The organism is Acetobacterium sp. K1/6, assembly GCF_034438075.1.
Lineage (GTDB): Bacteria > Bacillota > Clostridia > Eubacteriales > Eubacteriaceae > Acetobacterium > Acetobacterium carbinolicum.
Genome location: NZ_JAXQGA010000024.1, coordinates 1 through 51680, shown reverse-complemented (window position 1 = coordinate 51680; position 51680 = coordinate 1). Strand labels below are relative to the sequence as shown.

Annotated in this window: 57 protein-coding genes and 1 other annotated feature; of the genes, 4 read left to right on the top strand and 53 right to left on the bottom strand. The window is 42.1% G+C overall.

What is annotated here, in order from left to right; all coding sequences use genetic code 11:
• Positions 1 to 263 precede the first annotated feature (263 nt).
• From U2P91_RS15965 to mraZ, 48 genes are all read right to left on the bottom strand, one after another.
• Complete coding sequence (locus U2P91_RS15965) at positions 264 to 632, bottom strand: hypothetical protein (protein WP_322520003.1); 369 nt, start codon at positions 630 to 632, stop codon at positions 264 to 266.
• Between the two features lie 244 nt (positions 633 to 876).
• Positions 877 to 1074, bottom strand: coding sequence for a hypothetical protein (locus tag U2P91_RS15960; protein ID WP_322520002.1), 198 nt, complete (start codon positions 1072 to 1074; stop codon positions 877 to 879).
• Between the two features lie 24 nt (positions 1075 to 1098).
• Positions 1099 to 1305 (bottom strand): hypothetical protein, encoded by a 207-nt coding sequence (locus U2P91_RS15955; RefSeq protein ID WP_322520001.1) that lies wholly within the window; start codon positions 1303 to 1305, stop codon positions 1099 to 1101.
• Positions 1306 to 1389: 84 nt separating this feature from the next.
• Positions 1390 to 1632, bottom strand: coding sequence for an accessory gene regulator B family protein (locus U2P91_RS15950; RefSeq protein WP_111889198.1), 243 nt, complete (start codon positions 1630 to 1632; stop codon positions 1390 to 1392).
• The gene (locus U2P91_RS15945) at positions 1632 to 1775 is read right to left on the bottom strand and encodes a cyclic lactone autoinducer peptide (protein WP_111889197.1); all 144 of its coding nucleotides are present in this window, start codon (positions 1773 to 1775) and stop codon (positions 1632 to 1634) included. The genes U2P91_RS15950 and U2P91_RS15945 overlap by 1 nt, the downstream gene beginning before the upstream one ends.
• A gap of 163 nt (positions 1776 to 1938) precedes the next feature.
• On the bottom strand, positions 1939 to 3216 hold the full coding sequence (locus tag U2P91_RS15940; RefSeq protein WP_111889196.1) for a sensor histidine kinase: 1278 nt from the start codon (positions 3214 to 3216) through the stop codon (positions 1939 to 1941).
• Positions 3216 to 3938, bottom strand: a complete 723-nt coding sequence (locus tag U2P91_RS15935; RefSeq protein WP_111889195.1) for a LytR/AlgR family response regulator transcription factor — start codon at positions 3936 to 3938, stop codon at positions 3216 to 3218. The genes U2P91_RS15940 and U2P91_RS15935 overlap by 1 nt, the downstream gene beginning before the upstream one ends.
• 174 nt (positions 3939 to 4112) lie before the next feature.
• Positions 4113 to 4514 (bottom strand): hypothetical protein, encoded by a 402-nt coding sequence (locus U2P91_RS15930; RefSeq protein WP_111889194.1) that lies wholly within the window; start codon positions 4512 to 4514, stop codon positions 4113 to 4115.
• A 65-nt stretch (positions 4515 to 4579) separates the two neighbouring features.
• Entirely contained in the window at positions 4580 to 5803 is a 1224-nt protein-coding gene (locus U2P91_RS15925) for a peptidase U32 family protein (protein WP_111889193.1), read from the bottom strand.
• Between the two features lie 43 nt (positions 5804 to 5846).
• A complete protein-coding gene (locus U2P91_RS15920) occupies positions 5847 to 6497 on the bottom strand; it encodes an O-methyltransferase (protein WP_111889192.1) in 651 nt (216 codons plus the stop codon).
• A gap of 65 nt (positions 6498 to 6562) precedes the next feature.
• Positions 6563 to 7639: an endolytic transglycosylase MltG gene (gene mltG, locus U2P91_RS15915; protein WP_322520000.1), complete on the bottom strand. Its 1077-nt coding sequence runs from the start codon at positions 7637 to 7639 to the stop codon at positions 6563 to 6565.
• Positions 7640 to 7736: 97 nt separating this feature from the next.
• Positions 7737 to 8105 carry a YlbF family regulator gene (locus tag U2P91_RS15910; RefSeq protein ID WP_111889190.1) on the bottom strand — a complete coding sequence of 123 codons (369 nt, stop codon included), beginning with the start codon at positions 8103 to 8105 and terminating at the stop codon, positions 7737 to 7739.
• A 72-nt stretch (positions 8106 to 8177) separates the two neighbouring features.
• Positions 8178 to 9875 carry a ribonuclease J gene (locus U2P91_RS15905; RefSeq protein WP_111889799.1) on the bottom strand — a complete coding sequence of 566 codons (1698 nt, stop codon included), beginning with the start codon at positions 9873 to 9875 and terminating at the stop codon, positions 8178 to 8180.
• Positions 9876 to 9909: 34 nt separating this feature from the next.
• Positions 9910 to 10368 (bottom strand): Fur family transcriptional regulator, encoded by a 459-nt coding sequence (locus U2P91_RS15900; RefSeq protein WP_111889189.1) that lies wholly within the window; start codon positions 10366 to 10368, stop codon positions 9910 to 9912.
• 388 nt (positions 10369 to 10756) lie between these two features.
• The gene (locus U2P91_RS15895; protein ID WP_111889188.1) at positions 10757 to 11038 is read right to left on the bottom strand and encodes a DUF1292 domain-containing protein; all 282 of its coding nucleotides are present in this window, start codon (positions 11036 to 11038) and stop codon (positions 10757 to 10759) included.
• Between the two features lie 82 nt (positions 11039 to 11120).
• Complete coding sequence (ruvX, locus tag U2P91_RS15890; RefSeq protein ID WP_111889187.1) at positions 11121 to 11537, bottom strand: Holliday junction resolvase RuvX; 417 nt, start codon at positions 11535 to 11537, stop codon at positions 11121 to 11123.
• A gap of 30 nt (positions 11538 to 11567) precedes the next feature.
• Positions 11568 to 12512: an aldo/keto reductase gene (locus tag U2P91_RS15885; protein ID WP_322519999.1), complete on the bottom strand. Its 945-nt coding sequence runs from the start codon at positions 12510 to 12512 to the stop codon at positions 11568 to 11570.
• 163 nt (positions 12513 to 12675) lie between these two features.
• Positions 12676 to 12927 carry an IreB family regulatory phosphoprotein gene (locus U2P91_RS15880; RefSeq protein ID WP_026396169.1) on the bottom strand — a complete coding sequence of 84 codons (252 nt, stop codon included), beginning with the start codon at positions 12925 to 12927 and terminating at the stop codon, positions 12676 to 12678.
• Between the two features lie 112 nt (positions 12928 to 13039).
• Positions 13040 to 15679: an alanine--tRNA ligase gene (alaS, locus tag U2P91_RS15875; RefSeq protein ID WP_322519998.1), complete on the bottom strand. Its 2640-nt coding sequence runs from the start codon at positions 15677 to 15679 to the stop codon at positions 13040 to 13042.
• An 89-nt stretch (positions 15680 to 15768) separates the two neighbouring features.
• Positions 15769 to 15996 (bottom strand) — a binding site (T-box leader).
• Positions 15997 to 16034: 38 nt separating this feature from the next.
• On the bottom strand, positions 16035 to 17114 hold the full coding sequence (locus U2P91_RS15870; protein WP_322519997.1) for an AI-2E family transporter: 1080 nt from the start codon (positions 17112 to 17114) through the stop codon (positions 16035 to 16037).
• On the bottom strand, positions 17115 to 17642 hold the full coding sequence (locus tag U2P91_RS15865; RefSeq protein ID WP_322519996.1) for a hypothetical protein: 528 nt from the start codon (positions 17640 to 17642) through the stop codon (positions 17115 to 17117). It abuts the gene before it with no gap.
• Positions 17643 to 17790: 148 nt separating this feature from the next.
• Positions 17791 to 18168, bottom strand: a complete 378-nt coding sequence (locus tag U2P91_RS15860) for an iron-sulfur cluster assembly scaffold protein (protein WP_111889182.1) — start codon at positions 18166 to 18168, stop codon at positions 17791 to 17793.
• Between the two features lie 32 nt (positions 18169 to 18200).
• Positions 18201 to 19409, bottom strand: coding sequence for a cysteine desulfurase NifS (gene nifS, locus U2P91_RS15855; RefSeq protein WP_322519995.1), 1209 nt, complete (start codon positions 19407 to 19409; stop codon positions 18201 to 18203).
• A 19-nt stretch (positions 19410 to 19428) separates the two neighbouring features.
• The gene (locus tag U2P91_RS15850) at positions 19429 to 19836 is read right to left on the bottom strand and encodes an RrF2 family transcriptional regulator (protein ID WP_162624550.1); all 408 of its coding nucleotides are present in this window, start codon (positions 19834 to 19836) and stop codon (positions 19429 to 19431) included.
• 163 nt (positions 19837 to 19999) lie between these two features.
• Complete coding sequence (locus U2P91_RS15845; RefSeq protein ID WP_322519994.1) at positions 20000 to 22258, bottom strand: bifunctional 4-hydroxy-3-methylbut-2-enyl diphosphate reductase/30S ribosomal protein S1; 2259 nt, start codon at positions 22256 to 22258, stop codon at positions 20000 to 20002.
• A gap of 7 nt (positions 22259 to 22265) precedes the next feature.
• On the bottom strand, positions 22266 to 22847 hold the full coding sequence (locus U2P91_RS15840) for a lysophospholipid acyltransferase family protein (RefSeq protein ID WP_111889178.1): 582 nt from the start codon (positions 22845 to 22847) through the stop codon (positions 22266 to 22268).
• Positions 22844 to 23497, bottom strand: coding sequence for a (d)CMP kinase (gene cmk / locus U2P91_RS15835; protein ID WP_322519993.1), 654 nt, complete (start codon positions 23495 to 23497; stop codon positions 22844 to 22846). The genes U2P91_RS15840 and cmk overlap by 4 nt, the downstream gene beginning before the upstream one ends.
• Positions 23498 to 23528: 31 nt before the next feature.
• The gene (locus tag U2P91_RS15830; protein ID WP_322519992.1) at positions 23529 to 24764 is read right to left on the bottom strand and encodes an NAD(P)/FAD-dependent oxidoreductase; all 1236 of its coding nucleotides are present in this window, start codon (positions 24762 to 24764) and stop codon (positions 23529 to 23531) included.
• Between the two features lie 26 nt (positions 24765 to 24790).
• On the bottom strand, positions 24791 to 25693 hold the full coding sequence (locus U2P91_RS15825) for a MurR/RpiR family transcriptional regulator (RefSeq protein WP_322519991.1): 903 nt from the start codon (positions 25691 to 25693) through the stop codon (positions 24791 to 24793).
• Positions 25694 to 25695: 2 nt separating this feature from the next.
• Entirely contained in the window at positions 25696 to 26277 is a 582-nt protein-coding gene (locus U2P91_RS15820) for a class I SAM-dependent methyltransferase (RefSeq protein ID WP_322519990.1), read from the bottom strand.
• Complete coding sequence (locus U2P91_RS15815; protein WP_322519989.1) at positions 26267 to 26665, bottom strand: hypothetical protein; 399 nt, start codon at positions 26663 to 26665, stop codon at positions 26267 to 26269. The genes U2P91_RS15820 and U2P91_RS15815 overlap by 11 nt, the downstream gene beginning before the upstream one ends.
• Positions 26659 to 27351 carry a pseudouridine synthase gene (locus U2P91_RS15810; RefSeq protein ID WP_371414213.1) on the bottom strand — a complete coding sequence of 231 codons (693 nt, stop codon included), beginning with the start codon at positions 27349 to 27351 and terminating at the stop codon, positions 26659 to 26661. The genes U2P91_RS15815 and U2P91_RS15810 overlap by 7 nt, the downstream gene beginning before the upstream one ends.
• A 14-nt stretch (positions 27352 to 27365) precedes the next feature.
• Positions 27366 to 28016 carry an SMC-Scp complex subunit ScpB gene (gene scpB / locus U2P91_RS15805; RefSeq protein WP_322519988.1) on the bottom strand — a complete coding sequence of 217 codons (651 nt, stop codon included), beginning with the start codon at positions 28014 to 28016 and terminating at the stop codon, positions 27366 to 27368.
• Complete coding sequence (locus U2P91_RS15800; RefSeq protein ID WP_322519987.1) at positions 28006 to 28743, bottom strand: segregation and condensation protein A; 738 nt, start codon at positions 28741 to 28743, stop codon at positions 28006 to 28008. The genes scpB and U2P91_RS15800 overlap by 11 nt, the downstream gene beginning before the upstream one ends.
• Positions 28744 to 28746: 3 nt before the next feature.
• Positions 28747 to 29388 carry a site-2 protease family protein gene (locus tag U2P91_RS15795; protein WP_322519986.1) on the bottom strand — a complete coding sequence of 214 codons (642 nt, stop codon included), beginning with the start codon at positions 29386 to 29388 and terminating at the stop codon, positions 28747 to 28749.
• A gap of 198 nt (positions 29389 to 29586) precedes the next feature.
• The gene (locus U2P91_RS15790; protein WP_322519985.1) at positions 29587 to 30135 is read right to left on the bottom strand and encodes an NUDIX hydrolase; all 549 of its coding nucleotides are present in this window, start codon (positions 30133 to 30135) and stop codon (positions 29587 to 29589) included.
• Positions 30122 to 30604 carry a transcriptional regulator NrdR gene (nrdR, locus tag U2P91_RS15785; RefSeq protein ID WP_111889167.1) on the bottom strand — a complete coding sequence of 161 codons (483 nt, stop codon included), beginning with the start codon at positions 30602 to 30604 and terminating at the stop codon, positions 30122 to 30124. The genes U2P91_RS15790 and nrdR overlap by 14 nt, the downstream gene beginning before the upstream one ends.
• 5 nt (positions 30605 to 30609) lie before the next feature.
• Positions 30610 to 31662: a cell division protein FtsZ gene (gene ftsZ / locus U2P91_RS15780; protein ID WP_111889166.1), complete on the bottom strand. Its 1053-nt coding sequence runs from the start codon at positions 31660 to 31662 to the stop codon at positions 30610 to 30612.
• Between the two features lie 266 nt (positions 31663 to 31928).
• Positions 31929 to 32774, bottom strand: a complete 846-nt coding sequence (locus U2P91_RS15775) for a cell division protein FtsQ/DivIB (protein ID WP_322519984.1) — start codon at positions 32772 to 32774, stop codon at positions 31929 to 31931.
• Positions 32771 to 33877, bottom strand: coding sequence for an undecaprenyldiphospho-muramoylpentapeptide beta-N-acetylglucosaminyltransferase (murG, locus tag U2P91_RS15770; protein WP_322519983.1), 1107 nt, complete (start codon positions 33875 to 33877; stop codon positions 32771 to 32773). Before murG ends, U2P91_RS15775 begins: the two co-directional genes overlap by 4 nt.
• A gap of 3 nt (positions 33878 to 33880) precedes the next feature.
• Positions 33881 to 35020: a putative lipid II flippase FtsW gene (gene ftsW / locus U2P91_RS15765; protein WP_322519982.1), complete on the bottom strand. Its 1140-nt coding sequence runs from the start codon at positions 35018 to 35020 to the stop codon at positions 33881 to 33883.
• A gap of 18 nt (positions 35021 to 35038) precedes the next feature.
• Positions 35039 to 36400, bottom strand: a complete 1362-nt coding sequence (gene murD, locus U2P91_RS15760) for a UDP-N-acetylmuramoyl-L-alanine--D-glutamate ligase (RefSeq protein ID WP_111889162.1) — start codon at positions 36398 to 36400, stop codon at positions 35039 to 35041.
• 12 nt (positions 36401 to 36412) lie between these two features.
• Positions 36413 to 37387, bottom strand: a complete 975-nt coding sequence (gene mraY, locus U2P91_RS15755; RefSeq protein WP_111889161.1) for a phospho-N-acetylmuramoyl-pentapeptide-transferase — start codon at positions 37385 to 37387, stop codon at positions 36413 to 36415.
• The gene (locus U2P91_RS15750) at positions 37387 to 38760 is read right to left on the bottom strand and encodes a UDP-N-acetylmuramoyl-tripeptide--D-alanyl-D-alanine ligase (RefSeq protein ID WP_111889160.1); all 1374 of its coding nucleotides are present in this window, start codon (positions 38758 to 38760) and stop codon (positions 37387 to 37389) included. Before U2P91_RS15750 ends, mraY begins: the two co-directional genes overlap by 1 nt.
• 159 nt (positions 38761 to 38919) lie before the next feature.
• Entirely contained in the window at positions 38920 to 41328 is a 2409-nt protein-coding gene (locus U2P91_RS15745) for a penicillin-binding transpeptidase domain-containing protein (RefSeq protein ID WP_111889159.1), read from the bottom strand.
• A 61-nt stretch (positions 41329 to 41389) separates the two neighbouring features.
• Positions 41390 to 41773: a hypothetical protein gene (locus tag U2P91_RS15740; protein WP_111889158.1), complete on the bottom strand. Its 384-nt coding sequence runs from the start codon at positions 41771 to 41773 to the stop codon at positions 41390 to 41392.
• A 15-nt stretch (positions 41774 to 41788) separates the two neighbouring features.
• Positions 41789 to 42745, bottom strand: coding sequence for a 16S rRNA (cytosine(1402)-N(4))-methyltransferase RsmH (gene rsmH / locus U2P91_RS15735; RefSeq protein ID WP_111889157.1), 957 nt, complete (start codon positions 42743 to 42745; stop codon positions 41789 to 41791).
• The gene (mraZ, locus tag U2P91_RS15730) at positions 42746 to 43177 is read right to left on the bottom strand and encodes a division/cell wall cluster transcriptional repressor MraZ (RefSeq protein WP_111889156.1); all 432 of its coding nucleotides are present in this window, start codon (positions 43175 to 43177) and stop codon (positions 42746 to 42748) included.
• Positions 43178 to 43447: 270 nt separating this feature from the next.
• Here mraZ and U2P91_RS15725 point away from each other — a divergent pair, with 270 nt between their 5' ends.
• From U2P91_RS15725 to U2P91_RS15710, 4 genes are all read left to right on the top strand, one after another.
• Positions 43448 to 43717, top strand: coding sequence for an ACT domain-containing protein (locus U2P91_RS15725; protein ID WP_111889155.1), 270 nt, complete (start codon positions 43448 to 43450; stop codon positions 43715 to 43717).
• 12 nt (positions 43718 to 43729) lie between these two features.
• Positions 43730 to 45088 carry a PFL family protein gene (locus U2P91_RS15720; protein WP_322519981.1) on the top strand — a complete coding sequence of 453 codons (1359 nt, stop codon included), beginning with the start codon at positions 43730 to 43732 and terminating at the stop codon, positions 45086 to 45088.
• Positions 45089 to 45157: 69 nt separating this feature from the next.
• Positions 45158 to 45565, top strand: coding sequence for a formylmethanofuran dehydrogenase subunit E family protein (locus U2P91_RS15715; RefSeq protein ID WP_322519980.1), 408 nt, complete (start codon positions 45158 to 45160; stop codon positions 45563 to 45565).
• A gap of 155 nt (positions 45566 to 45720) precedes the next feature.
• Positions 45721 to 46806 carry a hypothetical protein gene (locus tag U2P91_RS15710; protein WP_111889152.1) on the top strand — a complete coding sequence of 362 codons (1086 nt, stop codon included), beginning with the start codon at positions 45721 to 45723 and terminating at the stop codon, positions 46804 to 46806.
• A gap of 62 nt (positions 46807 to 46868) precedes the next feature.
• Here the strand turns inward: U2P91_RS15710 and U2P91_RS15705 are convergent, their stop codons facing one another.
• The 5 genes from U2P91_RS15705 to U2P91_RS15685 all read right to left on the bottom strand — a co-directional run bounded on the left by U2P91_RS15705 (position 46869) and on the right by U2P91_RS15685 (position 51286).
• Positions 46869 to 47810 carry a hypothetical protein gene (locus U2P91_RS15705; RefSeq protein ID WP_322519979.1) on the bottom strand — a complete coding sequence of 314 codons (942 nt, stop codon included), beginning with the start codon at positions 47808 to 47810 and terminating at the stop codon, positions 46869 to 46871.
• A 448-nt stretch (positions 47811 to 48258) separates the two neighbouring features.
• Positions 48259 to 49497 (bottom strand): PucR family transcriptional regulator, encoded by a 1239-nt coding sequence (locus tag U2P91_RS15700; RefSeq protein WP_322519978.1) that lies wholly within the window; start codon positions 49495 to 49497, stop codon positions 48259 to 48261.
• Positions 49498 to 49506: 9 nt separating this feature from the next.
• Positions 49507 to 50235 (bottom strand): NAD-dependent protein deacylase, encoded by a 729-nt coding sequence (locus tag U2P91_RS15695; RefSeq protein ID WP_322519977.1) that lies wholly within the window; start codon positions 50233 to 50235, stop codon positions 49507 to 49509.
• Between the two features lie 14 nt (positions 50236 to 50249).
• Entirely contained in the window at positions 50250 to 50867 is a 618-nt protein-coding gene (locus tag U2P91_RS15690) for a dienelactone hydrolase family protein (RefSeq protein ID WP_322519976.1), read from the bottom strand.
• Positions 50868 to 50935: 68 nt separating this feature from the next.
• Entirely contained in the window at positions 50936 to 51286 is a 351-nt protein-coding gene (locus U2P91_RS15685) for a hypothetical protein (protein WP_322519975.1), read from the bottom strand.
• Between the last annotated feature and the right edge of the window lie 394 nt (positions 51287 to 51680).

The following is a 51680-nucleotide window of genomic DNA, read 5'->3' as shown; positions in this document are numbered from 1 at the left end:
TCGTCGTTTTCTACTCATGTGTATAGTTTATCTTATTTTCTGGATTTTGTGTCCAACTATTTGTGGACATTATAAAAAGCCCAAAAGTGACTAACATTTATATTGCTTCATTTTTGAGAGATCAGGTCAATACAACGTCAACTTATTCATTTTTTTGTTGCATAAAAAAGACGACCTACAAGGTATCTTTTTAACTTACTAGATATTTTTCATATCATTGTCTTTGCGTCTCACAATTTCATTTTCAATGCATTTCTTTATGATTAAATATTTTTTTTAGCCTTTGAATATTCTGTCATTTGATTAATTGACTTAGTTCTTAAAATATTTACCATAAAAAATAAAGTGATATAAGTAAACACAGCCAGCACTAAAACACAAAAAAATGCGTCTTGACTACATAATAGTAAAACTGTAGATGCAATAATAAAAACCATCACTATGTACAAGACAGTTTCTAATGGATCAAATATTTTGGGTTTTAACTCTTCATTATGTACAACTTTTATTTCAATTAAAAATATAAATTTTTCTAAATCATAAACTTCATATTTCGGATTTCTAAAAAGTTTTGAATACTTTTGGAAATTTTTATCGTAATTAAATATTTCATTGTTCTTATCTTGAGACATTACATACCTCTAACATTTTTTTAATAATTATACACCTGTGTTCTGCTACAATAAAATTGTAACACCCGGAGCGAGTTTGATGATATAATTCAAACTTGAAAAGGAGTTACAAACATGTCAAATAGTAAATACGATCGTGTCCTTCAGGAAAAAATCATCCGCCTTCATCTCGAGGAAGGCCGGACTATCGATTGGCATTTCGACTTTTCAGACCCCCCTCGGATACTTATTCCGAGGGGGGCGTTTATTTATTTTTATTTTCCATATATTTTATTATTTTCAATAAAATTAAATAAAATATACATAAAATTATTGGAATTAAAACTAAATAAATAAAAACCTCTTTACTCATAACTACATTATAAAATATTGGAATCACTAATAAAGCCATGAAAATAATTGCTACTACAATTCTTAATACTAAATATTTATTTATTTTCATAACTTTTCTCCTGATTTTAACATTTTAAACCGGAATAATAGAAATATGTCCACCATAAGTTTCGCCATTGCTTGTATAGAGAGACCAATTAATTTTTATATTGTTATAATATAAAGAAGAAAATCTATAAAGACTATAATTTACAGTTGATCCAATCGAAGGACCCGCAATTGCAGCTAATGATCCAAAACTCATTGAAGCAATTACTCCAGCTGGTCCTATATATGGCATAACTGCTGCAATAACGCCAGCAAGTATAGAAACAGAAACACCTTCTGTAAATGTTATATAACGCTACTCATATCAAGAGGATAACTAACGTTTATATTTATCTATAGCGCTATCCGCTATTCCCCGAAGTGGAACATATGTTAAGAGGAAAATAATACTTTCCCAAACCATATTTAACACAATCCCGATTCCCAGAATCGTAGCAATGTTGAGGATCATCAACAGTCCTTGCTGTAATCCATAGGTATACAAATTTCTGTTCTCCTCTATAATAATTTCATGGCTTACAAGGATATCTGTAATTCTCTCAGTTATTGCGATTCTCATTAGAACTTCCTGAGTTTATCTGCACCCTCAGGTAATTTGGGCTGGTGCATAATAAAAAAACAAGCCGTATTAACGTTTAACGTTGTTACCATCAACGCCATAGCCGCAATAACCCGATAGCACTTTAATGATAGATTTTTCAAAACAACCTCCTCTTTTTATCTTTTATGTCCTAAATCTACCATATATTTTTATTTGTGCGATATTATGTTGAAATTACTATATTTTTTTGTAGTGAACTAAGATTTTTTATTTTATTCAAATAAAAACGAGCAATCTTAATAAAAGAATGCTCGCAACAAGGCTCTATACAAACAACAGCAGGGAAACCGAAAAGATATTACTCCGCTGGGTAATATCCATCGTCCCATCGTATTTTTGTAAAACACTTTTTACATTTTCCAGGCCTAAACCATGTTGGCTTGGCTCTTTATTGGTTGTAAGATATCGATTGCCGACTTTTACACGTTCACCCAGATATGGATTCTCCACCAGAATAATTAAACGCCCTTTGTCATAGTTTATGTTTGTTTTTATCTGTCTTTCTTTTTCCATCTCAGCAACGGCCTCAATGGCGTTATCCAGCAGGTTTCCTAAAATTATCGCCAAATCAAATGATGCAATACTCATTTTTTCGGGAATACTCAGATCAAGCGCTATTTTTATATTTTGTTGCGCTGCTTCCTGAATTTTAAAATTCAAAATACTGTCAATATCAATGTTTTCGGTACACGCGTATTGTTTCTTATCGTCATAAACATCAGTCATCTTTGTTAGATGTTTTAAAGCAGCGTCTCTTTCCCCTTTTTCAACCAATGCATAGATAACCGCTAAGTGATTTCGCAGATCATGCCGCATTGCTTTCGTTGTTTTTAATGATGACTCCATTAGTTCGAATTGTTTTTGGTAGTATTTATTTTGCTGATCAACCATGATTTTATCCATTTTATCGACCATGAAAGCTGAAATGACATCATACAAATAAAAGATTGTGAAATTGACAAGTAGTATCAATACTACTCCGATTAGAACTTGCTTCCAGGACAAACCTATTGCTTGAAATAAGGTTAAAATGATATATAAGGATGAAATCGGGATCAAAATAATTGCGATCCAATTGGCCAGCGGGATTGTTTCTCCTAGTCTGATATTTTTGTAATTATTGAAAACTCGAACGACAAAATACAATATGATTTGAACTATAATCAGCCCATATTCTGAGGAATAATTGTTAGTGGACATCAAAGGAAAATTAAAATATCCTGAAAGCAATCCAACAATCAGTTCGACACACATTACAATCAAATAAATCAAAAATACTGATAGAAGCCGTTTTTTAATTCCTACTTTATAGTTTAATGACAGACCTAAAAAAGCAAGAATATTACTGATTATCATAATTGCCGGTATATTAATCGTCAAATATACCAGCGCAATAAATATGTAATATCCCACATAGGATAAGAGTTCTATCTTATGATTGGCTTCTTTGGTCTCAAAGAATACATGCATAAATTTATAAACGATATATGTTCCAAAAATATTAGCTATCAGATATACCACTTCATAGGTACTTAGCTCCATTATTCCAACCTTTCGAGTTCATATCGCATTTGCAAACCCCTGATTTCTTTCCGCTTTAGCTGACTAATTGGCAGACAGTCCGAATTGGACATCCTGACCTCGTCATACTTGAATTTTACTACATGCTCATAGTTAACTAGATAGGATTTATGAATTTTCATGAATTGATCACCTTCTAGCTGGGGGGTGACATCTCGTAGCTTCCCATAAAACAAATCTTCCCCTGTTGTCGTGGTAATCTTAATCTCCCGATTCACGCTTTGAAAGTAGAGAATGTCTTTGATGGGAATCTTATATGTTACGGCTCCCTTTCGATAACAGAAAACGCCACCTAGGCAGCCGCTTAATTTCATTGCCAGGTTAATGTCTTTTATCAGTATTGCTGGTTCAATGGGCTTTGAAAGAAAATGCATGGGTCGCACCTCAAAAAGATCCTTATAATAATTTTCTTTCCCAGACACATAGACAATCTGCATCGTTTGATTATCCATCTCTTCACGAATTTTCCGGCCTAAATCAAGGCCGTTTAGCCCTTCCATTTCGATGTCCAGAAAAATCAAATCGAAATCATGTTCATGTTTTATAAACTCTGCCAGTCTTTCACCGGAATAAAACACATCGATTTCGACTTCCTCCGCAAACATATTTCGATGGTCCAAAATAATCCCTTCCATTTGAGAACAGATGGCTCTTTGATCATCGCAAATTCCTATTCTAAACATTTTCTCACCTCTTTTATAGACACTAAATTCATTTTACCTGAAAATAAAACAACTGTCCACCTTGCCAATAAAATAATTTAAATTTGTGTTTATCAATCAAAAAAAACAGTATTAATAAACAGCAAGCTGTTTATTGATACTGTTAAAATCTTTTTCTACTAAACTATCGATTTATTAACTGATGGCATCCACGGCGGCCATCAACTCCGAAATAGAACTGTACCAGTTTTTAATCATATGGCGCATCAGCCCGACCTGTTCGGCCTTGGCCAGTAGACCAAAAACCGGAATTTTGGAGCCATAAGCCGCGCCGATCTCAGCCCAGGCATCACAACCGGAGGGACCAATATAAATAATCAGATCGGCACTGGTAACCGAACTGATACAAAAATCAAAAACGCGTTCTCCTTCAGCAGACTCAATAAAATGGGTGAGCTCTTTTTGTGAAAGAAAGGCTTCTTCCGGTCGTCCCTCGCGGATCCATGACAAAATGGTATGGCCCCGAGTTTCCAACAAATCCGTCAGCATTTCAACGGCATGCTGATGCTTCCATGAAGCGGCAATATATATTCTCATGATTCCTCCAATTGGGGTGTTATTTTGTTTGCGGCTCGGTGTTTAAAAGAGTCTTTTTACCAAAGCTAATCCCGTTTTCTGATGATATCCATCGGTTTAACCGGTGTACACATTTGTAAATAGTAATGCATTTTGGGATGCGGTGCCGACTCGATTGCCTGACCGGATACGTCCGTCATTACCTTAATCGCTTGCGTAACGAACCCGTCTCCCGGAATCATGATCTCGATCTCATCACCTAATACAACCTTGTTACGCTGCTCAATTAAAGCCATCCCGGTATTCTCGTCGTATTCCAGAACCAGACCGACAAAGTCATAATGCCGGGTATAACTGCTGGTGCCGTAATTTTGATCCTCTGATGTTGTTTTGCCGCTATAAAACCCTTTGGTGTAATTGCGGTGACTGACCTTTGTCAGTTCATCATAATAGCCCTTATCAAGCTTTTTTACCGCGGGATTATCATAGGCATAATCAATGGCACTGCGATAAGCGGATACCACGGTGGCCACATAATAGAGGCTTTTCATCCGACCTTCAATTTTAAAGCTGTCTACTCCTGATGCCATCAAGGCGGGAATTTCATCGATCAGGCAAAGATCCTTGGAGTTAAAAATAAAGGAACCGGTGGCATCCTCTTCAATGGTAAAGGCTTCATCGGGCCGGGTTTCTTCAATCAGGTGATACTTCCACCGGCAAGGATGGGCGCAATCTCCCTGATTTGAATTTCGACCGGTCATATAATGGCTTAACAGACATCGTCCCGAATAGGAAATGCACATGGCACCGTGAACAAAGATCTCAATCTCCATTTCCGGAGCCACTTTTTCCCGGATCTCCTGAATTTCAATAAGTCCCAGTTCCCGGGCCAGTACAATCCGCCTGGCACCCTGGGCATGCCAGAATGCCACACTGCGCCAATTGGTATTATTGGCCTGAGTACTGACGGATATTTTTAAGTCAGGAGCTACTTCCTGGACGACAGAAAAAACCCCGGGATCGGCTACAATCACACCGTCAATTCCCAGGTCTTTTAGTTCGCTTACATATTCAGGCAGACCGTCTAAATCTGCATTGTGGGGAATCATATTGAGTGTGACGTAAATCTTTTTATCGCGTTCATGGACATACTTAACCGCCTCGGCCAGAGCGGTCTGATCAAAATTATCGGCCTTTGCTCTGAGCCCAAATTTCTTACCGGCACAATAGACCGCATCAGCCCCATAATGAAGGGCATACCTTAGTTTTTCAAAATTTCCTGCCGGTGCCAAAAGTTCCGGTTTTTTCATGCTGTTTCTCCGTTCTTTTCTTTCCTTGCGCTGCTCTTCGTACTTAATCGTCTTTTTTTAAGCTGATCGCCAAACCGTCACCCAGTGGCAGAATACTGGTAACCAATTGGGGATGGTTGGCGATAGTTTCCAGATACATCCGCATCCGCTTGACAATGGTTATTTTGCGACGAATAACCAGTTCATTACTGGCGATCATGCCTTTGAACAATACATTATCAGAAATCAATAGTCCTCCGGGCTTTAAACACCGCAGACAATCGCCCAGCAAATGGATATAGTGGCCTTTGGCCCCATCCAAAAAAATTAAATCATAGCTTTTATCCAGTACTGCCAGTTTTTCCTGGGCATCCCCAACCATCAGATTAATCTGATGGCTAAGTCCCAGGCTGGCAATATTTTCTTCTGCCTGAACCACCATTTTAAAATTGCGTTCAATGGTATCCACCTGCCCCTGAGGGCCCATCGCTTCGGCAAAGATAGACGCCGAAAAGCCTACAGCTGTGCCAACTTCCAGAACAGTCCTGGTTTTTTTTGCGGCGATTAATAATTCAATGTGTTTTTGAACTTCTTGATGGATAATCGGAATATTATCATCCATAGCTCTTTTTCTGAATGCTTCTATTTGGGGACGATTAGCCGGAATTAATCCTCTAATATAATCCTCGATGTAATCTTTAACAATCTCACTCACTGTCTGGCCTTCATTCTTTTTTATTGGCAACTTCTTTATAGCGCTGGCATATTTCGTTGTCTTAATTAGTTTCCCATATATTTTTCTACGTCTTCTAAATGCTCATCATAGGTTTCATTGAAATAGATCTTTCCCGAATCCATATCGGCAACAAAATATAAATAGTTTGTTTGCGCCGGATTTAAAGCCGCTTCTAAGGAAGTTTCACCAAAGGAGCAAATCGGCCCAAAGGGTAATCCGGTATTGATGTAGGTATTATAGGGTGATGGAAACTGGGTTTGTTCGGTTGTTAATACGGCCGTTTTTTCACCCCGGGCATAATCCACGGTGATGTCCGATTGAAGCGGCATGTTCTCGGCAATCCGATTGTAAAACACACTGGCAGCATTGGCCTTATCCTCAACTAATTTTGTTTCTAATTCCACAATAGAAGCCATAATCACAATTTCATCCACGGTTTTATCCATTTTTTTGGTTTGTTTTTGCAGATCCTGATCGTAGACCTCCACAAACCGATCCAGCATGGCGGTGACCACTTCTGATGGGTCCGTATTTGGAGAAAAACTGTAGGTATCGGGAAAGAGGTAGCCCTCCAGAGTTCGACTCATCCCGTCTTTTTCAGTCAGGGGAATGCTGCTAAGAAGGGAATATTCTTCCTGATATTCTGCTACTTTTTTTGTTTCTTCGATAAATGCATCCGCATCACAAATATTTTTCTCTTCAAATATTTTAGCGAACTCTGAAATATTACGTCCTTCAGGAATCGTCACGGTGGCATCAGCTACGTCCCCTGCTACCAGACGATCAAGTATCTGCTGGGCCGATTCTGCCGGGCTAAAAGCATAGTAGCCGGACTGGATCTGGTGAGCGGTATTCTCTTTTTTGGCCAACATTTCAAAGGCAAAAACATCCCGAATTAAATTATTTTCAGCCAGTAACTCTGCCACATCACTGATAACGGCACCTTGTTCTATTTGAACATAAACAAGCTCTCCGGCTCCCACTGGTTCTAACATTTGTCCGATAAAGTAATTAAAGCTGAACACACCAGTCGCACCAAAGACGACTAATAATAAAAGAATAATGGCAATCAGTTTTCCCGTTTTTTTTCGGGGCGGCTGTCGATTTGTTCCGTTACTCATCCGTTCACCTTCCTTTCCTAAACTGTAAAAAAGAATATAGGACCGCTAGAGGTTGGCACCTATATTCTTTTTAAATCGTTTCTATTTCAATCGTTGTTTAAGCGCCACAGCCTTCATCTTCTGAATCAAACAGTCCCATATCCAAATCAACTGCTTTTGCCATGATATCGGTAATGTCCTGAAAGACTACTGAAAAATACATCTGGGCCTGAAAAAATTCAGCGATTTCAGGGATGCCCATTATGGTATTCGCAATGGCATTATAAGAAGTAATCTGATCTTCTGTCAGTTCATTTCCCAACATTTGGAAGGATTGAATTTCCATTTGCTTACGCATATAATCCTTGGCCATTTCATACTTTTCGGGATCTTGTTCCAGCTTTTCTTTCGCGGCTAAAAAATTCTTATATTCTGTGGATTCCTTGAGTGCTCGTGCCAAATTATTGGCTTCATCATAGACGTTCATCTGTTACTCCTACTTTTAAAATTTTATCGACAACTGCTAACGATATGTATTTCACCAATTGCCATATTAAATTTATACTTCCATCAATATGGGTAGTATCATTGGTTTTCTCTGAGTTTTTGCATAGAGGTATTTAAACAGGCTCTCCCGAATGACATTTTTAATGGAATTCCAGTCAATAATACCCTTTTCTTCACAAGATAGCAAGGCTTTCTTGACTTCTTCGCGGGCGTTATTAATGAGTTCTTCAGATTCTCTTACATAAACGAAGCCACGAGAGATAATATCTGGTCCCGATACCGCTTTGCCCTTGTGCATGGTACAAACCACAATAAAGAGCCCGTCTTCTGAAAGACGTTTTCGGTCATTGAGAACAATGTTACCAATATCACCGACTCCCAGCCCATCAACCAGAACCGGTTCAGCTTGAGTTTTACCAACAATCTGAACACTGCGTTTATCAATTTCCAGGATATTTCCATTTTCAGCAATCAGAGTTCTTTCCTTTTTAATCCCAACACTTTGTGCTAACTCCACATGCTTCATTAGCATCCGGCTTTCCCCATGTACAGGAAGAAAATGTTTGGGACGGACTAGCGTAATCATCAGTTTTAGCTCTTCTTGTCTGGCGTGACCAGAGACATGAATTTCAGCAAATCCGCCATAAACAACATCCGAACCTAATTCCACGAGTTTATTAATAACCTCTGAGACCATTTTTTCATTTCCCGGCACTGCGGATGCCGAAATGACGACGAGATCTTCTTTTTTTATGGTCAGGTGACGGTGCTCACCCAGTGCCATTCGTCCCAAGGCGGCCATCGGTTCGCCCTGGCTGCCGGTGGTTATGATTACTAATTCTTTGTCTTTGTATTTATTAATGTCTCGCAACTGAACCTGTACATTGGGGGGCATTTTCATGTAACCCAAATCCATGGCCACTTCGCTGACATTTTCCATGCTTCGCCCACAGATAATAACCTTACGGTTATACTCTACCGCAGCATCAATCACTTGTTGGAGACGATGCACATTAGAGGCAAAAGTCGTAACGATGATTCGTCCTTTAGCGTTTCTGAACAAGTTGAAAAGTGTTGGTCCAACCGTGCTCTCAGATTGGGTAAATCCAGTCCCTTCAACATTGGTACTATCAGACATCAGCAGGTCTACACCTTGTGATCCAATTTTGGCGAATCGCTGCAAGTCGATTACTTCACCACCAATTGGATGATAGTCAATTTTAAAATCCCCGGTGTGGACAACCGTTGCCGCCGCACACTTGATACACAATCCCACGGCATCCGCGATGCTATGATTAACGCGAATAAATTCTACGTTGAACTCACCTATGTCAATCCGATCTTTCGGCTTAACAATAATTCGGGTGGTTTTGGTTAGTAAGCCATGCTCTTTGAGCTTTTTATCAATCAGGCCCATGGTAAATTTCGTGGCATAAATAGGAATGTTAATCTTTCTGAGCAGATAAACAAGTCCGCCAATGTGATCCTCATGCCCATGGGTTATGACAACGCCCTTGACCTTATCCTGATTCTCCAGAATATAATTATAATCCGGCAGCACAATGTCAATTCCGAACATATCGTCATCTGGAAATTTCAGCCCGCAATCCACAAGAATGATATCATCTTTGTATTCAAATACGTTCAGGTTTTTCCCGATTTCACCTAAGCCCCCCAATGGTACTAATCTCAGTTTATCTTTGTTTTTCTGAGGTTGAGGCTTTCGTCTCGATCGTGAACGGCCCTCCACGCGTTGGGTTTCCGTCGTTATTAAGTTTTTATTTTCAGTCAAATTTAACTCCTTTCGTTATTGCATAACAATCCGAACAGTATCCGTACACCTTAAGTTCGTGATTGATAATCATAAAATCCTTCTTTTCTTCTATTTCTTTTTCCAGAGCTTCCAGGAAATCGTCTTGCATTTCGATTACCTTTCCACATTTTAAGCAGATTAAGTGATGATGCCAGTGTTTTTCATCCAACTCACAGAGTTCGTACCGAGCAAAGCCATCATCAAAATTACGTTTGGTAATGAGTCCCATTTCTTCTAATATTTGCACCGTTCGATAAATGGTCGACATTCCCACATCAGGATTGCGCTGTTTGACACCCAGAAATAACTCTTCAACACTAAAATGCTGCTGCCTAAAGGTCAACAGAACCTCAATGGTAACCAGACGTTGAGGGGTTACTTTGTTCCCTCTTTTTCTGAGTGCATCCACAATTTGTTTTTTGTTATTCATAGTGGTCACACCTCTTTTTAAGTCTTTTCTTAAATAAAACAGTGACAGGCAATGCTCCGATAATTTCTATATTTACTCCATCAATATCACAGGAAAGCGCACGGATCTCTATTCCCAGACTATGACATTGATCCAATAAACGTGAAAATATCGGATCTTTTACTTTGTTTGGTAAAACGCTTTGGCATCATTGCGTTGCATAACAAAAATAACCCCTGTATGGTGCCCTTCCTGATAAGCCCTGATTAAATTCAGCGAGGTGTTTGAAACAAGAAGCTCACTCATGTGACCGCTTGGGCACATGAGCAGCTATCTTTTTTTCCAGGCGTTAATCATTTACTTTGATAAAACGATTCGATCAGCTAAGAAAGCCCGCTAGCAAGGGGCGTTACTCAACTTCACCTTCATCTTCGTCTTCTTCTAAATCATCATATTCTTCGTCCATGATGCGATCGTATTCTGCTTCAATTAAAGCGAATTCTGCTTCATCCTCTACGGGTACCAGAATTTCACCCTCTTCGTCTTCATCGATAAAGAACGCAAATACATCGTCACTTTCTTCGCCTTCTGTTAAAAGCACATATGTCTTTTCACCCAGAGGAAAGGAGACTTCTAAATCAAACTCTCGTGCAACGCCATTTTCATCTTCTAAAATTATTTTTTCTTCCATATCAACTTCACTTTCAATTTTATTTTTCGCTCATAATCTTTAAATTATACCTTTTTATGCTTAAAGAATCCATTATTATGAATTATTTAACGGCCCGGTCCATGTAAGACTGGAGAATGATCTGAGCTGCCAGCATATCAATATAATCTTTGCGGTTCTCCCGGGAAACATTTCCTTCGATCAACACTTTTTCCGACCAGGATGAGGTTAAACGCTCATCAATATAGATGATTTCGATATTTAGCCGTTTTTTTATAAATTGACAAAAATTCACTGTTTTCCGGGTCTGAGCGGATTCTGAACCGTCCATGTTCAGTGGCAGACCAGCTACCACTTTTTTGATCTCATATTTTGCAATGAGATTCCGAAATGCTTCTAAATCATCATCCCGGGTCTTTCGTTTAAGGGTCATGACCCCCTGGGCCGTAATCTGCAACGGGTCCGTTACAGCAACCCCAATCCGTTTGTCACCAACATCAATTCCTAAAATTCTTTCCATTCATTATCCCATCTTATTGTTATGACTGTATTAAATTACTTTGATGCAAAAGTCTTTACAGACGGAACCACAGTAGCCGCAAAGCACACAGTTTTCCTGTAAAACGGTGGCTTTTCCGTTAACTAAGGTTAACGCCTTGTGGTTGCAGCGTTTGAGACATTCTCCACAGCCGGTGCACCAGTCACTGATATGTAGTCTCTTTGGAGCACTGGAAACAGCCACTTCCAAAGCGTCTGGTATGGTCTCGCCGTTAAATTTTTTGACATTATACCGCACTTCATTAATCGATTGAACCCCAATCGCAATGGCGTCCAGATCTGCCAGGTTCAAGACATACTCAAAACTGGCCTGTTTCTGAGAGAGCAGATTACCACCGCCTAGCGGCTTCATGCCGTAAACGCCCTTCCCAGACCTTTTTGCCTGGTGGATGGCCGCCGCCATTTCTTCGGTAGTTCCATCTTCAATACCAATGCCGGTTAAATTAATCAGCGGATGAATCACATCCAGCTCAGAAAACAGATTTGCCCCATAAACACCTTCTATCCGATGAGTGGAAATGCCGATGGCTCTTACTTTTCCCGCTTTTTTTGCGGCAATCAGCGCTTCAATGGCTTCCCAGTGGCCTTCAATGGTTTTTTTGCTTTCCTGTTCGTGGAGCAGGTAAAGATCAACATAATCCCGTCCCAGTTCCGAAAGGGCCCGATGCAAGCTGCTCAGAACACCCGCTGCCGTATAATCATAGGATTTTGTCGCAATCACCACATCCTGTTGCATCTGGATCGCCGCACACAGATGATCGTAATTATTGTACAGATCCGCCGTATCAAAAAAATTAACACCACAATCCAAAGCCGCCGCGATAATTTCCCGACTTTCTAAAAGAGTTTTGTTTTTCTGGAGCGGCCCAATCGTCAAACTGCCAAAGCACATCCGCGAGACCTTGATTCCAGTATTACCTAGGGTATTTAATATCATCTTCTAATCATTTCCTAACCACAAGCGTTATGTGTACAGATTAACAATTGATCGGTACGGTGACTAAACACCAACTTCTACAATCAAAACTCCATCTGCCCGTCGCCATACCAAAACTAAAATAGGACTGCCTCGGTTGAGACAGCCCCAAATTATCAGCCTACTAAATACTTTTTAAGTAACGTCGAACAAGTTCCTCGAGCAACTCATCCCGTTCAATTTTCTGTATGGCGTTTCGCGCTTCTCTGTGACTTGTGATATAGGTCGGATCTCCTGACATGACATAACCTACAATTTGATTGACAGGGTTATACCCTTTTTCAACTAGAGCCTTATGTACATTGCGCATCACTTCGTCGATCTTCTGAGACTTTTCGCTATCGACCTCAAACATAATGGTTCCTCGATCAATCACCGTATTTTCTCCCATTGTCATCTGACCTCCTTCACAATCAATTTATATCATTTTAACCCAAAGATAAAGAAAAGACAAGTCAAATGATGTAATTTTTCATTTTATTAATCAATTAATTCAACTGCTCCCGAATGCATGCCTCTCCCTTTGACAGTGATTCAGCCAATTTTTCTGGAAGTTTCCCCCCAGCCTGCGCCATATCCGGGCGTCCACCACCGCCTCCGCCAGCTATTGTCGCCACTTCTTTAATGACTTTACCCGCATGGAAGCCGCGTTTAACGATATCCGGAGTCGCTGTTGCAACAAAATTAACCTTGCCATCTAAGGCGCTCCCCAACAGTACAATTCCCGATCCCATTCGGTCTTTTAGTAAGTCTCCAATGGTTCTAAGCTCTTCCATCGGCATTTTCTCAACGTCAGCAATGGTAACCTGAACGCCACTGATGATCACCATTTTCTGATGGATATCCATTATCGCATTTCCGGCCGACTTCTGTTTTAGTTCAGCGATGGTGCGTTCTTTTTGTTTGTTAATTTCAGCCAATTCCATTACTTTTTCAAGCAATTGATCCGGATTTGTTTTCATCAAATTGGACACTTCAACCAGAGTATCATCCATTTTTTCCACCAGATGCCAGGCATTAAAACCGGTTGCCGCTTCAATTCGTCGAACCCCAGCAGCAACACCACCTTCACTGATAATTTTAAAGAGACCGACTTTAGCAGAATTGCTGATATGACAGCCACCACAAAGCTCGGTACTAAAGTCACCAACTTTGACAACACGGACAATTTCACCGTACTTCTCGCCAAATAAAGCGGTCGCTCCCAATTCTTTGGCTTGATCAATGTTGGTCTCAAAAATAGATACATCATAGGCCGCTAAAATCGCTGCGTTGACAATGTCTTCCACCTGTCGTTTTTCCTCCCGGGTCATGGCCTGGAAATGGTTAAAGTCAAAACGCAACCGGTCGGGAGATACAAATGACCCCGCCTGCTCCACATGGTCGCCTAAAACCTGTTTCAGGGCTTTTTGCAATAAGTGAGTCGACGTATGATTCCGCTGAACAGCATCCCGTAAGTCTTTGTTGACTTCTGTAATGACACTCTCCCCTACCTTAAAGGTTCCTGACTTCACGATACCCGAATGAATATGTCGGCTGAGGCTGCCTTTTTTACAATCCCTGATTTCAATTAAGCCATCGCCTTTTTGAATGATCCCATGATCCCCGGTTTGGCCTCCACTTTCGGCATAGAACGCGGTCTGATCCAGCAGTACCAGTACCTCATCGCCAGCTTTTGCTTCGTCCACCAGGGCTTCATTCACATAGAGCCCTAAGATGGTGCCTTCCGCTTCCAGATTGTCATAGCCGACAAAGGTATTGACGGCATCCGGTCCCAAAGGATTAAAGGGATCATCAGCCCATACTGCTAAATCGCTATTGAGGCGATCCTGTCGGGCTCGATCCCGCTGTGCCTGCATTTCTTTTTCGAAGTCTTCCGCGATAATGGTCAGGCCCCGTTCTTCAACAATTTCTCTGGTCAGATCATAGGGAAAACCATAGGTATCATAAAGCTTAAAAGCACCACCACCCGGGAATACTGTTTCTTCCATTTCGATAATTTTATCCAGTTCTTTGTTTAACAGTGCCAAACCTTGATCGATGGTTTCTTTAAAACGTATTTCTTCAATGCGGATCAGTTTTTGAATGAATTCCTGTTTTTCGCGTAGTTCAGGATAAGCCCCTTCCGAAACCCGGATGGCTTCTTTAGCGACATCATAAAGGAAAAGATCCTTGATACCCAATAATTTTCCATGCCGAACGGCCCGGCGAAGCAATCGTCGCAACACGTAACCGCGGCCTTCATTTCCTGGCATCACGCCATCGGCAATCATAAAGGTGACGCTGCGGATATGGTCGGTAATAACTCGGATCGAAATATCGTCCTGAGGATCATCGCCATAATTTACCCCCGCTTTTTTACAGATATAGTTGAGTACATGGCCAACCGTATCAATCTCAAAGATGGTACCCACACCCTGCATCACAACGGCCAGACGTTCTAATCCCATACCGGTATCAATATTGGGTTTTCGTAAGGGGTTATAGTTGCCCGCTTCATCTTTATCAAACTGGGTGAAAACCAGATTCCAGAATTCAACATAACGGTCACAGTCGCAACCAACACTACAGGTGGGGCTGTCACAGCCGTATTCTTCACCCCGGTCGAAATAAAGCTCGGAACAGGGGCCACAGGGGCCCAATCCATGCTCCCAGAAATTGTCTTCTTTTCCCAGTCTCACAATTTTTTCTTTGGGTATTCCGACGTCTTCATTCCAGATTTGAAAGGCTTCGTCATCATCAAGATAAATCGTGATCCAAATTTTATCTTCCGGTATTTCCATCACTTTGGTACAGAATTCCCAGGCCCAGGGAATAGCTTCTTTTTTGAAGTAATCGCCAAAGGAAAAGTTACCCAGCATTTCAAAAAATGTGCCGTGTCTGGCTGTTTTCCCGACATTTTCAATATCCGGGGTACGAATACACTTCTGACAGGTGGTAATCCGATTTCTTGGCGGTATTTCATCACCGGTAAAATAAGGTTTTAGCGGTGCCATCCCCGAGTTAATCAATAACAGGCTCTTGTCGTTAATCGGCACGAGTGGAAAGCTGTTTAATCGCAGATGTCCTTTTTCTTCAAAAAACGCTAAATATTTCTCTCTGATTTCATTTAATCCTAATGGTTTCATTTTTTCTCCTTATTGCATTTTTAATTTTTAGTTGTGCGTACTTGATACTTCTCGGTGTCTATAAAAAACAAAAAATCCCCTGCAAGTCTGCAAGGGACGGTTTAATCCGCGGTACCACCCAAATTAGCTGCAATATAATTGGCAACTCACTTTATTAATAACGGTTTCCCGACTGAAAATACTCAATGAACCTCTCATTTAATCTTTCTTCCCAGCTGCTCGAACGGGGCAACCCTAAACTAACTTTAAAAGACTCTCAGCCGTGTCTCTCTCTCTGTAATTGTTATTTTTAGAGCCTTCGTTCTCAATGCATTTTTATATTAACCTATGATAGATGATTATATTAATTCCATATTTAAATGTCAATCCTTTTTTGGTCAGTAGCGTCTTTTGATGCAAATATGGAAATAATATACCCGGCAATTACCTTAATGGTTCCCGCCATCGGCACCGCCATAATCATTCCCACGCCTCCAAACATAGCCCCAAAAAAGAAAATCGAAAAGATAATAAACACCGGATGAAGACCGACATTTCCGGACATCAGTGCCGGCGCCAGAAAATTACCACAGATCACCTGAACCACCCCAATAACGATTAGCATCGGAATAATCAGTAGTGGATTAATAAACAGTATCAGTACTACAATCACAAAACTACCTACCGCTGGTCCAAAATAAGGAACCATGGTTGTGACCCCGGCAATAACACCAATAATACTTGCGTAAGGCAAATCCAGAGCAAAGGCTCCAATCCCGGTTGCAATCCCAGCGATCAGGGATGTCAGACCTTGGCCCTTGATAAAACCACCAATAACCAGATCGATGTCACAGCACATTTTAAGCATGCTGTTGCGATAATATAGTGGCACCAGATACATGATCCCCTTGATAAAGAGTTCCTTATCCATCAGCAGAAAAATAGTGACTAATGGCACGATAATGATATTCATCACCTGGCCGCTATTTTGTAGAATGGCATTTGATATCCCCTGGAGTGCCGTTGCAAACCCCTGGATTACATTTCCCAGAACCTGTTCCAGGTTAAAAAACTGGGTAATGTCATATCCGGTAAAATTCGAAATATAGTCCGACAAATTAGTGATGTAGGTCTGGGTTTGTGTCACAAAGTTTGGAATGCTTCTGATCATACTGGCAATATTGGTAATCAAACTGGGAACAAAGCTCATAAAGGCGCCAATCACCAGTGCCAATACCGAAAAGAAAACAATTAGAACCGCTGCCCCCCGATCTAAACCTTTATCTTCAAGATTTCTAACCAGCGGGTTAAGCAAATAAGCCAGGACAATGGCAAAGAAAAATGGTGCAAACATGCCCGAAAGCGTTGGCCAGATAAAAAAGCAAACCGCACCAATTAAAACAACGACGATGAGATTGAGAACTAGTAGTCTTTTTTTGTTTGAAGAATTGTCCATCTATTTTACCCCCAGAAGTTTATTGGCAATTCCGGTGCCCTGTTCTTTAAATCCCAAATCGTACATATCTTTTTCATAATAAAGCACCTGATCTTTATACGTAAGTTCTTCGGCTGGAATAATCGCAAAACCGTGATCGATATCATCAAAAAAGCTTCTGGAAATTTCGTATTCTGTAATGGCAAATGTTCCTTCTTCAATGGTCGCATTAACAACATGACCAAATGACTCCTTATTTTTATCCACCACCGGATAGTCCATCAGTGGAAACGCCTCATCGAGATAGTCTTTCACTTTTTGGCCTTTTGCTTTAAGAATGACTTTTTCACTCTCGATTACCAAACGCTTATAATTAACATCCAAAATATTTTCCGGTTTAAAAAACTGAGCCTTTGAGAAAACCCCACCGGGATTGATCACCAGGTATCTAATGACATGATTCACCACTACCAGACTCTTGACCAATCCATGCCGTCGCCCATTCTTTTTCGAAACGACTTCTACATTGAGCAAAATATTCGCCTTCATTTCGTGTTCCTTTCATTTTCTGTCATATCCATATCTTACCCTATTCTTTTTTTTATAGCAACGTTGTTTTTTATTTGTAGTGTCAAAAAAACGCGGTTTCCCGTAAACAGAAACTGCGTTTTTTATTTATTATGCTTGATACTATTTTTTATTGTGCTTTTTTATTGTGATAGTCTTCAATCGCCGCTTGAATGGCCTCAGCGGCCAAGACCGAACAATGTATTTTTTCGGCTGGCAATCCCCCCAAAGCGTCAACCACATCCGAATTTTTGAATTTTCCGGCTTCTTCAATGGTCTTGCCGATAATCATATCGGTTGCCATACTGCTACTGGCAACGGCTGCACCGCATCCAAAGGTTTTAAAAGACGCATCTTCAATGACGCCGTCATCATTAATTTTCAGGAAGATTTTCATGATATCGCCGCAAGCCGGGCTGCCAACCTGACCAATACCATTTGCACCTTCAATCTCGCCCACATGTTTAGGACAGGTAAAGTTCTCCATTACTACATCTGTATAGTCCATCTTAATTTCTCCTTAGTTATATTTTTTTATACTTAATGGTGGTGATGATCGGCTTTATCAAAAACAGCATCATCAATCGGACAATCAGCATTAATCGGTGACATTTTGCGCAACCGTTCAATAATCTGGATTAGATTGTCAACCACATAATTGATATCCTCAACCGTTGTTTGCTTCCCAATAGTGAGTCGCAACGATCCATGGGCGATTCCCGCCGGCAAACCAATCGCCAGTAACACATGCGATGGATCCAGGGAACCCGATGTACAGGCCGAACCGCTAGAACCTGCTACGCCAATGATGTCCAAACTGAGCAGGATCGATTCTCCTTCGATGTAATCAAAACAGAAATTCGCATTTCCTGGCAGCCGCTTTTCCGGATGTCCGTTTAAACGAACCTGTGGGATATTGTCCATCACGCCTTTAATTAAAAGATCTCTTAATTTTTTCATATGAGCAGCATTTTCTACCAGATGTTCTGTTGCCATCTCGGCCGCTTTTCCAAAAGCTACAATTTCGGCCGTATTTTCTGTTCCGGCTCGTTTTTTTCGTTCCTGAGCGCCGCCGTGGATTAAATTGTCAATCGGTACTCCTTTTCTAATGAAAAGAGCGCCAATCCCTTTAGGACCATATATTTTATGAGCCGATATGGACAGTAAATCGACATTTAAATCCTTAACATCAACGGGAATATTGCCCAATGCCTGGACCGCATCGGTATGAAAAATAATCCCTTTTTCCTTAACAATTTCACCGATTTCTTTGATCGGTTCAACGGTTCCAATCTCATTGTTGGCAAACATAATGGTGACTAAAATAGTATCTTCGCGGATCGCATTTCGCAAATCATCCAGTGATATCAGCCCATCTTGATCGACCGGCAGATAGGTTACTTCAAACCCCATTTTTTCCAGGTATTCACAGGTATGAAGCACCGCATGATGCTCAATGGTTGAGGTAATAATGTGTTTCCCCTTGGCCTGATTTTTCATGGCTATGCCTTTTATCGCCCAGTTGTCCGCCTCTGATCCGCTTCCGGTAAAATAAATTTCCCGAGGATCAGCATTAATGGCATTGGCAATCTGGATTCTGGCGGCCTCAATGCTTTTCTTTACCCCTCTCCCTTCGGCGTACACTGAAGAAGGATTTCCAAAATATTCGGTGAAAAATGGTAGCATGGTTTCAACAACTGCTGGATCAACCGCTGTTGTTGCTGCATGATCTAAATAGATTCGTTTCATAAGTTATACCTCTTTCTCTTTATTTGCTTAGTAAGTCCTGTAATGATCGATTGTCGATAATATTGCTGATACTATCACTAATATCTTTCCATAACCCTCTGGTTACACACTCCGGCGATTTTGCACAAACCTGTCTGCCACCGCCATCAATGCATTCCGCCAATTCAATGGGCCCTTCAAGGGCTCTGATGATTTCACCAACGGTAATAGCGCTGGGATCCCGAGCTAAAACATAACCACCCCGGGCACCTCTGATACTTTTTACCAAGCCGGCATTTTTCAGGCTGGAAAAAAGCTGTTCCATATATGAATCTGAAAAACTCTGTTTTTCAGCAATTTCTTTAATTGAAACCGGACCATCTCCGTATTGAAGCGCCAGTTCTACCATGGCCAATACACCATATCGTCCTTTTGTTGAAAGTCTCAAGTGTTTAACCCTCCCTGGATTATTTCCGAGTATTCCACCGGGATTTAATGTCATTATAGCACGAAATCAGAATTTTTCAATAGGTAAACTTAAAAAATTTCTAATTAAAAAAATCCCAACCTCCAGAAATAATCCGGAGATTGGGATTTTAAAAAGTCAATTCTTATTTTTCGTCGTTGTTGTCTCCGAAAAGACCATCGAACAAGTTACCGAATGAATCCCCAAGGGTTACATTGGCGGTTTCTTCGTAAACTGTTTTATTTCGATTGTTATTGCTATTATGACTTTGTTGCGGTCTGCGGTTTCGATCGCCACCACCATAATTGCTAGTTCTATCACGATCGCCAGATCCAGCATTGCTACTATTGCTGCTTCTTGGTGTTGGAGCAGGACGAGCCGGTGCTTCTTCGGTTGCTTTTTTACTTAAGCTGATTTTTTCTTTTTCAGCGTTAATTCCGATGATTTTTACCGTTAAGACATCACCGGTGTTTAAAACTGCAGCAACAGACTCAACCCGGTTGTAGCTAATTTCAGAAACATGAATCAAGCCTTCAACGCCTGGAATCACTTGAGCAAAGGCACCAAAATCTAAAATATTAGTGATCGTCACTTCAACTTCATCATCAACATTGTATTTAGCAATGAAATCATCCCAAGGGCGATCCAATAATGCCTTAACACTTAATTTGATTTTTTTGTCTTCTTCATTTTTAGCGATAACCTTGGCTTCAATTTCCTGGCCTTTTTCAACGATGTCTTTCGGCTCATTGATTTTTTCCCAGGTCAGATCTGATCGATGGACAAAGCCATCAATGCCTTCAAGATCGACAAAGATTCCGAAATTAGTAATGGTTTTAACCACACCTTTAACAATATCATCGACGTTTAATTCTTCAAAACGCTTTTCTTTCATTTCTTTTACTTGTTCCCGACGTTCTTTCATATCTTTTTCAAGAATAATTTTCTGGGAAAGAATCGCACGACGTCGTTTTGGGTTGTAATCAATAATGATACCCTTGACTTTTTCACCAATTAAGGTGTTTAAGTCTTTAACGTAACGCACATGATATTGTGAAGCAGGCATATAAATATCTGTAAATCCAATATCGACAATTAAACCATTTCCAGAAATATCTTTGATTGTTCCTTCTAAGACTGTTTTATTATCAAAGGCGTCACTTAACTGTTTTTGTACGAGACGGTTATCATATTTGATTTTTGAAAGTTTTACATTTCCTGAACCTTCATTTAAATCAGTAACGATACACCAAACTTTGTCTCCTAATTGTACAAGTTCAGATAATACCTCATCGCTTTTCCATGTGAAATCATTCTTTTTGATGATACCATCTGCTTTGTAGCCAATGTTTAAGATCACTTCATCTTCAGCGATGTGAATCACTTCGCCTTCAATTTCAGCACCTCGACGAATTGTTTTTAATGATTCTTCAATTTCTGCTGCGAAATCAAAATTAGCATCATCATATTCGTCTTTTTCAATGGTTTCCACCACTTCCTCAACTACAACAGTTGGCTGTTCTTCAGTCGCCACTTCCGCGACCACGTTTTCCTCAGCAATTTTGTTTTGCTCTTCCATACCTTCCAATACCTCCTTAACGATCCAATCCGGTGTTGATGCCCCTGCGGTAATACCAATCTTCTGATAGTTTCTTACTTCAGCGAGATCTAAGTCCCGGATGCTTTCTATGTGACAAGTTTTTGCGCAATGGGATTTACAGATATCCGCCAGTTTTTGCGTATTCGAACTGTGGTATCCACCAATTACGATCATATATTCTACTTCTTTTGCAGTTTTCGCTGCCGCTGCTTGTCTTTCAGCGGTGGCACTGCAAATAGTATTAAATATAACTACTTCATTGACTCTTGACCTGATCGCATCACAAATTTCATTGAATTTGGACTCGATGATGGTGGTCTGAGCCACGATACATATTCTATCATAACTTTCAATATTTTCCAACTGATTTATATCATTAATTATTAAAGCTTTATTTTGACACCAGCCATTTGCTCCAATCACCTCCGGATGATTTTTATTTCCCACAATAACAATCTGATAACCGGCAGCATCATAGCTTTCAACCTTTTTCTGGACTGCCCGGACAAAGGGACAGGTGGCATTAATGATTGGGAGTCCCTTTTTTTTAATCGCTTCAATGGTTTTCTTGCCAACCCCATGGGAGCGAAGGATGATACAGCCGGTTTCTAAATTATCAACATCGTCGTCTTCAATTATTACCACGCCCTGATTCGTTAGACGTCTGGTTTCCTGGGTGTTGTGGCTAATCGGCCCTAAGGTATAAATGTTTTGTTGGCCCGATTCGATGGTATCCTGGACCATTTTCATGGCATTTTCGATTCCAAAGCAGTAGCCAGACTTATCGGCAATGATTACTTCCATTTTAACCTCACGTCAATTCTAAAGCATAGACCGTATCCATGATCTTTTCGCTTAACTGCCTAGTTTCTTCTTCAGACAGTTTTTTGCCATAGTATTCTTCCAGATAAACAGGCTTGCCAATAATAATCTCTATTTTACTTCTGAATCGGTATTTTCCTTTAATGTGCACCGGAACAATCGGTGCTTTCGTCTTAATGGCAAAGACGACAAAGCCGCTGGCAGGAGGCGTCCGATCTTCCGGATTGACGCGATGTCCTTCCGGAAAAATCCCCAGCAGCTTGTCTTCCTTGAGAATTTTCAAGGAAGTCTTAATCGTCTCCACAGCTACCTTTTCGCGATTAACCGGAAAGGCGTTCACTTTTTTGAAAAACCATCGCAAAAGCGGATTCTTAAACAATTCCGCCTTGGCCATATAATGAATATCCCGCGGTGTTGCAAATGCAATCACCACCGGGTCAATATTACTGATGTGATTGGGACAGATCAGAGCTCCGCCGGTCTCCGGGATGTTTTCCCTACCGGTAATTGTGATCCGAAAGAGAATTAAACTAATGAGATAAGCTATGAAACGACCAATTTTATAAATCATCGACAAGCCTCGTCAATATGAATTTTCATTTCTTCATATACTTCTTCAATGCTCTTCCCTGTTGTGTCAATGACAATCGCGTCCGCGACCTGCACCAATGGACCTTCTAACCGATTTTTGTCATTACTATCGCGGTTTTCAATTTCATTTTTTATCTCTTCCAAGGCTTTACCATCGCCCTTTTCGTCCAATTCTTTTTTTCGTCGCTGTGCCCGTTCCAAAACGTCAGCATCCAGAAAAAACTTAAGGTCAGCCTCCGGCAATACCACCGAACCGATATCTCTTCCATCCATAACCACCCCATGGTCTTTTGCGTATTCCCGCTGCTGAGCGACCAGCAGATCCCGGACCTCTTTAATCCTGGCCACATCGGAGGTATGGCGGGAAACCAGAGGCGTCCGGATCTCCCAGGTAACATCTTTATCATTACAGAACACCTGATTGCCTTCAAACCGGATCACGGTTCCCCGGGCAATTTTTACAATATCGGCCGCGTTATCAAAGCGGTCACCCATCTGATTTAACACACAATGGGCAATGCAGCGATACATGGCGCCCGTATCCAGATAGGTCATCTGATAGGCTGCTGCTATTTTTTTTGCTATGGTACTTTTTCCTGCTCCGGCAGGACCATCAATGGCAATTTGCATCTTACTCTCCCTCATCCAACTTTACAAACACTTATTCAACGGCGTTTCCGGCCAGCCAGCCCGTGGAAACAGCAATTTGGATATTGTAGCCACCGGTCAGCGCGTCCACATCCAGCATCTCTCCTGCAATATAGAGATTTTTAACCCGTTTTGATTCCATCGTTCCTGGGTCTACTTCTTTTACGTTCACACCGCCAACGGTGATGATGGCTTCGTTAAAATCCCGCAGCCCGGCAATACCAATCTTTAACTGTTTAAAACACGCTACCAGCTTATTCCGCTGTTCTTTGGTGATCTGGTTAACCTTTGCGACCGGATCAATCCCGGACAGATCTACCATGACCGGAATCATTTTTGCTGGTAATAGGTCACCCAGGGCATTTCCGAAATCCTTGTTCTGATATTTAAGAAAGTCCCGCTGAATCCGGGCATCCATTTGTTCCATACTTAAAGCCGGTTTTAAGTCCAATTCCAGACTGTAATCTTTTATGTCGCCGCTCATATCAGAGCTAAGTGATAAAACCAGCGGTCCGGATATGCCAAAATGGGTGAACAACATCTCACCTAACATTGATTTGACCTTCTTTTGGCCCTTGGGTGTTTTTTTAGACAGGGTTAAGGTCACATTTTTGAGTGACAACCCCTGGAGATCGCGGGGCCAGTCTTCTTTGGTATTAATGGGGACCAGACCGGGAGCCAGAGATGTGATTTCATGACCATATTTCTTTAAGATCTTAAACGCATTGCCATCTGAACCAGTGGACGGATAACTCTTTCCACCCGTCGCCAGAATCACCGCATCGTAATTTCTTTTTTCTCCATTTTCGAGGAGGATCCCGTTAATGTTATTATTCTCAATTAAAAGACCGGTTATTTTCGTATTTAAATGAACCTGGCAGCGATTGTGTTTCAATGCCATTTTAAAGGCTCCAATCACATCGCTGGATTTATCCGAAACCGGAAACACCCGATCCCCCCGTTCTATTTTTAAGGGCACCCCATTTTTTTCCAGGAAGGCCATAAAATCGGTATTAGTATAGGAATAAAGAGCACTATACAAAAAACTGTGGTTATGGACGATGTTGTCAAAATAATCGCTGATATCAACCGCATTGGTCAGATTACAGCGACCCTTTCCGGTGATATATAGTTTTTTTCCCAGCTTTTCATTGCTGTCGAACAAATCAACCCGATGTCCTTTTTCTGCCGCTGCCACCGCTGCCATCATGCCGCCGGGGCCGCCTCCAATTACTGCTATCCTACTCATTGATTACGCTTTTGTCCTTTCATGAACTAATTTTCCAATTCATCGCCAGTATAGATATAATGTTCTCGCCATATTTCTTCAAGTTCATTAAAAGTCTCTTTTGTTTTTCCGATATTCCTCAAACCCACTGAAATTACCAGCGCGTTGATCAGCGAAAGCGGGGCCACCAGTGAATCCACAAAGGAGTAAACATTACTTTTGGCAATCAACCGATGTTTAGTAAACACATTGATGGGGGCATTTTCATTATCCGAGATTGTAATAATTTTTACCCCTTTGTCCTTTAAAAATTCAACCGCTTCATAAGTTTTTTGGGCATAACGCGGAAAACTGATGGCAATGACCACATCTTCTTCAGTGACGCGAATCAAATGCTCATAGATATCGGAAACCCCATAATTGACGACCCGGACATTATCCAGGATCAGATTAAGATAATAACCCAAATGTTCCGTTAACAAGGTGGTGGTCCGAAAACCAATGATAACCACCTTGCGGGCATCTAAAATCAAGTCGATACAAGATTTAAAAATCTCATAGTCAAACTCCTCAAAAGTCGCATTGATATTTGACAAATCTGATTTTAAGACATTATGAACGGTTTCCTGTAGGGCCTTTTCTTTTTGTTCGTTTTTCAAGGTCATGTCAATGCGTTCAATGGTTGTCAGCTTGCTGTTAATTTCATTTCGTATTGCCCGCCGGAATTCCGGATACCCTTCATAACCGAGTGTAACCGAAAAACGAACGACGGTCGCTTCGCTGACCCCAACACTTTTAGCCACTGTCGCCGCCGACATTTCTGAAACACTTTCATAGTGACTCAGCATAAAGTCGGCAATCAATTTATGAGATTTACTCAGCTTTGCATTACACTTCTTAATTGCTGAAAAAATATCACGGCTTTCTTTTACACTTGAAACGTCTTTCATCTTTACCTCGTTCTCTGGATAATAATCAATGTGGGCGGGGATTCCCGGTTTAGCGTGTGAAAATGATGAGCAGCAAAAGGCGCTTCCAACGTCTCACACCACCTGATTACCGCCTGAGATTCCAGCATTCCCTCGGGGTGACCCGGATAAAGGCAGAGGGTCATTCGTCCACCAGAAACCAGTAAAGACAAGGCTCCCTGAAGCGCTGCCAGAGTTGATTCAACCTGGGTAGTAATTGTCTGATCACCGCTGGGCAAATAGCCAAGATTAAACATGATCGCCTTGACCGTTTGTTCCCCAACAGCCGCCGCTTTTAATGTCGTTACCATCAATTCGTGACTTTGATGAATCAGGGTAACCTGATCGTCGCAGCCGTTTTTTTTAAGGATATCTCGGGTTTGCTGCAAAGCTGCCATCTGAATATCAAAGGCAAAAACCTGTCCGGTTTCTCCGACACATTGGCAAAGAAAGAGGGTATCCTGACCCGTTCCAGCCGTCGCATCAACGACACGATCACCCCGGTTAATGATCGGTCTTAAAAATTCGCGGGCCAGGTCGGTAACCCGCAACGGTTTATTTTTCACTGCAGCCTGCACAAGGCTTGAAAAATTCACCGCTGAAGGCTTTATGAATCAAGACATCCCCTAATTCGATAAATTCATGTTCTTTGAAGTAGCTTGCAAATTCACCGGTGGCACCTGCTACAGATATCGATATACATCCATCTTCAGCCATTTTATAAAGCAGCGTTCTGATTATTCCATCAAAAATAGCCATGCCCTGATCGCCCTTCACGGTCATGATCATCTCGTAAATATCAACCTGTTCTGCCCCATAAAAAAAACGCACCGCACCCAGAATTTCAGATTTGGCTGTATCCTCGGCCACAATGTACAAGTCCCGTTCTTTTTCCTTTTCTGGAAACAATGCCTGAATTTGACTAAAAGCTTTTGGAAATCCTATCTTTACCATTTCTTTTCTCCTTTTAAATAAATAATTTCGTCATTATTTAAATACCGCCATTCACCCGGCTTTAAACGCCCCAAGGTCAGATTTCCCATGGCTACCCGCTTTAAATCAATAATCGGGTGGCCCATCGCGGCACACATTTTACGAATCTGTCTTTTCTTGCCTTCGTGAATCCGCATTTCCAGCAAACTGGTATCCCGATCCATTTTTAAAATCTTAATAGCTGCCGGGGCGCTGCGGTAATCCTCGATCACCATACCATGGCGGAAAGATTCCAGACTGTTTTCATCCGGACAACCTTTAACCCGACCCACATAGGTCTTTTCAAACTCATGACTGGGGTGAGTCAAATAGAAGGTCAGGTCACCGTCATTTGTCAGTAGCAGTAGCCCTTCCGTATCCATATCCAATCGTCCAACGCTATAAAGTCGCTCGTTTATCGGTACCAGATCCAGTACCCGCTGACGACCATGGGTATCTTCAGAAGTTGATACAACCCCTTTGGGTTTATTAACCATGATATATACTTTTACGGCTTCGTTTAATTTTTTCCCCGAGACGATAATTTGATCTTTTTTAGGATCAACCGGAAAACCCGGTTCGTAAATGGTAACACCGTTGATCCTAACCACTCCCGCCTTAATCAGTTCTTCCGATTTTCGCCGCGATGCGACCCCGCATTGAGCCATATATTTTTGAATTCTCACTGGGCGGCCTCCAATATTTGAGCCTCTCCCATGGTTTTTTTTAGCATCTCGGCCAATTGTTCTTCATTGGCGGTGTCTTTGTTTTCTGATTGATGATTGAGCAACTCCAGATTAAAACTTTCCTGTTTGCCCTGCGAAAAAACCTCAAATTCCGGCATCTCTTTGAGACTTGTGAAGCCCATGGTTTTTAAAAAGGCATTGGTTGTTTTATAGAGAATCGGCCGTCCCGGGGCTTCCAGACGACCACCGTCACAAATCAGTCCCCGATCCAGCAAGCGCTGAATGGCACTGCTGGAACTTACTCCTCTGAGTTCATCAACGGCCAACCGGGTAACGGGCTGACGATAGGCAATAATCGCCAGGGTTTCGAGTGCCGCCCGGGATAAACCGGTTTTTTCCTGATGCCTGGTAATTTCTTTGATATACCCGTAATAGTCGGGTTTTGTGGAAAGCTGATAGGTATCCTTAATCTGAACCAGACGAATACCACGTGCTTTTGATTGATAATCCTGTTTAAGTATTTCCATCGCAAACTGCACTTCCGATACCGGTTTATCCAGGCATCGACACAGTTCGGTCATGGAAACCCCTTCTCCAGCCCCAAAAAGAATGCCTTCGATGATCCCAGCCAGTTCATCACTGTTCATTGTTGTCCACCTCCTGTTGAATCTGAAAATCTATAAATACCCGATTTTGAAGCAGCCGCAAACCACTGGTCTTAACCATTTCCAAAAGTGATAGCAGGGTTACCACCACCTCTTCCCGGGATATATCCGGCCGGAGTAGCTCTGAAAAGCTGACCCCGGCGGTTCCGGCTTGAACCAGAACCGCGGTTATTTCAGCGATTTTTTCTTCAATGCTGAACAATTCCCGAATAATCTTCTGCGGTGGAGCGATTGCCTCCAATTCTTCCTCTTTCTGAAACAACAGCCGTTTAAAGCATTGTTCAAGCGAATAGGGATCGATGACCAGAGGCACTTCTTCGGTATTCTGAGGGATGTACTCCGGATCTCTATAGATGGCGCAGCGCTCAACCTGTTCCCGGGTTTGAAAATATCGACTGATCTCTTTAAAAATCTTATACTCAACCAATTGACGAATCAGTTTTGCCTTAAGATCTTCTGGGTCTTCCTGCTCATCTTCATTTTTAGGTAGCAATGCTCTGGCCTTAATTTCGAGCAGTCTGGCGGCCATCACAATAAATTCACTGGCGACATCCATATCCATATCCTGCCAGGTTCTAATCTGCATTAGATAGTGATTCGTAATCGTTGCAATGGGAATATCGTAAATATCGATCTTGTTTTTCTGGATTAAATTGATTAATAGGTCGAGCGGCCCTTCATAGCCATCCAGACTCACTGCATATGCCATAAGCTAAGACCAGATCAGATTGAAAATTGGCAGTAGTATTGCTGAAAACAGGCTCGATATCACATTAATTACGGGGGTGATAATCCTTCCCAACAAACCGGTAAAAGCCAAAATAAAGATCGCAATCATACCATAGCGCTGATATTTATAGTAGGTCATCAGTGCTTTAGGCGGTAAAAACAAGACCAGAATCTGAGATCCATCCAAAGGCGGAATCGGAATGATGTTAAAAACAGCAAACATAATGTTATAAAAGTAAACATATTGCAAGACCGTCATCAACACTTCATTGTTTAGCGGTACCACTGCCAAATAAGCTGCCATTCCAAAAAAAGCCAACAATAGATTCGTAAGAACCCCTGCCAATGCAACCACAATCATCCCTTTTTTACGTTCTTTAAAATTTCCAGGATTCACGGGCACTGGCTTTGCCCAGCCAAAGCGGAATAAAAGCATCGAAATAAACCCCAAGGGGTCGATGTGTTTAAAGGGATTCAGGGTTAACCGTCCGGCATTTTTGGGAGTAGGATCCCCCATTGAATCAGCGGCATAACCATGGGCCATTTCGTGAAAACTAATGGCAATCAGTATCCCCGGAAGGCTTAGTATTAAACTATAAAAATAGTCCGGTGTAAAATCAAACATTATCTTTTACCTCTTTTTCAGTGTTGTACACCTGATTTTACCAGACCGAAAGTTTGATTCGGTAACTGGCTTCAAACCAATTCATTTTTGTCGTTTTCGTTTATCTAATGCATCACGCTTTAACACATAATACAAAATAGATGATTTATTCTAATGCTCTGCATCAAATAAACCATCTATCCTCATTGAACATTATTTCTATTCTGCTATCGACCTTCTTGCGGCAATGGAAAAATAATAACCCAGCGCTGCGACGGTTTTGCCATCAATGAACTGTCCGTTAATAAACAGCGTTCGGGCTGTCCGCACTGGTATTTTAACAACTCGGATAAATTCATCCGGGTCCTCTTCCAAAGGGTCCCACATAAATTCTGTGGCGCTAAACAAAGCGATTTTTTCTGAGCAATAACCCGGGGTGGGGATAAAGTCGCCCAGCTTAAAAAGATTAACCGGTCGATAACCGATTTCTTCCCGGCATTCCCTGATCGCTGCAGCTTCAGGATCTTCCCCAAGTTCCAGCAGACCAGCCGGAATTTCAGTCAGTAGCTGCCGGCTGGCAATCCGGTATTGCTTCACAAAGATCATCTGTCCATCTTTAACAGCTAAAACGGCGACTGCCCCCTGATGTTCGACAATCTCCCGTTTGGAAAAACTGCCATTTGGTAGTTTTACCTCATCAACGCGCAGTTTGACAATCCGTCCATCATAGATGACTTCACTTTTCACGGTTTTTTCATACTGTTTCATGGGAACCCTCGGCCTGTTTTTCTGAAATTAATCGTTCCAACTCATCCATAAACGAAGCGACATCTTTAAACTGTCGATAGACGGAAGCAAAGCGCACATAAGCAACCTGATCCATGGTCTTTAGGGCTGCCATTACCTGCTCACCAATTAGCGAAGATGGTACCTCTTTCATTTCGCCTTGATATAAGCGTCGTTCCAGATCATCCACCACCGTTTTAATGGCATCAATGGAAACTGGTCGTTTTTCACAGGCCTTAATCATTCCATTGAATATTTTATTTTTATCAAATGCTGTTCGCTGGCCACCTTTTTTAACCACAATCAGGGGTATATTTTCAACCCGTTCGTAGGTCGTGAAACGTTTATTGCACTTATTACACTCCCTGCGTCTGCGGATCATTGTTCCTTCTTCGGAAGGCCGCGAATCAACAACCTTGCTGTCATCAAATGCACAATACGGACACTTCATCGGTATTATTCTTGAGTCAAGAAATCTGGAATTGAAAATTCACCAACTGAATCACTGGCACTTTTAACAACTTTTTTAATAACAGCTTTCTTTTCTTTTTCACCGCCGGACAAAAATCCTGTCGCAATAACGGTAATTTTGATTTCATCTCCTAAAGATTCATCAATGGTCGCACCAAAAATAACGTTGGCATCGGGATCTGACGCTTCTCTGGCAATGCTGGCAGCTTTATCGACTTCAAATAATGAAAGATCTTCGCCAGCCGTAATATTAAGTAATACCCCGGTTGCTCCGTCGATCTGGGTTTCCAGCAACGGACTAAGAATTGCCTGTTTGGCGGCTTCTTCGGCACGGTTATCTCCACTTGCTTGACCAACACCCATATGAGCCAGTCCGGTATCTTTCATAATCGTTTTAACATCGGCAAAGTCAAGGCTAATCAGTCCTGGCATGGCGATCAGATCTGAGATACTTTTCACACCCTGGAGCAACACATCATCAGCTAACCTGAAGGCGTCTTTCAGAGAGGTTGATTTATCAGCCATTCTTAGCAGTCGGTCATTGGGGATGGTTACCAGAGAGTCAACATTTTCCTGTAAAAACTCACTGGCAATCTGGGCATTACGCATCCGTACCCGTCCTTCAAAAGAGAACGGTTTGGTGACGACACCAATGGTTAAAATTCCCAGGTCTTTTGCGATTTTTGCAATAATCGGAGCCGCTCCGGAACCGGTTCCGCCACCCATACCAGCTGTTAAAAACAACAGATCGGTATCTTTAATCATGTCAGCAATGGCGTCTTTGCTTTCCTCTGCCGCTTTCTGACCAATCTCGGGATTCCCCCCGGAACCAAGTCCCTGGGTAATTTTTTCCCCGATTTGAAGTTTTTTTTCAGATAAAGCCAAGGCAAGAGCTTGTTTATCGGTATTAATAGCAATAAAATCCACACCCTTCATCCCGGCTTCAATCATTCGATTAATGGCATTGTTTCCACCACCACCGACACCGATAACACGAATTTTTGCAAAATTATCGTAATTCCCATCTAATTCAAACACTTTTATTCCTCCTCTTACTAAACAGCTTTCTCGTTAAAATTGATCGTTTGTATCTTTTTTCCTGAACATTGGATTCGTTTCAGTTGCTTTTTTCATCGTTAATAACACTTCTTCCCCCTATTTGTAAGTTAAAGAAATGTTCACCCCTTTATATTAACCTTTATTTACAAATTTTTCAACTATTGAATAATAAATTAAGTAAAATAACGCTCAATATTTTAGAATCAGACCAAATGTTTTATGAATCGCTCACTCATTCTTTATTTTTAGCGCGGTTTGATGACTGGCTTTGTTCCCACTGCCAGATTAATAATCATATTACTGGTATTTTTATCCAGATTATTTTGGATATAGGCCTTGTTGTCAATATAATTATTATAATCCCATAGAATAAAAACGGTGCCGTTTTTTGTCACAATTTCATAGGTGTTTACTTCTGTCATCCGTACCTCGGATATTTTTTCCAGGTTGCTATCTTTTTTTAAATCTCTAAGAATATTCATAATCGTGTCAAAACGCCAATAGGGTTCAACCACTACTTCTTTACCAATTTCTGTTATGGTAACCTCATCACTTCCAAAAATCAGCGGTATATCTGTTTTTCTCAGGTATTCACCGTCTTCAATCAGCGTTTTGTCTTCCGACAGATAGTAGACCTTGTTATCATAATTCACCGCACAAATTGGTACTGACTCGACCATTCGGATGAGAATTTTGTTTGGCATAATCTTAGAAATTTCCAGTTCATCCAAATTCATCAAGGCATTGATATTATAATTTGCCTGATTGACATCGATCAAAAAAATACTCTCCCCAACGTTAATTCCTGAGGCCTCAACGACCGTCTGCGCATCAACAATTTCATTCCCAACCACTTCAATTTCGGCCACGTTAAATATACCCAAGTTAGCCGCCTGGTAAACACCGAAACCAATAGCCCCGATTATTCCCAGAATGATCAACATGGTTACTAAGCCTTTCATGATGCGTTTGCGCTTGTTTGCTTTTCGCTGTCGTCGACGCTGTTCCCTGAGCTCTTGCTTTGTCGGCTCGAGGTTTTGAAGTTTCCTTATCTTCTTTTCGCTGGAGTTTTTTTTCTTTGATCGTTTCATTCATTCTCCATTAATTTTTTTATTTGTGCATAAATCCGATCTCCGGCATTAATGATGCTTTGTTTTTTAGTGATCTGGCTCATCATTTGACATTTTTTCTCATCTTCTAATAGCGACTCAACGGTTTGAATCAGTCGCGCCCCCGTCAGTTCTTTGTCTTTAATGAGAACACCGCCGCCCGGATCGGTAATCACCCGGGCATTGAATTCCTGGTGATTACCGGCTGCCAGCGGGTAGGGAACCAGAATTGAAGGTACACCCACCGCCTGGATTTCCGCCACTGACATTGCTCCGGAACGGCTAATTACCAGATCAGCAGCTCCTAAAAGGCGGTGCATCTCATTGCTGTAAGCATCAACAAAAACATGACCAGATGGTGAAAGCCCCAGGTGATCCACTTCTTTTTTAATCGATTCATATTGATCTTTTCCGGTTAAATGATAAATAACCCGATCGTCTTGGTCTTTATAGGACGCAATCAGAGACAGGGCACTCTGATTGATGGAACCAGCGCCCTGGCTTCCGCCCATAATTAAAATCATTTTCTGGGTGTCAGACAGATTCAGGTTTTTTCGCAATTCACTTCGGTCAATCTGATGGTAGTCCGATCGCACCGGGTTTCCCGCCAGAAAAGTCCGTTCCTGGGGGAAATATTTTTCGGCCTCTTTAAAACTGATGGCAATCCGATTTACCCGGGTCCCCAACATCAGATTTGTTTTCCCGGGATAAGCATTTTGTTCATGAATCATTGTTTTTATTTTTCGTCGGCTGGCAATTAAGAGGAGCGGTCCCGCGGTAAACCCTCCGGTTCCAATCACCAGATCCGGTTGATGCTTTTTAATTAATTTTTTGGCATCGCTAAGCCCGTCAAAAATCCCCTTAATTGCTGCCAGTGTTTCTAACGAGGCCTTTCGCTCAAATCCCCGGACCCGGATATACTCAATCGGATAGCCATACTGAGGAATGATGTTTTTTTCCATCCCCACCATCGATCCAATAAAGACAATTTCAGCCCCGGGATTTTCAGTTTTTATTTTTTCAGCAATCGCTAATCCCGGATAAATATGCCCCCCGGTTCCACCTGCTGCAATGAGTATTTTCACAATCTACCTCACAATCTTTTTCTTGTTATGCATGGTTTTCTTGTTTGGTTCCAGTTTTTTGCCAAGGTCTACAGTTCGGGAGATATTTAGAATTGGGCCCATCATCGCAAACAAAATAACCATCGAGGAACCACCCGCACTGATAAAGGGCAAGGCCATCCCAGTTACCGGGATGATCGCTGATGCAACGCCAATGTTCACCAATACCTGAAATGCCAGCAATAACATCACACCACTGGTATACAGATAGGCAAAGTTATCCTGAGATTTCTGGGCAATTTGAAATCCCCGCCAGATTACATAAGCAAACAGTCCTAAAACAAGTAAACATCCCACGAAGCCAAATTCCTCGGCGATATTGGCAAAGATAAAGTCATTCTGCAGTTCCGGCAAAAACAGATATTTCTGTTTTCCATTACCCAGACCTCTGCCAAACATCCCACCGGTACCAATTGCCAGGAGAGATTGGGATATCTGATAATCATACCCACCTTTTCCTAAAAAAACATTAAAACGATCCAGTCGCCAGGGTTCGGCGATCATTAAACCAGCCACTGCCAATACCCCAAATCCCAGATAAGGATAAAAGAGTTTAAATTCAACGCCCCCAAAATAAAGGACCCCACAAGCGGCCAGGGCGATGGCCATAGCTGCACTCAAAGATGGTTCAATAGCGGTCAGGCCGCAGATGAGCCCCAGGGGCAACATACAATTTAACAAAAACGGCATATTCTCTTTGATAATGCCGGGTTTCCTAGAAATAACGGTGCTAAAATAAAGAATCACGGCAACCTTTGCTAATTCAGAAGGCTGAAAGGTGGTGACTTTTAAATCAATCCACCGTCTGGCATCATTAACCTTTAAGCCAATACCGGGGATTAAAACGATAATCAAAAGAAAAATAGAAATCACAATGCCCACAAGATAATATTTTTTGTAAACCCGGTAATCAATCTTACTCATGATTCCCATTACTGTCACACCCAGAATAACAAATACTAATTGTTTTAAAAACAGGGAATAACCTTTTTCCCCACTAATGGTGGATGAGTACATGCTGGCACTGAATACCATAATTACCCCAATGCCCGCCAACAACAGGAGGGCAATTAAAAAAGGTCGATCTATTTTTCCATTTTTCATGGTTCACTCCTCGAATTTTTATTGATTTTCGGTCACCAATCGCTTGAAAACTCGACCTCGGATCTCATAATTATCAAACATATCCCAACTGGCACAGGCTGGCGATAACAAAACAGTGTCACCCGATACGGCCACCGCTTTTGCGTGGGCAACCGCTTCCTCGTAGGTGTCAACTTTGGTGATGGTCGTAAAGCCCTTGGCCGTAGCGGCTTTGATTAGATCATCCGCAGTTACGCCTAAAACGATCAGCTGCTTGACCCGCTTTGCCACCAGTGCCATCAGCTCGGAATAGTCTTCTTTTTTATCATAGCCTCCGGCCAGCAGAATAATCGGTTCTGTTACCGCATTGACAGCCGTAATAGTGGCGTTGGTGTTGGTTCCTTTCGAATCGTTTATGTAGGTCACCCCGTCAAAACAGCCCACCAACTCCAGACGATGTTCCACTCCCGCAAAGGTTTTAAGAACCCGGACGATGACTTCCAGTTCAACCCCTGAAAAATATGCCAGGGTCAGAGCCGCCAGAGCATTCATGGTATTATGAGGACCGATAATACCCAGTTCATCTTCCCGACAAACCAAGATGCTTTCTTGACCATTATTAATATAGATTTCGCCCGCTAAACACCAGGCACCATAATCAACGGTTTTTTTATAACTAAAAAGGGCTTTTCTTGAAACCGCCTTTTCACCCAATTCACCGACTAAAGGGTCATCCCCGTTTAATACCAGCAGGTCTTCGACTCGTTGATTTTCAAATATCCGGCCTTTGGCATGCACATAATTTTCCATGCTCAGGTGACGGTCCAGATGATCCGGCGTCAGATTGAGAATCGCCGCCGCCTGAGGTCGAAAAGTATGGATCGTCTCCAATTGGAAACTGCTGATCTCGGTTATAAAAACCTCATCTGCGGTCGCGCTATCGACATAGTTGGTAATGGGGTCGCCAATGTTTCCGACCACATAAGTTCCCCGACCTGAGGCTTTGAATATTTCCCCCAGCAGGGTGGTGGTGGTGGTTTTCCCATTGGTCCCAGTAATCGCAATAAAAGGTGTTTGTGTCAATCGATAGGCCGCTTCGACCTCACCTGTGACTGGAATACCCTGCGCGTAAGCCGCTTGAATAATGGGAATACTCAGCGGCACCCCCGGGCTTATGACCACCTCATCAATCACCGTTAAAATCTCCAGACTCGGCTGAACACCAAAAATCGATTCAAACTCCGGGTTTTTTTCAAAATCCAGAATCTGGGGAAACTCTTTTAAGACGATGCCCGATGATCGGGTGTCCGTTAATAACACGGCTTCGCCATGGCTTAGTAATAGTTCTGTGACCGCAACCCCACTTCGGGCCGCTCCGACTACCAGAGTCCTTTTTATCATAATGCGCTTCTCCTATCCTAAACAAATAAATGCAATGACTACCGAAATCGCTGTAACCACCCAGAAAACAGTGACGACCCGGGTTTCACTCCAACCCGACAATTCAAAGTGATGATGAATGGGGGCCATCTTAAAAAAGCGCTTTCCCCCGGTAGATTTAAAGTAGCTCACTTGAATCACTACCGATAAAGCTTCAAGGACAAACAAAGCGCCAGCAATGAGCAGAAAAATCTGTAGCTGAGTAATGATCGCCATGACTACAACCGCTCCGCCCAACGCCATCGAACCGGTATCACCCATAAAGATATCAGCTGGATTTGAATTATGCCTTAAGAAACCCAAACATCCGCCAATAATGGCACCAGTAAAAATGCTGGTATTAGCTTGGGGCAGGGCCAGAGAGCCGACAAAAAAGAATATTGCAACAATTAAGGTAACGCCGGATGCCAATCCATCGAGTCCATCGGTTAAATTAACCGCATTGACAATCGATACTACCGCAATAAAGGTAAATGGTACATACCAGAATCCAAAATCGACAGTCTGATCCATTAATGGCACCACCATTTCAGAACCAATGGCTGGCGCATAATAAGCATAGAGGGCAATGGCCAGCGCACCAATACATTGGAGCACCATTTTCTGCCAGGCCCGCAGACCCAGATTGTGTTTTTTTGCTACCTTAATATAATCATCAATCAAACCCACAGCACCGAAGTAGAGCATTACCAGAATTGGAAAGAAATCCCAGTTTCCGACTAGCACTGACAAGATCGCAAAAGCCACCAATACCCCCAATTGAATCACCAGCCCGCCCATGGTTGGCGTTCCTGATTTTTCCAAATGGCTTTGCGGGCCTTCTTCTCTAATGGCCTGACCAAATTTTAGCCGTTTGAGCATGGGGATAAATCGCGGTGTCACAAAATAGACAACCAGGAAGGAAATCAGCAGACCAATCAGCCCGGTTTGTAAAACGGTCAGTTCCATTAGCAGCCACCTTCCTTAATAAAATCAATCACCCGTTCCAAACCCATGCCCCGGGATGCTTTAATCAGAATGATATCTTCGGGCCGGACAATCTCTTTTAAACAGGCACCGGCCGAGCGTGCATCAGGAACCTGGTAGACCGGTCCGGCATTGTCATAACCCTGACAAATTAACTGCCCCAATGGACCAACACCGATTAGAATATCCGCTTTACCCTTTGCGTAGTTGCCAACTTCAAGGTGTGCGGCTGGCCCGAAGTCGCCCATTTCTAACATATCGCCGAGAATTGCAATTTTTCGCTTGTTGTCACGGCCCAGGGTATCCAATACATCCAGGGAAGCCCGCATCGCATCAGGATTAGCATTATATGAGTCATTAATCACCTTGATTTCGCCAATCGTGAAAATATCCATCCGATTGCCGCTGGGCACAAAAGCATTAAGCCCTTGTTGAATCTCCGATTGAGTCAAGTCATAGAAATACCCTAAGCCAATAGCCACCAGACAATTATAGATATTATGTTCCCCGGGATAATTAAACGTGAAAACTTCGTTTCGATGTTCCCATTTTACCTGCATTTCAAGACCCGCTTGACTTGTACTATAATTAAAGGCTGTTACAGAATGCTCCCCATCCAAGCCAAAGGTTTTAACCTGGTAGTGATTCTTTTCATTATTTATTTTTTTTAAAAACGCATCATCACCATTAACATAGGCAATGCCATCGCTTGTTAAACGCTGCAAAATTTCTTTTTTGGCCCGATAAATATTCTCCTGGCTTTTCAGGCGTTCAATATGACTAAGTCCGACATTGGTGATTACACTGATATCGGGATCAACCAGTGCGATTGATTTTGAAATATCCCCAAGATGGTCCATTCCCATTTCGATGACGGCCATTTGATGGTCTGCTTCTAAATTAAATAAGGTCTGGGGAATCCCGTATTCATTATTAAAGTTACCCTCGGTTTTTAAGGTATGATACCGTTGTGACAGAACGGATGCCACCAGGTCCTTGGTGGTGGTTTTTCCGCTGCTGCCAGTAATGGCAATCACCGGAATGCTGTAACGATGACGATTAAAACCGGCCAACGCTTTCATCGCCGCTAATGTTGAAGCCACCTGGATGACCGTCATCTCCGCCGGAAAGGAGTGATTTCTTTCCTCGGTCAGACAAGCTCTACTGCCATTTAAAAAGGCCTGACTGATGTAATTGTGGCCATTATTCGTTTCCCCGATAATGGGCACATATAAGTCATTACCTGTTGTTTTTCGACTATCAATCGCAACATTTGCAATTGCCATTAAGCGATTTCCCTGGAGCAATTCCCCCTGGGTAATGTGAAGTATTTCATCAATACTGATACTTTCCATTTATCTTACCTGAACTTTCTTCTTTATTTTCGGTCAATCATAATCAATTCTATATTTAATTTTCAGCCTCGTCCACTGTCCAAAAAGACCATGACATTATATCAAACTTTAAACATAAAGAAAAGCAAGGATTCCTCCCCTTGCTTTTCTTTTAATTTTTTATGGGGCAAATGTTACGTTAACGTCACTGCCCCTCTCCACAACCGTTGTGGCTGCCGGCGTTTGACTTGAAGCAAAACCATTCCCTGTGATTTTAAGATTGAGTCCCAATCCCGTCAGAATTTCATTGGCACTCTGAATCGATAGTCCCTTTAGATCCGGCACAATAACCGTTCCAACCGCCTGACTATCGGTTTCTCCTAAAGCAAGGATCAATTCCGAATTTGGATCATAAACCGAATTGGTGGGAAGGCTTTGATTTACAACCGTGGTCCCACTGGTGGCTGGATCAACAACATATTTTATCCCCTTCTCATTGAGAATGCTGGCTGCAAAATCAATGTTCTGACCTACCAGATCAGGAACAGTGATGGTTCCCTTTTGAATTTCTTCCGTTACAGCACCACCAAGGGTGGTATCAGCAGTGTTATAATTCAAAGCTTGTTTTATTAAACTAATGGCGGTAGGTGCCGCACTGGTACTCCCATAAGCACCTGCTGCCGGTTCATCCAACACGACGTAAACCGAATATTTGGGGTCTTCCACTGGGGCAAAGCAGTAAAAGGAGGTCACATATTTGGAACTGGAATATTCACCATTGATAAACTTCTCGGCCGTCCCTGTTTTTCCGCCAATGCTGTATCCTTCAGAAAGATTGGTCATATCGGAATCATAGCCAACTACCTTACGCATGATTTCTCGGGTTGCTGCCGATGTTTCTTTCGAAATAATCTGTTTTTGGGATTCAATCGCTTTCCCCGTGGTTTCGCTGGAGATAATCGTCGGTTTAACATAGTAGCCATCATTGACGACACTATTTAGCGCACTGACGATTTGAATGGGCGTGACTGCCAACCCCTGTCCAAATGAAAAGGTCGCATAATCTACTTCATTGATCCCGCCATTGGCGGTAGATAGTCGATTAATAATTCCAGCTTCTTCGCCATCTAGCTCAATCCCGGTGGTTTCTCCTAAGCCAAAATTATACACATACTGATAGAAAACATCCGGATTCAATGTTTCAATAATCTGAACCAACCCCGGATTACAGGAATGGGCGATGGCATCCGAAACCGTAATGCTGCCATGTGGTCCGGTGGCGCAATTAATCACCGCATCACCGATCTGGATGGACCCATCACAATACACAATTGTATCTGGCGTTACTACCCCTTCTTCCAGGGCCGCTGCGCCAGTTAGTGCTTTAAAGGTGGAACCCGGTTCATAAATAAAACTAACGGCCTGATTCTTATACATCTCTGCCAGTTGTTCTTGTTCTGTTTTACCAACCAGATCTTCTGCATGTGTCGCGACGAAGTTAGCATCCAGAGTAAAAGGATCATTAAGATTGTAATCCGGCGTGGTCGCCATTGCCACTACTTCGCCAGTTTTGGTTTCCATCACAATCGCAGTTACACTTTTTGTTTTCCAGGTTGTCGCTGCTTCCTCAACCGCTTTTTCGGCCATCAATTGAATATTGCTATCAATCGTTAAAACAATATCTTCTCCCTGAACAGGTTCTTTTAATATTTTTGTTTGCGAAGGAATCTGGTTTCCGTTGGCATCTTTTTGGAAGTAAACAACCCCATCCTCGCCGCTTAAGACGTCTTCATAGGTGGATTCCACCCCATAGAGACCACTGTAGTCCCGCCCGGTAAACCCCAGAATATAGGAAGCAAAATTTCCATTGGTATAATAACGCCGATAATCATCCAGCAATTCGATGCCATTATAACTTTCTATGTTGCCGTCTTCGTCTTTGATTGCTTCCGATTGCTTAATTTCCAGAGCCAGGGCATTATCGACTTTCCCCAAAATTAGCACCGGCTGGTTTTCTTTACGGGTCGCACGATCGTAAAGGGACTCATAATTATAATCCAAATCTTTGGAAATGGCCGCAGCCACCGCAGCCGGATCTTTAATGCTAATCGGTTTAAAATAAAGGGTTCCGTCCTCAATACTGACACCATCAAAATTATGACTCAGTACAATAACCGCAGCGCCCTGACTGATACCGGTTTTTACTTCAACAATATCATTTTCCAGAACGATGATCTTTTTCATAATATCTTCAACTTTTAAACCCAGCTTGCTACTTAATGTTTGGGCCAGGCGATCGGGGTCTTCGACCTCATAGGGGATCACATTAACCGCTGTCGCTGAGGAATCTTTAGCCAGAACATTTTTGTTCCGATCGTAGATATCACCTCGTGATGCTTTAATGGCCACCTCTTCAACAAGTTGATCGACCTGGCGCTCATACTTCCCGGTTGAATTTACAATTTGCAGGGAAAATAATCTCCCAATAACAACAATTAAGCACAATGAAAGTACAACCATGGCAATCATGATGCGATTTTGTTTGCCGATCGGTCCAATCTCTCGTTGTGCCTTCTTTTTTATATTCACATTTTTTCTCCAAATTTTTATTCAATTAAGCTTACCTGATCTAGCTTAAATAAACCCTAACCTAAAACAAATTCTCAAACCAACTTCTCACAATTTGTGAATCCGTCATCAGTGACTCTTCTTTTTTCTCCGTCACCAGTTCGCGTCGATATTGTTCCTGGACCGGTTCGGTCATCCCATAACCTCTGGCTTGAGCCTCAATCGATTGAAGATTCATATTTGTTACTAATTGACCTTCTTTACTGTCGTTAACCTGTACGGCGTCTTCCAGGGTTTTCTGAAGGTCTCTGATCTGCGTATTTTTTTCGGTGATCACAGCGTGCTGAAATAAGATCCCAACCATTGCCGCAAACGCAATCAACCCTATAATCATAACATAGGAACTTGTTGTCATGCGCTTTTCTTTTTGTTTGGGCATTTTTACTCTTTTTTTTGTGGTCGCCATGGAACGCTCCTTTTTTTAACTTTCTGTTCCCAGCTTTTCTACAATCCGTAGTTTCGCACTTCGCGAACGCCGATTTTCTTCAAGTTCATCAACACCTGAAACAATCGGTTTTCTTGAAATAAGCTTTACTTCCGGTAATTTCCCACAAACACATTGGGGAAAATCCGGCGGGCAAGTGCAGGGATTGGCTTTCTCTTTAAAGAGATGCTTAACAACCCGATCTTCCAGCGAATGAAAGGTAATGACACACATTCTTCCGCCTGGCTTCAAGGCTTCAAGACCCTGGGTTAAAGCATCTTCTAATATTTTTAATTCCCCATTGACTTCCAGTCGAATGGCTTGAAATGTTTTTCTTGAGGGATGTTTCTCTTTAAAACGTTCCTTGGGAGGATACGCCTTCTTGATTATTTCACTTAACTCTAAAGTGGTCGTAATTCGCGCAAGCGTTCTGGCACGAACGATTGATTTGACGATTTGACTGGCAAACTTTTCTTCTCCATAAAGAAAAAGTATTTTTTTTAGTTCCCCGGGGGCATAGTCGTTGACCACCATTTCGGCGGTTAACTCTGCTGACTGGTTCATTCGCATATCCAGCGGACCATCGTTATGATAAGAAAAGCCTCGGGTATCGTCATCCAGTTGAAATGACGAAACCCCGAGGTCATATAGAATACCGTCGATTCCAAAGAGATGGAGGCCCTTTAGAACCTTGGCTAAACTGGCAAAATTACTTTTTACAAAATGACGCTGACAGGTAAAACCCGCCAGACGATTTTGGGCATACTCTAAAGCGTAATCATCCTGATCGATGCCAACCAAAATGCCGCTTTCATCCAATGATTCACAAATCCATTGGGAATGCCCACCCCCACCCAGGGTGCAATCCACGTAGATACCATTTGGTTTGATGTCCAGACCGTCAATGGATTCCCGTAGTAATACGGTGGTATGTGAAAATGTTTGTGGCTTCATTTATATTCCCAGCATTGCCATATTATTGGCAATGTCCTCATAATTTAAATCTTCATTGTCGTTATAGTTTTCCCATAATTGACTGTCCCAAATTTCTAATCGATTTGAAACCCCGATAATGGTCACCTCTTTTGTTATTTTTGCATATTTGCGGAGCGAAAGTGGAACACTCGCCCGGCCCTGTCGATCCAGCTCGCAATCGGCGGCACCGGCGAAGAAAAATCGGGTAAACGCTCGCGCATCCTTATCCGATACCGGTAGAGATTTTAGTTTACTTTCAAAATTCTCCCACTCTTCCATGGAAAAAACAAACAGGCAACAATCCAGTCCTTTTGTTAAGACAAATTGTCCACCCAGAGATTCTCTGAATTTTGAAGGAATGATCAATCGTCCCTTGTCGTCGATATTATGTTCATACTCTCCAAAAAACATCCAGATCTACCTCCTTCATACTTTGTTCTTCCATTTTCTTCCACATTATACCACACTCCACCACCCTTCACAAGTTACGAAACCGGCTATTAAGCAAAAAACAAAGTTTTATTTTGTTAAAATTTCCCATCAATTGTATTAATTTTATATCAAAAAACTTAAAAATAAATTCACAAAACGTCTTTCCTCCTAAAATCAACATTATAACTTGTGATTGTACGCATTTTGGTTTAAACTAATAAAATAATGAAAATTAAGGAGTAATTTAGAATGAGAGCAGTAGTTACGGTTATTGGAAATGACCGCACCGGAATAATTTATAATGTATCTAAAATTTTGGCTGAAAATGATGTCAATATTGAAGATATCAGCCAGACCGTTATGCATGATTTTTTCACCATGATCATGTTGGTGGACATGACAAACATGTCTGTTGAGTTTAATGTCCTGAAGGCCGCTCTTGAAGAAGTCGGACAAACCATCGGCATGTCCATCCGTATTCAGCATGAAGATCTTTTCAATGCTATGCACACGATTTAGGCGGCCACGATTATGGCAATGTTTAAAGACGTCCTCGAGACGGTTAGAATGATTGAAAAAGAACGGCTGGATATCCGGACCATCACCATGGGAATTTCATTGCTGGACTGCATTGATTCCTCCGGATTAAAAAGTCGCCAGAAAATCTATGAAAAAATCACCCGTTTGGCTGAAAATTTAGTCAAAGAAGGGGAACGCATTGAAAATGAACTGGGCATCCCGATTGTCAATAAGCGGATCTCGGTAACACCGATTTCACTCATCGCCGGTAGCAGTGATGACAAAAACTATGTGGAATATGCAAAAATTCTTGATGCCGCCGCCGCAACGGTCGGCATTAACTTTATCGGCGGTTTTTCCGCCCTTGTCCCCAAAGGGTTTACAAAAGGCGATCGGATTCTCATCGACTCCATACCAGAAGCCCTGGCAACAACCAATTGCGTGTGTTCATCCGTTAATCTTGGTTCCTCGAAAGCCGGTATTAACATGGACGCTGTTAAACGGCTGGGAGAAGTGATTAAAGAAACCGCCTACCTGACTCGGGAGGCGGATTCCATCGGCTGTGCCAAGTTTGTCGCCTTTGCCAACGCGGTTGAAGACAATCCCTTTATGGCAGGCGCCTTCCACGGCGTTGGTGAAGCCGAATCCGTCCTCAATGTCGGGGTCAGCGGGCCTGGTGTTGTCAAACGGGCTCTGGAAAAAGCCCAGAACGCTTCCTTTGGGGAAATGGCCGAAATCATCAAAAAAACCGCCTTTAAAATTACCCGGGCCGGTCATCTGGTTGGCACAACGGTAGCTGAACGCCTCAATGTCCCCTTTGGCATTTTAGATCTGTCCCTGGCACCAACCCCGGAAATTGGTGACAGTGTTGCCCGCATCCTTGAGGAAATGGGTCTGGAACACTGTGGCACCCATGGTACCACAGCAGCCCTTGCGATGCTCAATGATGCCGTTAAAAAAGGCGGTATTATGGCCTCCACCTCGGTGGGTGGCTTTAGCGGTGCCTTTATCCCGGTCAGTGAAGATGAAGGAATGATTGAAGCCGTGGAATGTGGCGCCCTGACCTTTGACAAACTGGAAGCCATGACCAGTGTTTGCTCGGTTGGTATCGATATGGTCGCCATCCCTGGCGATACCCCAGCTTCCACCATTTCTGGGATCTTAGCGGATGAAGCCGCTATTGGCGTCATCAACAATAAAACCACCGGTGTTCGCATTATCCCCGTTTATGGAAAAGACGTTGGCGATACCGCCGAATTTGGTGGACTACTGGGTCGGGCACCAATTATGCCGGTGAATAAAAACGATTGCTCAGTTTTTGTAAATCGTGGCGGACAGATCCCCGCCCCTATTCACAGCTTTAAAAACTAGCGCAATCGGACTGGCAACTTGGGGGACCCACAACTGTGGGTCTCCTGTTTTATCGAAAGGAGCTAATAAATGAATGTCGAATTATGGGAAAAATGTGTAACCTTTCACGGACATCACTGTCCCGGCCTGGCCATTGGTGTCCGGGCTTCCTTGGAGGCCATCAAAGCCCTTTCCCTTGATATGACTGGGGATGATAAAATTGTTTGTGTCGCTGAAAATGAATCCTGCAGTGTTGACGGTATCCGGGTGGTGCTGGAGTGTACTGGAGAAAAAGGTAATCTGTTCTTTATAAAAGGTGGAAAACAGGCTTTTTCTGTTTTTAATCAAACCACCGGTGCGAGTATCCGTTTGATTTTAAAAGAACTTCCGCCAATGGAACGTGATGAAATGGAAGCCTTCCTGCTTAACGAACCCGACGCGACAATACTTTTCGATTTCGAAAAACCCCATTTCGAATTACCTGAAAAGCTTAACTGAGTTTTAAAAACACCACCATGATTAATCCGGAACGATTAATCATGGTGGTGTTTTTTTATTCACTCAGCCATTACCACTTGCGGTGCCATCGATAACTTTGATATGGTATAATAAATAAAATAATTTACTATAAAATCTTATATCGAGGTACTCATATGTTTACTTTGCCCGTTTATACAGCTCCTGATTTTACCGAAACCTTTTTTGTCAAAGCCCCCAGTGTTCGAACGATGCCTGCTCCTATGGATGGTGTGGTTCCGGAGAACTTTTATGCCACGACCATCTTTCCCGAGTATTTTAAAATCCATGATACCTGGCAGCTGATGGCTGAAAGTCGGATGGACTGTGTGGTTGTCATTGCCAATGATCGACCCCATGCCATCGAATTCAGAAATGTCAAGAAAGGCGATGCCGTTGTCGTCGGACGTCATGAAGATGGCGGAAACGGTGTTTATGTCGATCATTTTGCCTTCAGTAAAAAACATCCAGATGGTGATAATTTTTCGTTTCGTACCTCTAATTCCCGGGAAACCGCCTACTCCCGGGACTACGACCGACTCTATCAACTCTTGGAATTCGAACGGGATAACGGCTATATTCTATGGGTTCTCGGCCCGGCGGTAACCTTTGACCAGGACTCCCGAAATGCCATGACCCATCTGGTGGAAATGGGCTATGTGGATGCCCTCTTTGCCGGAAATGCCCTGGCCACCCACGACTTGGAGTCCCACTTTTTTAACACCGCCTTGGGTCAGGACATCTATTCCAAAGAAAATAAATCACTGGGTCACTATCACCATATCGAAACCATCAATCGGGCTCGGGGCTGCGGTTCCCTGGAAAATTTAATTGAAAAATATAAAATCGAAGATGGTATTGTCAATTCCTGTATTAAAAATGACATCCCCATGGTTTTAGCCGGTTCAATTCGCGACGATGGGCCTTTACCTGGCGTCTATGCTGATGTTTACAGCGCCCAGGATGCTCTGCGGGTGCACACCAAAAAAGCCACTACGATCATCTGTCTGGCAACTCAGCTCCACACCATTGCCACCGGCAACATGACCCCTTCCTACCAGGTGGTTGATGGTCTGATTCGGCCGGTTTATTTTTATACCGTCGACATCTCCGAATTTGTGGTCAATAAACTAAAGGACCGGGGCAGCCTCAGCTCCCGGTCGATCATCACCAATATCCAGGATTTTGTAGTCAATTTACAGCGAAATTTATCATTGAAGTAATTATCATTAAATAGAAAAAGGACTTTTGCCAAAGCAAAAGTCCCCACCACTCGATGATTGAATTACATAATAGAAGGTAAAATTAAAGGTAGTACTGAAAAATTAAGCAATTGTAAAACCCAAATTGTACAGGCCGGGGGGTCGATGTGGCTGTCTGCGTAACTGTTAAAGGCTAAGCCCGCAAACTCTCCGATTATCGCTGCCAGGATACCCGTGATGGCGGCAGCTATAATGGCGGCCACTGGGCTTAATGTTCCTGAGAAGACAACAATCGCTGTTGAAGCAGCTGGCAATACGATATGATGACAGCCATAGAAAGGCAGTCCCATGCAGGCAAAGATCAGTCCAAAGGCGGCGATACCAAAGGCAAAGCTACCCATCTGTGAGAATAGATATCCAGCTTCACCTGACCCGGCTAAAGCCATGCTGCCGAAAGCCGCCGCAATACCACCAACCAGAATACCAAAACCTGCACCCAGAACGATGGTGAACATCAAATCAGAGCCTTGAGGCAGATAATGTCGTGTTACACCAGCGGGAGTTTTACCTGTTAAACCGGAGTCGGTAAAAATCAAACGTACTAGAATGGCAGAAATGACAACACTTAAAGCAACTGTGTCGGTCCATGCTGCGGAACCAAGTACATTTGCGCCAATTACTGTGCCGATAACAAAGTTTAATAAGTAACCAATAATACCAAAAATTCCGCCGACCAGTAATACGGATGCGTCTTTTAATCCTGCTAGTGGGGTGATAATATCCCCGCCAACTTCCAACTTTCCAATTTTTTTAGCATAAGCAGAAGCGGCAACCGCACCAGCAAACGCAACACATGGTGAGAACCATGATCCAAAGCTGACGATCCCAATGGCTGGGGCTCCAAAATCTCCGGCAAGAATTGCGGCAATGACTGTTAACCCAGTAAAAATAAATGATGGCACACCACCGATGGCGGCTGCAAATAACCCGCCGCCAAAAGCAGCAATTAATAATGTAAAATCCATCTCTTTTTCTCCTTTTAAATAAAATTTGATTGTTGTAAACATAAAAACGCCATCGAGTGGTTCTGATAATGTTTACATGCTCAGTTTAACAAGAAGGTCAAATTTTTACTATGGTCATCATCACCCAAATATCTGTCCTCCGTTGTGCACCATTTACAAGGGTTGCTATCAAAACCGTGTACACCATCACTTATGATTCTACACATTTATTATTTTTTTCAAAAAAACAAAAAAAGAGCCGGAGCTCTCTTAGATTAAGGGGTCTAGTATGGACTTTACATCATCCCAGTAAGGGGTCACAATCCCTCTTAGTTAGAATAAACGATGGGTCAGAAAAAAGCATCCGCATTGATTAACAAAATGATGCTATTAATCTGTGCGTGGTGCACAGTATTTACAAAAATTTCTCTCTGTGATTATTTACTAAGCCCAACCCTGATGCGAAAAGCTACTGATGTTTTAAAAACTCTAAAATTCGAAACGAGTACGCTAAGTCAAACTGCACCTTCGGTGCCGTTAACTCCAGCTGAGTAAGCGATTTGATTCGATCGATGCGATAACTGAGGGTATTTCGGTGAATATGGAGGGCTTCACAGGTTTCTTTATAATTGCATCCATAATCGATAAGTGTGTTTAACGTATAGAACAACTCAGATTGATGTCGTCGGTCATATTTCTCAAGTTTCAACAAACCAGTTTGAACAAAATCCCTGAGATTATTTCCAGCCTCACCGGTTACCTTCTCAAGCAGATGAAAAAACTTATAATCATCATAATTAAAAAGGCGCTCTTTCTCATGAATTGTTAAGCCAATGCGAATGGCTGCCTTCGCATGAAAATAATGGCATTGAAAATTCTCAATCCCCTGAAAAAATTCGCTGATGCCAATTCGCAATCCATGTTTTTCCATAAATATTTTTAACCGACTGATCCCCTTATCCGTTTTTTCTGTTTCCAGATCCGTACATAAAACAACCATCTGATTACCGTAAAAAATTGTATGGGATTTAGGAACGACGTGATACAAATCATCTCGTAGTGAGTCTTTAAAGACCTCCTGATTAAGATTGGCATCATCTTGTTCAGAAACCAGGACACACAGATTATTACTGGTATTAAGCTCTGACTCCAGGACCCAGGCTTTGAAATCTTCATTTTCCTTGTCTCTACCTTCAATCAGATCCTTTAGAATCCCCTCATTCATATTGCCGCGGATATACTTATACATGGGAATCTTTATAATAATTTCTGTCAATACTTCATTCGCCAGCAGCAATAACTCTAAATATCCATTCGTCACTTCAGTTTTTTTAAAAAACATCACCATCGCACCGGCGTATTTCCCCCGAATGATCACAGGCGATACCAAAGCCTTTGTCTCACTTTCCAGCCCGACCACATAGGGCGTTCGTTCCTTGGGAAAGCGCTTGACCTCTTCAATATTAACGAGTTCAAAAATGAATTCGTGGCTACAGAATCCTTTAGAAATGGCAAACTGCCACGAGCGATCTGTGATCTCAGAAGTTCGACTCATTCCACGAATCGAGAAGTTAATGTCAATAAATATAACTGGTTTTTCCGCCAAATAACTAATGGTTTCCACTACCTCTTCCACAGTATGGTTGTCCAAAAGTAATCTTAATAAGCGATTGCTTTGTCTGTATCTCAGTTCTGTTTGACTATCCATAGCGGCTCTTTATTTTTTGCTCCATTTCAGTTGTTTAAATATTTCCCCGATACTTCCCTTAATAATAAGATTTGCCCGGGAATCCATCGGCGTTGAGGATTTATTTACCAATACCAGATTCCTGCCACGATAATAATCGATCAGTCCTGCCGCCGGGTAAACACCCAGAGAGGTTCCCCCAATTATCAGAACCTCTGCTTTTGTGATGGCCCCAACTGACTGGTTTATGACATCGCTGTTCAGCCCCTCACCATACAATACTACATCTGGCTTGATCGTCCCGCCACAGCCGCATTCCGGCACTCCCTGACTTTCCTTAATTGTTTGAACCGGATAAAACTGATGACAGTGCATACAGTAATTACGATAAATCGATCCATGCAGTTCCAGCACCTTTTTACTCCCCGCCAATTGATGAAGTCCATCAATATTCTGAGTAATTACCGCCTTCAGTTTATCCTCGGTTTCCAGCTCTGCCAACTTTATATGGGCAAAGTTTGGCTTTGCTTCCAGATGCAGTATTTTATTACGATAAAAATGATAGAATTCTTCGGTATTATTCATAAAAAATTCATGCGAAAGAATTGTTTCTGGTGGATATTTGTAGCTCTGGCTGTACAACCCATCGACACTCCTGAAATCCGGAATGCCACTTTCAGTGGAAACACCGGCCCCGCCAAAGAAAACAATATTTCCTGATTCTGCTACCAATCCTTTTAAGTTTTCAATATTGGTCATCTTATCCTCTTTTCTCAAATCTTTTCTGATTGTTCAATTTCTTTTAAAAAGAATTTTACCATATCTAACGCTTTTTTGCCTGACTGCTCGTTAAAATCATATCCATAAGGATCAGCAAAGCCATGTTTACCTGGAAAAACGAATAGTTCAACTTTTTCTTTCTGGTCAAGCTTTGAAACAATCGACTGAATATCAAAGGATTCTTCCTGTTCCGGAAATACCAGTAGACAGGGACAAACCGGGTTGACCTCCGGATAGTCCCGGATTCGCGATCCATAATAGCCGATTATCCCATCGCAGTTATGGTTCTCTGCTAACCGCCAGGCAATGGTCGCTCCGACACTTGATCCAAATACAATGATTTTTTTATAACTATTTTTTAGCTCCTCAATACTAAGCGCTATCTCTTCGTATCGATCAAAGCCCACTTCCACCTTAAAATCACGATATGCTTCATTACTTTCGGAGTATCTATAAACATGGTCTCGCCTGCTCAGATTCATACAAAAGCTATCATAACCGTGACCAATAAAAAATTCTGCCCAGTCTTTTATGTATTGGTTAATTCCATAAATTTCCGGGATAATCACAACCGCTTTTGCTGATCCTATTTTTTGTTTAGTCTTCTGCAATTACACTCAATCCTTCCTTCATACTTGAACATCCGATTTCGTCGATTTGCGGTTTAAAAGATAAGCATTTATTCCTTATTCGCGTCATTCGTTTTTCTTTTTTTTAGTAAGCTGCCTAGATACATACCCAATAACGCAACTGCCCCATAAATACCCCCGTATATCAACGCTCTTATCTCAACAATCAAAAATATTGGTGGGAAAAAAATAAAACCCATAAAAATTGGATAAAGCCAGACATTTCCGTTTTTCAGTCCATATATAAAAGCAGAAATGAAACAATAAGTGGGAATAATCAGCAGCATAATGGATGTGAAAAATTTTGAATTTGCATCCATCGTGGGTAATATAAAAAAGATCAAAGAGGTCATGATCAGATACGGCAACACGGGAATTAGTAAGGGTAAGTTTTTTTTCATAATCGGCTCCTATTTGCAAAATCAACTGAAGTTATATCAGTTTTTATGCATTTATTATAGCATGAAAGTATCATCTTATGAGCTAATTTTTAAGAATATGGCTATTAGAAGAGCTTTTAGAACTAACTTCTGTTTAACCTTCACAACTGCGTCACAGCTCTCGCTACGCCTGCGTTTGGGGCTTTGGCCCATAAAAAAATAGCGATGAATATTGATTTTTAAGTGAACTTGAATCAACGCTTCACTTTACTGCCGTTTTACTCGCTCATGCGGCACTTCGGCTACGCTGCGCCTCAGTCGCCAGATGGCTCCTTCCTAAAAATATAAAAAGAGCGGTGATTAAACCTTACTGCCGTCTAATGATTCCGTGCAACTCCGTCTCCGCTGCGCTACG

Coding starts and splice junctions, on each gene's coding strand:
- U2P91_RS15885 (WP_322519999.1), bottom strand. CDS start 12,512: ATGATATTAAATACCCTAGGTAATACTGGAATCAAGGTCTCGCGGATG.
- U2P91_RS15900 (WP_111889189.1), bottom strand. CDS start 10,368: ATGAATAACAAAAAACAAATTGTGGATGCACTCAGAAAAAGAGGGAAC.
- murD (WP_111889162.1), bottom strand. CDS start 36,400: ATGATAAAAAGGACTCTGGTAGTCGGAGCGGCCCGAAGTGGGGTTGCG.
- U2P91_RS15720 (WP_322519981.1), top strand. CDS start 43,730: ATGGCAATGTTTAAAGACGTCCTCGAGACGGTTAGAATGATTGAAAAA.
- U2P91_RS15810 (WP_371414213.1), bottom strand. CDS start 27,351: ATGGCTCAATGCGGGGTCGCATCGCGGCGAAAATCGGAAGAACTGATT.
- U2P91_RS15790 (WP_322519985.1), bottom strand. CDS start 30,135: ATGAAACAGTATGAAAAAACCGTGAAAAGTGAAGTCATCTATGATGGA.
- U2P91_RS15795 (WP_322519986.1), bottom strand. CDS start 29,388: ATGTTTGATTTTACACCGGACTATTTTTATAGTTTAATACTAAGCCTT.
- scpB (WP_322519988.1), bottom strand. CDS start 28,016: ATGAACAGTGATGAACTGGCTGGGATCATCGAAGGCATTCTTTTTGGG.
- mraZ (WP_111889156.1), bottom strand. CDS start 43,177: ATGTTTTTTGGAGAGTATGAACATAATATCGACGACAAGGGACGATTG.
- mltG (WP_322520000.1), bottom strand. CDS start 7,639: ATGAGTAACGGAACAAATCGACAGCCGCCCCGAAAAAAAACGGGAAAA.
- U2P91_RS15830 (WP_322519992.1), bottom strand. CDS start 24,764: ATGAGTAGGATAGCAGTAATTGGAGGCGGCCCCGGCGGCATGATGGCA.
- ruvX (WP_111889187.1), bottom strand. CDS start 11,537: ATGGAAAGAATTTTAGGAATTGATGTTGGTGACAAACGGATTGGGGTT.
- ftsW (WP_322519982.1), bottom strand. CDS start 35,020: ATGAAAAATGGAAAAATAGATCGACCTTTTTTAATTGCCCTCCTGTTG.
- U2P91_RS15860 (WP_111889182.1), bottom strand. CDS start 18,168: ATGGACTATACAGATGTAGTAATGGAGAACTTTACCTGTCCTAAACAT.
- U2P91_RS15870 (WP_322519997.1), bottom strand. CDS start 17,114: ATGGACAATTCTTCAAACAAAAAAAGACTACTAGTTCTCAATCTCATC.
- U2P91_RS15925 (WP_111889193.1), bottom strand. CDS start 5,803: ATGAAAAAACCGGAACTTTTGGCACCGGCAGGAAATTTTGAAAAACTA.
- nrdR (WP_111889167.1), bottom strand. CDS start 30,604: ATGAAGTGTCCGTATTGTGCATTTGATGACAGCAAGGTTGTTGATTCG.
- nifS (WP_322519995.1), bottom strand. CDS start 19,409: ATGAAACGAATCTATTTAGATCATGCAGCAACAACAGCGGTTGATCCA.
- U2P91_RS15895 (WP_111889188.1), bottom strand. CDS start 11,038: ATGGAAGAAAAAATAATTTTAGAAGATGAAAATGGCGTTGCACGAGAG.
- U2P91_RS15685 (WP_322519975.1), bottom strand. CDS start 51,286: ATGAAAAAAAACTTACCCTTACTAATTCCCGTGTTGCCGTATCTGATC.
- cmk (WP_322519993.1), bottom strand. CDS start 23,497: ATGCAAATTGCCATTGATGGTCCTGCCGGAGCAGGAAAAAGTACCATA.
- U2P91_RS15930 (WP_111889194.1), bottom strand. CDS start 4,514: ATGAGAATATATATTGCCGCTTCATGGAAGCATCAGCATGCCGTTGAA.
- U2P91_RS15750 (WP_111889160.1), bottom strand. CDS start 38,760: ATGGAAAGTATCAGTATTGATGAAATACTTCACATTACCCAGGGGGAA.
- U2P91_RS15950 (WP_111889198.1), bottom strand. CDS start 1,632: ATGAGAATCGCAATAACTGAGAGAATTACAGATATCCTTGTAAGCCAT.
- U2P91_RS15775 (WP_322519984.1), bottom strand. CDS start 32,774: ATGAAACGATCAAAGAAAAAAAACTCCAGCGAAAAGAAGATAAGGAAA.
- mraY (WP_111889161.1), bottom strand. CDS start 37,387: ATGGAACTGACCGTTTTACAAACCGGGCTGATTGGTCTGCTGATTTCC.
- U2P91_RS15705 (WP_322519979.1), bottom strand. CDS start 47,810: ATGGATTTTACATTATTAATTGCTGCTTTTGGCGGCGGGTTATTTGCA.
- U2P91_RS15845 (WP_322519994.1), bottom strand. CDS start 22,258: ATGGAAGTAATCATTGCCGATAAGTCTGGCTACTGCTTTGGAATCGAA.
- U2P91_RS15740 (WP_111889158.1), bottom strand. CDS start 41,773: ATGGCGACCACAAAAAAAAGAGTAAAAATGCCCAAACAAAAAGAAAAG.
- U2P91_RS15815 (WP_322519989.1), bottom strand. CDS start 26,665: ATGGTAAAGATAGGATTTCCAAAAGCTTTTAGTCAAATTCAGGCATTG.
- U2P91_RS15700 (WP_322519978.1), bottom strand. CDS start 49,497: ATGGATAGTCAAACAGAACTGAGATACAGACAAAGCAATCGCTTATTA.
- U2P91_RS15940 (WP_111889196.1), bottom strand. CDS start 3,216: ATGGAGCTAAGTACCTATGAAGTGGTATATCTGATAGCTAATATTTTT.
- U2P91_RS15965 (WP_322520003.1), bottom strand. CDS start 632: ATGTCTCAAGATAAGAACAATGAAATATTTAATTACGATAAAAATTTC.
- U2P91_RS15935 (WP_111889195.1), bottom strand. CDS start 3,938: ATGTTTAGAATAGGAATTTGCGATGATCAAAGAGCCATCTGTTCTCAA.
- U2P91_RS15955 (WP_322520001.1), bottom strand. CDS start 1,305: ATGCCATATATAGGACCAGCTGGAGTAATTGCTTCAATGAGTTTTGGA.
- alaS (WP_322519998.1), bottom strand. CDS start 15,679: ATGAAACCATTAGGATTAAATGAAATCAGAGAGAAATATTTAGCGTTT.
- U2P91_RS15710 (WP_111889152.1), top strand. CDS start 45,721: ATGTTTACTTTGCCCGTTTATACAGCTCCTGATTTTACCGAAACCTTT.
- U2P91_RS15695 (WP_322519977.1), bottom strand. CDS start 50,235: ATGACCAATATTGAAAACTTAAAAGGATTGGTAGCAGAATCAGGAAAT.
- U2P91_RS15910 (WP_111889190.1), bottom strand. CDS start 8,105: ATGAACGTCTATGATGAAGCCAATAATTTGGCACGAGCACTCAAGGAA.
- U2P91_RS15825 (WP_322519991.1), bottom strand. CDS start 25,693: ATGAAAGACGTTTCAAGTGTAAAAGAAAGCCGTGATATTTTTTCAGCA.
- U2P91_RS15865 (WP_322519996.1), bottom strand. CDS start 17,642: ATGAAGGCGAATATTTTGCTCAATGTAGAAGTCGTTTCGAAAAAGAAT.
- U2P91_RS15715 (WP_322519980.1), top strand. CDS start 45,158: ATGAATGTCGAATTATGGGAAAAATGTGTAACCTTTCACGGACATCAC.
- U2P91_RS15725 (WP_111889155.1), top strand. CDS start 43,448: ATGAGAGCAGTAGTTACGGTTATTGGAAATGACCGCACCGGAATAATT.
- U2P91_RS15800 (WP_322519987.1), bottom strand. CDS start 28,743: ATGGCATATGCAGTGAGTCTGGATGGCTATGAAGGGCCGCTCGACCTA.
- rsmH (WP_111889157.1), bottom strand. CDS start 42,745: ATGAAGCCACAAACATTTTCACATACCACCGTATTACTACGGGAATCC.
- U2P91_RS15960 (WP_322520002.1), bottom strand. CDS start 1,074: ATGAAAATAAATAAATATTTAGTATTAAGAATTGTAGTAGCAATTATT.
- U2P91_RS15840 (WP_111889178.1), bottom strand. CDS start 22,847: ATGATTTATAAAATTGGTCGTTTCATAGCTTATCTCATTAGTTTAATT.